Source organism: Ruegeria sp. YTSA072, assembly GCF_059610285.1.
The window spans coordinates 55514-110954 of sequence record NZ_JBXWNI010000008.1 but is presented as its reverse complement, the minus strand read 5'-3'; the positions used below and the strand labels follow the sequence as shown (position 1 = coordinate 110954).

56 protein-coding genes (2 of these 56 cut by a window edge) are annotated in these 55441 nt (G+C 58.4%); 34 read left to right on the top strand and 22 right to left on the bottom strand.

Translation table 11 applies throughout. From position 1 onward, the window contains the following. The 4 genes from AC2FIB_RS14685 to mltG form a co-directional block, all read left to right on the top strand. On the top strand, positions 1–327 hold the 3' portion of the coding sequence (locus AC2FIB_RS14685; RefSeq protein ID WP_496735870.1) for a GNAT family N-acetyltransferase. It extends 213 nt beyond the left edge of the window; only the last 327 of its 540 coding nucleotides appear in the window; its start codon lies beyond the left edge, outside the window; its stop codon occupies positions 325–327. Positions 328–450: 123 nt separating this feature from the next. Beyond that, entirely contained in the window at positions 451–1194 is a 744-nt protein-coding gene (locus tag AC2FIB_RS14680) for a 1-(5-phosphoribosyl)-5-[(5-phosphoribosylamino)methylideneamino]imidazole-4-carboxamide isomerase (RefSeq protein WP_058274006.1), read from the top strand. Between the two features lie 192 nt (positions 1195–1386). Beyond that, on the top strand, positions 1387–2652 hold the full coding sequence (fabF, locus tag AC2FIB_RS14675; protein ID WP_496735868.1) for a beta-ketoacyl-ACP synthase II: 1266 nt from the start codon (positions 1387–1389) through the stop codon (positions 2650–2652). After that, positions 2653–3813, top strand: coding sequence for an endolytic transglycosylase MltG (gene mltG / locus AC2FIB_RS14670; RefSeq protein ID WP_496735866.1), 1161 nt, complete (start codon positions 2653–2655; stop codon positions 3811–3813). A gap of 40 nt (positions 3814–3853) precedes the next feature. Here the strand turns inward: mltG and AC2FIB_RS14665 are convergent, their stop codons facing one another. Further along, positions 3854–5110 (bottom strand): DEAD/DEAH box helicase, encoded by a 1257-nt coding sequence (locus AC2FIB_RS14665; RefSeq protein ID WP_496735865.1) that lies wholly within the window; start codon positions 5108–5110, stop codon positions 3854–3856. Positions 5111–5471: 361 nt separating this feature from the next. Between AC2FIB_RS14665 and AC2FIB_RS14660 the strand changes: the two genes are divergently transcribed. Continuing rightward, a complete protein-coding gene (locus AC2FIB_RS14660) occupies positions 5472–6599 on the top strand; it encodes a linear amide C-N hydrolase (protein ID WP_496842308.1) in 1128 nt (375 codons plus the stop codon). Between the two features lie 499 nt (positions 6600–7098). Beyond that, positions 7099–8469 (top strand): DNA-packaging protein, encoded by a 1371-nt coding sequence (locus tag AC2FIB_RS14655; RefSeq protein WP_496842328.1) that lies wholly within the window; start codon positions 7099–7101, stop codon positions 8467–8469. A 103-nt stretch (positions 8470–8572) separates the two neighbouring features. On the opposite strand, the gene AC2FIB_RS14650 is transcribed toward AC2FIB_RS14655, so the two are convergent. Further along, complete coding sequence (locus AC2FIB_RS14650; protein WP_496842306.1) at positions 8573–9325, bottom strand: hypothetical protein; 753 nt, start codon at positions 9323–9325, stop codon at positions 8573–8575. A gap of 297 nt (positions 9326–9622) precedes the next feature. On the opposite strand from AC2FIB_RS14650, the gene AC2FIB_RS14645 reads away from it, so the two are divergent. From AC2FIB_RS14645 to AC2FIB_RS14570, 16 genes are all read left to right on the top strand, one after another. Beyond that, complete coding sequence (locus AC2FIB_RS14645) at positions 9623–10786, top strand: phage portal protein (protein WP_496735862.1); 1164 nt, start codon at positions 9623–9625, stop codon at positions 10784–10786. Continuing rightward, complete coding sequence (locus AC2FIB_RS14640; RefSeq protein ID WP_108860356.1) at positions 10779–10997, top strand: GTA head formation protein, RCAP_rcc01685 family; 219 nt, start codon at positions 10779–10781, stop codon at positions 10995–10997. Before AC2FIB_RS14645 ends, AC2FIB_RS14640 begins: the two co-directional genes overlap by 8 nt. 26 nt (positions 10998–11023) lie before the next feature. After that, positions 11024–11569, top strand: coding sequence for an HK97 family phage prohead protease (locus AC2FIB_RS14635; protein ID WP_496735859.1), 546 nt, complete (start codon positions 11024–11026; stop codon positions 11567–11569). Between the two features lie 34 nt (positions 11570–11603). Continuing rightward, positions 11604–12782: a phage major capsid protein gene (locus tag AC2FIB_RS14630; protein WP_496735858.1), complete on the top strand. Its 1179-nt coding sequence runs from the start codon at positions 11604–11606 to the stop codon at positions 12780–12782. A 169-nt stretch (positions 12783–12951) separates the two neighbouring features. Beyond that, entirely contained in the window at positions 12952–13551 is a 600-nt protein-coding gene (locus AC2FIB_RS14625; protein ID WP_496735857.1) for a head-tail connector protein, read from the top strand. Further along, positions 13548–13886 carry a phage head closure protein gene (locus tag AC2FIB_RS14620; RefSeq protein ID WP_496723420.1) on the top strand — a complete coding sequence of 113 codons (339 nt, stop codon included), beginning with the start codon at positions 13548–13550 and terminating at the stop codon, positions 13884–13886. Before AC2FIB_RS14625 ends, AC2FIB_RS14620 begins: the two co-directional genes overlap by 4 nt. Beyond that, positions 13883–14296: a DUF3168 domain-containing protein gene (locus tag AC2FIB_RS14615; protein ID WP_496842304.1), complete on the top strand. Its 414-nt coding sequence runs from the start codon at positions 13883–13885 to the stop codon at positions 14294–14296. Before AC2FIB_RS14620 ends, AC2FIB_RS14615 begins: the two co-directional genes overlap by 4 nt. A gap of 20 nt (positions 14297–14316) precedes the next feature. Next, complete coding sequence (locus tag AC2FIB_RS14610; protein ID WP_496696792.1) at positions 14317–14730, top strand: phage major tail protein, TP901-1 family; 414 nt, start codon at positions 14317–14319, stop codon at positions 14728–14730. A gap of 4 nt (positions 14731–14734) precedes the next feature. Further along, positions 14735–15055, top strand: a complete 321-nt coding sequence (locus AC2FIB_RS14605; protein ID WP_496842303.1) for a gene transfer agent family protein — start codon at positions 14735–14737, stop codon at positions 15053–15055. Next, positions 15052–15261 (top strand): rcc01693 family protein, encoded by a 210-nt coding sequence (locus AC2FIB_RS14600; protein WP_496842302.1) that lies wholly within the window; start codon positions 15052–15054, stop codon positions 15259–15261. The genes AC2FIB_RS14605 and AC2FIB_RS14600 overlap by 4 nt, the downstream gene beginning before the upstream one ends. Next, complete coding sequence (locus AC2FIB_RS14595) at positions 15248–15910, top strand: RcGTA-type gene transfer agent tail tape measure protein (RefSeq protein ID WP_496842300.1); 663 nt, start codon at positions 15248–15250, stop codon at positions 15908–15910. Before AC2FIB_RS14600 ends, AC2FIB_RS14595 begins: the two co-directional genes overlap by 14 nt. Positions 15911–15926: 16 nt before the next feature. Then, entirely contained in the window at positions 15927–16559 is a 633-nt protein-coding gene (locus AC2FIB_RS14590) for a phage distal tail protein, Rcc01695 family (protein WP_496735850.1), read from the top strand. Then, the gene (locus tag AC2FIB_RS14585; protein ID WP_496735848.1) at positions 16559–17446 is read left to right on the top strand and encodes a phage/gene transfer agent baseplate hub protein; all 888 of its coding nucleotides are present in this window, start codon (positions 16559–16561) and stop codon (positions 17444–17446) included. The genes AC2FIB_RS14590 and AC2FIB_RS14585 overlap by 1 nt, the downstream gene beginning before the upstream one ends. Continuing rightward, positions 17443–17889, top strand: coding sequence for an NlpC/P60 family protein (locus AC2FIB_RS14580; RefSeq protein WP_496735846.1), 447 nt, complete (start codon positions 17443–17445; stop codon positions 17887–17889). Before AC2FIB_RS14585 ends, AC2FIB_RS14580 begins: the two co-directional genes overlap by 4 nt. Further along, a complete protein-coding gene (locus AC2FIB_RS14575; protein WP_496735844.1) occupies positions 17890–21858 on the top strand; it encodes a baseplate multidomain protein megatron in 3969 nt (1322 codons plus the stop codon). It abuts the gene before it with no gap. Positions 21859–21865: 7 nt separating this feature from the next. Next, the gene (locus AC2FIB_RS14570) at positions 21866–22162 is read left to right on the top strand and encodes a DUF7742 family protein (RefSeq protein ID WP_496842299.1); all 297 of its coding nucleotides are present in this window, start codon (positions 21866–21868) and stop codon (positions 22160–22162) included. Here the strand turns inward: AC2FIB_RS14570 and AC2FIB_RS14565 are convergent. Next, positions 22143–22481, bottom strand: coding sequence for a TraR/DksA family transcriptional regulator (locus AC2FIB_RS14565; RefSeq protein WP_108860362.1), 339 nt, complete (start codon positions 22479–22481; stop codon positions 22143–22145). The two genes, AC2FIB_RS14570 and AC2FIB_RS14565, sit on opposite strands and share 20 nt — an antisense overlap. Before the next feature lie 84 nt (positions 22482–22565). Here AC2FIB_RS14565 and cysE point away from each other — a divergent pair, with 84 nt between their 5' ends. Beyond that, complete coding sequence (cysE, locus tag AC2FIB_RS14560; protein WP_058277511.1) at positions 22566–23375, top strand: serine O-acetyltransferase; 810 nt, start codon at positions 22566–22568, stop codon at positions 23373–23375. A 6-nt stretch (positions 23376–23381) separates the two neighbouring features. Here the strand turns inward: cysE and AC2FIB_RS14555 are convergent, their stop codons facing one another. From AC2FIB_RS14555 to AC2FIB_RS14525, 7 genes are all read right to left on the bottom strand, one after another. Further along, positions 23382–23618 (bottom strand): hypothetical protein, encoded by a 237-nt coding sequence (locus AC2FIB_RS14555; RefSeq protein ID WP_058277512.1) that lies wholly within the window; start codon positions 23616–23618, stop codon positions 23382–23384. A gap of 147 nt (positions 23619–23765) precedes the next feature. Next, positions 23766–25076: a pyruvate dehydrogenase complex dihydrolipoamide acetyltransferase gene (locus AC2FIB_RS14550; RefSeq protein ID WP_496735840.1), complete on the bottom strand. Its 1311-nt coding sequence runs from the start codon at positions 25074–25076 to the stop codon at positions 23766–23768. 14 nt (positions 25077–25090) lie between these two features. After that, positions 25091–26458 (bottom strand): pyruvate dehydrogenase complex E1 component subunit beta, encoded by a 1368-nt coding sequence (locus AC2FIB_RS14545; protein WP_496735838.1) that lies wholly within the window; start codon positions 26456–26458, stop codon positions 25091–25093. Positions 26459–26473: 15 nt separating this feature from the next. Beyond that, a complete protein-coding gene (pdhA, locus tag AC2FIB_RS14540) occupies positions 26474–27463 on the bottom strand; it encodes a pyruvate dehydrogenase (acetyl-transferring) E1 component subunit alpha (protein ID WP_496842298.1) in 990 nt (329 codons plus the stop codon). Positions 27464–27639: 176 nt separating this feature from the next. Beyond that, positions 27640–27939: an FtsB family cell division protein gene (locus tag AC2FIB_RS14535; protein WP_058273997.1), complete on the bottom strand. Its 300-nt coding sequence runs from the start codon at positions 27937–27939 to the stop codon at positions 27640–27642. Between the two features lie 163 nt (positions 27940–28102). Continuing rightward, on the bottom strand, positions 28103–28447 hold the full coding sequence (locus AC2FIB_RS14530) for a lysozyme inhibitor LprI family protein (RefSeq protein WP_282169360.1): 345 nt from the start codon (positions 28445–28447) through the stop codon (positions 28103–28105). Positions 28448–28509: 62 nt separating this feature from the next. Further along, complete coding sequence (locus AC2FIB_RS14525; RefSeq protein WP_496735836.1) at positions 28510–29700, bottom strand: phosphoglycerate kinase; 1191 nt, start codon at positions 29698–29700, stop codon at positions 28510–28512. Between the two features lie 136 nt (positions 29701–29836). On the opposite strand from AC2FIB_RS14525, the gene AC2FIB_RS14520 reads away from it, so the two are divergent. Together AC2FIB_RS14520 and AC2FIB_RS14515 are read left to right on the top strand one after the other, a co-directional pair. Then, positions 29837–30343 carry a peptidylprolyl isomerase gene (locus AC2FIB_RS14520; protein WP_108860369.1) on the top strand — a complete coding sequence of 169 codons (507 nt, stop codon included), beginning with the start codon at positions 29837–29839 and terminating at the stop codon, positions 30341–30343. Further along, positions 30336–30884, top strand: a complete 549-nt coding sequence (locus tag AC2FIB_RS14515; RefSeq protein ID WP_496735835.1) for a peptidylprolyl isomerase — start codon at positions 30336–30338, stop codon at positions 30882–30884. The genes AC2FIB_RS14520 and AC2FIB_RS14515 overlap by 8 nt, the downstream gene beginning before the upstream one ends. 39 nt (positions 30885–30923) lie before the next feature. On the opposite strand, the gene AC2FIB_RS14510 is transcribed toward AC2FIB_RS14515, so the two are convergent. From AC2FIB_RS14510 to AC2FIB_RS14480, 7 genes are all read right to left on the bottom strand, one after another. Further along, complete coding sequence (locus AC2FIB_RS14510) at positions 30924–31766, bottom strand: alpha/beta fold hydrolase (protein ID WP_496842297.1); 843 nt, start codon at positions 31764–31766, stop codon at positions 30924–30926. 85 nt (positions 31767–31851) lie between these two features. Then, a complete protein-coding gene (gene aqpZ, locus AC2FIB_RS14505) occupies positions 31852–32541 on the bottom strand; it encodes an aquaporin Z (RefSeq protein WP_496723385.1) in 690 nt (229 codons plus the stop codon). Between the two features lie 123 nt (positions 32542–32664). After that, positions 32665–33474, bottom strand: a complete 810-nt coding sequence (locus tag AC2FIB_RS14500) for a M90 family metallopeptidase (RefSeq protein ID WP_496735831.1) — start codon at positions 33472–33474, stop codon at positions 32665–32667. Positions 33475–33591: 117 nt separating this feature from the next. After that, positions 33592–34092 (bottom strand): bactofilin family protein, encoded by a 501-nt coding sequence (locus tag AC2FIB_RS14495; protein WP_058273990.1) that lies wholly within the window; start codon positions 34090–34092, stop codon positions 33592–33594. Continuing rightward, positions 34082–35407, bottom strand: a complete 1326-nt coding sequence (locus AC2FIB_RS14490) for a DUF5930 domain-containing protein (RefSeq protein ID WP_496735829.1) — start codon at positions 35405–35407, stop codon at positions 34082–34084. Before AC2FIB_RS14490 ends, AC2FIB_RS14495 begins: the two co-directional genes overlap by 11 nt. 178 nt (positions 35408–35585) lie before the next feature. Next, positions 35586–36401, bottom strand: a complete 816-nt coding sequence (locus tag AC2FIB_RS14485) for a ferritin-like domain-containing protein (protein ID WP_496735977.1) — start codon at positions 36399–36401, stop codon at positions 35586–35588. 85 nt (positions 36402–36486) lie between these two features. Further along, positions 36487–36948: a peroxiredoxin gene (locus AC2FIB_RS14480; RefSeq protein ID WP_496842295.1), complete on the bottom strand. Its 462-nt coding sequence runs from the start codon at positions 36946–36948 to the stop codon at positions 36487–36489. 68 nt (positions 36949–37016) lie between these two features. On the opposite strand from AC2FIB_RS14480, the gene AC2FIB_RS14475 reads away from it, so the two are divergent. The 4 genes from AC2FIB_RS14475 (at position 37017) to AC2FIB_RS14460 (ending at position 43567) form a co-directional block, all read left to right on the top strand. Continuing rightward, positions 37017–40400: a YhdP family protein gene (locus tag AC2FIB_RS14475; protein WP_496842294.1), complete on the top strand. Its 3384-nt coding sequence runs from the start codon at positions 37017–37019 to the stop codon at positions 40398–40400. Positions 40401–40448: 48 nt separating this feature from the next. After that, positions 40449–41495 carry a tRNA preQ1(34) S-adenosylmethionine ribosyltransferase-isomerase QueA gene (gene queA, locus AC2FIB_RS14470; protein ID WP_496735824.1) on the top strand — a complete coding sequence of 349 codons (1047 nt, stop codon included), beginning with the start codon at positions 40449–40451 and terminating at the stop codon, positions 41493–41495. Between the two features lie 112 nt (positions 41496–41607). Next, positions 41608–42879, top strand: a complete 1272-nt coding sequence (locus tag AC2FIB_RS14465; RefSeq protein WP_058273985.1) for an MFS transporter — start codon at positions 41608–41610, stop codon at positions 42877–42879. 109 nt (positions 42880–42988) lie between these two features. After that, on the top strand, positions 42989–43567 hold the full coding sequence (locus AC2FIB_RS14460; RefSeq protein WP_496735822.1) for a DUF924 family protein: 579 nt from the start codon (positions 42989–42991) through the stop codon (positions 43565–43567). On the opposite strand, the gene AC2FIB_RS14455 is transcribed toward AC2FIB_RS14460, so the two are convergent. After that, positions 43564–43998, bottom strand: coding sequence for a hypothetical protein (locus AC2FIB_RS14455; RefSeq protein WP_496842292.1), 435 nt, complete (start codon positions 43996–43998; stop codon positions 43564–43566). The two genes, AC2FIB_RS14460 and AC2FIB_RS14455, sit on opposite strands and share 4 nt — an antisense overlap. 216 nt (positions 43999–44214) lie before the next feature. Here AC2FIB_RS14455 and lpdA point away from each other — a divergent pair, with 216 nt between their 5' ends. Continuing rightward, on the top strand, positions 44215–45609 hold the full coding sequence (lpdA, locus tag AC2FIB_RS14450) for a dihydrolipoyl dehydrogenase (RefSeq protein ID WP_496842291.1): 1395 nt from the start codon (positions 44215–44217) through the stop codon (positions 45607–45609). Positions 45610–45741: 132 nt separating this feature from the next. Here the strand turns inward: lpdA and AC2FIB_RS14445 are convergent, their stop codons facing one another. Then, positions 45742–47127, bottom strand: a complete 1386-nt coding sequence (locus AC2FIB_RS14445; protein ID WP_496842290.1) for a dipeptidase — start codon at positions 47125–47127, stop codon at positions 45742–45744. A gap of 333 nt (positions 47128–47460) precedes the next feature. Between AC2FIB_RS14445 and hemA the strand changes: the two genes are divergently transcribed. The 3 genes from hemA (at position 47461) to ispG (ending at position 51221) form a co-directional block, all read left to right on the top strand. Beyond that, positions 47461–48684 (top strand): 5-aminolevulinate synthase, encoded by a 1224-nt coding sequence (gene hemA, locus AC2FIB_RS14440; protein ID WP_496767004.1) that lies wholly within the window; start codon positions 47461–47463, stop codon positions 48682–48684. Positions 48685–48813: 129 nt separating this feature from the next. Next, positions 48814–50028 carry a helix-turn-helix domain-containing protein gene (locus AC2FIB_RS14435; protein ID WP_496842289.1) on the top strand — a complete coding sequence of 405 codons (1215 nt, stop codon included), beginning with the start codon at positions 48814–48816 and terminating at the stop codon, positions 50026–50028. Positions 50029–50099: 71 nt separating this feature from the next. After that, positions 50100–51221 carry a flavodoxin-dependent (E)-4-hydroxy-3-methylbut-2-enyl-diphosphate synthase gene (ispG, locus tag AC2FIB_RS14430; RefSeq protein ID WP_108860386.1) on the top strand — a complete coding sequence of 374 codons (1122 nt, stop codon included), beginning with the start codon at positions 50100–50102 and terminating at the stop codon, positions 51219–51221. Positions 51222–51247: 26 nt separating this feature from the next. Here the strand turns inward: ispG and AC2FIB_RS14425 are convergent, their stop codons facing one another. From AC2FIB_RS14425 to AC2FIB_RS14415, 3 genes are all read right to left on the bottom strand, one after another. Then, a complete protein-coding gene (locus AC2FIB_RS14425) occupies positions 51248–52318 on the bottom strand; it encodes an agmatine deiminase family protein (RefSeq protein WP_496735811.1) in 1071 nt (356 codons plus the stop codon). Positions 52319–52379: 61 nt separating this feature from the next. Continuing rightward, complete coding sequence (locus AC2FIB_RS14420; protein ID WP_108860388.1) at positions 52380–53138, bottom strand: DsbA family protein; 759 nt, start codon at positions 53136–53138, stop codon at positions 52380–52382. Next, the gene (locus tag AC2FIB_RS14415; protein WP_496735809.1) at positions 53135–54517 is read right to left on the bottom strand and encodes a M48 family metalloprotease; all 1383 of its coding nucleotides are present in this window, start codon (positions 54515–54517) and stop codon (positions 53135–53137) included. The genes AC2FIB_RS14420 and AC2FIB_RS14415 overlap by 4 nt, the downstream gene beginning before the upstream one ends. Here AC2FIB_RS14415 and AC2FIB_RS14410 point away from each other — a divergent pair. After that, a protein-coding gene (locus AC2FIB_RS14410; protein ID WP_496735808.1) for a pyridoxal phosphate-dependent aminotransferase crosses the window boundary here: on the top strand, positions 54516–55441 show its 5' portion. The gene runs 238 nt beyond the window's last position; the window shows 926 of its 1164 coding nt (coding positions 1–926); its start codon is at positions 54516–54518; the stop codon falls past the right edge of the window. The two genes, AC2FIB_RS14415 and AC2FIB_RS14410, sit on opposite strands and share 2 nt — an antisense overlap.

The window sequence follows — 55441 nt, the reverse complement described above, 5'->3', positions numbered from 1 at the left end:
CAGCAGTCGAATCGCCAGATGGTCGGTCAGGCGGGGTTCTTTTACGGTAACCGTTCGATTGGCGAGGATTTCGACAGTTTTCCCGAGGCCGGATGGATTCTGGTCCCCGAGGCGCAGGGACAGGGATTGGGGCTGGAGGCGGCACAAGCTGCACATGACTGGTTTGACCGGATCATGCCCGGTCCGTTGGTCGCGATGGTGAATTCGGCGAACTTGGCCTCGCGCAATCTGGCGGGCAAGCTGGGCTATACCCCGATGCGCGAATGCGCGTTCAACGGCAGCGACGTCACGCTTATGCGCCGCAACGGACCGCCGCCGCGCCACTGACAATTTGAGACTTCGCGAATGCCGCAAACCGGCCGTAGTTTGCCGATCCTGGTAATAGCGGACCGTTCTTCCGCGTGTATGGTACTCTGGAATTGCAGAGCGATTGAGCGGAGGAGAATGCTCATGAGGATTTACCCCACGATGGAATTGCAGAACGGCCGGTGTGTCACACTGGACAAAGGCCGTCTGGACGACGCGATGATCTGGCATGTGAATCCGGCGGACACGGCACGCAGCTGGTCTGCAGCCGGTGCCATGTGGATGCACCTGACGGATTTCGATGCGATCGAAGGCCGCGATACCAACGCCGAATTGGTCGAGGAAATTATCCGCACGTCCGAGATGTCTGTGCAACTGGCCGGCGGTATGCGGACGCGGGAACAGGTCGAATACTGGATCGACAAAGGCGCGGGACGGGTGGTGATTGGTACGCTTGCCGCCTGGGATCCGAATCTGGTCAAGGAACTGGCCAAGCTTTATCCGGACCAGATCGTTCTGGCTGTGGATGTCTGGCAAGGTCAGGTCATGACTGAAGGCTGGCGCAGTCAGAGTGCGTTTACGCCCGAAGCGTTTATTCAAGCGTTCGAGGGCACGCCCTTCGCGGCGATTCTGGTGACCGATATCGACAGCGACATCGAAGACGTCGATGCGCAGCTGGGTCTGATCTCAGGTCTTGCACAGCTGTCACGCACGCCGGTTATTGCCAGCGGTGTCGTTCGGACATCAGATGACATCTCGCGTCTGGCCTATGTGCACAACATCTCGGGCGCATTGGTTGGGCGGGCTTTGTTCCGCAAAACGATTGACTTGGCAGACGCGCTTAACGTGGCCGAGCAGGCCCACGAGCCCGTCGCTGAATTCCAGTAATCCTGTCTTGCACGTCATTGCCCCGGCCTTTCAATTCCCTGAAAGAGCCGTGGCAATGTGTTTTGGTACATCCTGCACAGACGGACCATCCGGCGAAATGGTGCCAGGTGGGAATGTGCCGTTGCTCTTGCCCCCGGACCCCGGGCCGGGGTATGAGCGGTTCTCAAATAGGAAGCAGGCAAGAGGCATTTCATGCGCAGAGTCGTTGTAACCGGTCTGGGATTGGTCACTCCTTTGGCCAGCGGGGTCGAGAAATCTTGGTCACGGCTGCTGGATGGGGAATCCGGCGCGGGCCCGATCACGAAATTTGATGCCGAAGCAAGCGGTGTCACCACGACCTATGCCTGCGAAGTTCCGCGCGGCGATGGAACTGATGGGACATTCAATCCCAACGATTGGTTGCCGCCAAAAGAGCAACGTAAGATCGAAGACTTTATCTTGTATTCGATCGCTGCCGCTGACATGGCTTGTCAGGATGCAAACTGGCTGCCCGAGGATGAAGAGGACCGCCTGCGAACAGGCGTCCTGATCGGGTCGGGTATCGGCGGGCTGGGCTCTATTGCTGAAACGGCGAACCTGATCCGCGACAAAGGTCCGCGTCGTGTATCGCCCTTCTTTATTCCCGGTGCGCTGATCAACCTGGCATCCGGCCAGGTATCTATCCGCCACGGGTTCAAGGGGCCCAACCACTCGGTCGTGACGGCTTGCTCGACAGGTGCGCATGCAATCGGTGATGCCAGCCGCATCATTCGCGCAGGCGACGCGGAAGTCATGATTGCTGGTGGCGGCGAAGGCTGCATCTGCGAGATCGGTATCGCCGGCTTTAACGCGTGCAAGGCGCTGTCGACCAAATATGCCGACGATCCGAAGAAAGCCAGCCGCCCATATGACGTAGACCGTGACGGCTTTGTCATGGGCGAGGGCGCAGGCATCGTGGTTCTGGAAGAATATGAGCACGCCAAGGCACGCGGTGCGAAGATCTATGCCGAAGTGCTGGGTTACGGCATGTCCGGCGACGCTTATCACATTACCGCACCGTCCGAGGATGGTGATGGCGCTGAGCGTTCCATGAAAGCCGCATTGCGCAGCGCTGGGTTGGAGCCTTCGGATCTGGACTATATCAACGCGCATGGCACATCGACCATGGCGGATACGATCGAACTGGGCGCGGTAGAGCGCCTGTTAGGTGATCACGCCAGCAAGGCCACCATGACCTCGACCAAATCAGCCACCGGTCACCTTTTGGGTGCGGCAGGCGCGATTGAGGCGATCTTTTCGATCCTGGCGATCCGGGATCAGGTGGCTCCGCCGACGATCAATCTGGATAACCCCACCGTTGAAACTCCGATTGATCTGGCGCCCAACGCCAAGCGTGAGCGTGAGATCAATGTGGCGTTGTCGAATTCGTTCGGCTTTGGCGGCACCAATGCCAGCGTGATCTTCGGAAAGGTCACCTAAATGTTCCGGGCTCTTGCTTCGAACGCGCTGACTCTGCTGATCGTAGGCTTGTTCCTGATGGGCGGGCTGGTTGTGTGGGGGCAGTCGCAATACAAGGCCGAGGGTCCGCTGGAATCCGCCATGTGCCTGCAGGTCAGGAGCGGGTCGAATATGACCCGTGTCAGCCAAGAGCTTGAAGATGACGGAGCCATCAGCAGCGCCATGATCTTTCGCATGGCGGCGGACTACACGGATAAATCGCAGCAGCTGAAAGCCGGTAGCTTTCTGGTGCGCGAAGGTGCGTCGATGGAGCAAATCATCGATGAGATCACAAGCAGCGGTGCCAGCACCTGCGGGTCTGAGATTGAATACCGTATCGGTGTCACGCGCATCCAAACCCGGGTACGCGAGTTGGACCCGGCAACGCTGGAATTTGTCGAGATCGCATCGTTTGATGTGACCGACGAGGAAATCCCTGCCGAATACGGTCAAAAGCGTGAAGAAGCCGACACCCGGTACCGTGTGTCTGTTGCCGAAGGCGTGACCTCATGGCAGGTGGCGCAAGGCTTGGAGGCGATTGAACCGCTGACAGGTGAGATTGCCGAGATCCCGGCCGAAGGGATGTTGGCGCCTGACAGCTATGATTTGGCACCGGGCGATGACCGAACGGCCGTTCTGCAAGCGATGCAAGACAAGCAACAATTGCGCATCAACGCAGTGTGGGAGAACCGCCAAGGCGACCTTCCCATCAGCAGCCCAGAGGAAATGCTGATCCTTGCGTCGATCATCGAAAAGGAAACCGGTGTTCCCAATGAACGCGGGCAGGTTGCAAGCGTCTTTGTGAACCGGCTTGAGCAGGGCATGAAGCTGCAGACAGACCCGACGGTCATCTATGGCGTCACCAAGGGTCAAGGCACGCTGGGGCGCGGGCTGCGTCGCAGTGAACTGCGCCGTGCAACACCTTGGAATACTTATGTGATAGACGGTTTGCCGCCGACACCCATTGCCAACCCAGGGTTGGCCAGCCTTGAGGCTGCTGTCGCACCGGAAGAGACCAACTTTGTCTTCTTTGTTGCGGATGGCACCGGGGGGCACGCGTTTGCGGAAACCTTGCAGGAACACAATCGGAACGTCGCCAAGTGGCGAGAGATTGAGGCTGAAAGAAACAGCTCGAGCAACTAAGAAAAAGGCCGCGTCGAAAAACGCGGCCTTTTTCTTTTTGTTATGCGGCGGGACGTCCGCGTGGACGACGACGCTTCGAGGACGTGGGCTTCGATGTTGAATTTGCCCCCTGCGGTTTACGCCCCCGGAACCCTCCGCGATTGCGGGTTTTCTTAGGCTCGGAAAATTCTGGCATGGTGCCGCTGGCGACCGGAATTTCGATCTTCATCAGCTTCTGAATCTGGCGCAGCTGATCCACTTCGTCCGGTGAGCAGAATGCGATAGCTTCACCTTCGCGACCAGCACGGGCTGTGCGCCCGATGCGGTGGACATAGTTGTCGGGCACCTCGGGCAGGTCATAGTTGATCACATAGACAACACCGGGAATGTCGATGCCACGCGCGGCCACGTCGGTCGCGACCAATACGTTGATCTCTCCTGCCCGGAACGCCTTGATCGCGCGGTCGCGCTGTCCCTGGCTTTTGTTGCCGTGGATCGAGGCCGCGTTGAAACCATCGGCCACAAGGCCTTTCATCAGTTTCTCGGCTCCGTGTTTGGTACGGGAAAATACCAAGGTCAGAGCTTCCATGTCAGCGGACAGAATATCGCGGAGTTTCCGCGGTTTGCCGGCCCGGTCGACGAAATGCACAGACTGCGTGATCTTGTCAGCCGCTTTACCTGGAGGCGAGACCTGCACTCGCTGCGGGTTGGTCAGATAGGACTGGCTGAGTTCCTCCATCTGCTTCGGCATCGTGGCCGAAAACAGCATGGTTTGACGCGGCGTGCCCAGCTTGGGTGCGATTTTGCGTAGGGCGTGGATAAAGCCCATGTCCAGCATCTGGTCGGCCTCGTCCAATACAAGATGTCGCACCGAGCCGAGGTCAACGGCACCGCGTTCCATCAGGTCGATCAAACGCCCGGGCGTGGCGACCAGAATGTCGGTGCCGCGCGACAGGAACGAGATCTGTCTGCCGATCGACTGGCCACCGACCACGGTGGCCACGCGCAGCTTGGTCTTGTCGGTCAGGTTGCGCAGGCTATCCGCGATCTGGTTGACCAGCTCGCGGGTGGGGGCAAGGATCAGCGCCTTGGCGGTTTTGGGCGCGGGTTTGCCGGACTGCGCCAACAAGTGGTCGATCAGCGGCAGACCGAAGGCCAGCGTCTTACCGGTGCCGGTCTGCGCCAGGCCCAGGATGTCGTGACCGTTCAGCGCCAGCGGGATGGCCTGGTTCTGAATAGGGGTCGGTTGTGAGAAATTGGCACGTTTCAGTGCATCGTTGAGGGCTGGTGCAAGGCCCAGCATGTCGAAGTCGAACAAATAACTATCCTTTGTAATCCGCAAGGCGATAGCCGTACGGACAAGACGTGTCTGGCCTCGCAGCGCGTGACCGGCAGGGTTTCCGCTAAACCTCGGGACGTGCAGGCGAACCCTGCGCCATCTGGCGTCGCGTCAAGAACCCTGCGTGAATGGGAACTAGGAGATGTAGTGATGCGCTGTGGGGTCTGCTGCGACCGTCAATGCTCACGCGTCAGCGCTGTCTTAAGGTGGCACATGCTAGTTTTGTAAACAATTGTCAAGGTATGAATTGCGAAGTGGGAACACGTACTTGCCGCGGCCGTCAGGGAACGGATTGTTCAAATAGAAGAACCCTTTCCGGCTGGGCTTTGAAAATCCCGAAGTGCTTCTTGGCTTTCATAACATCGGTAAATATCCGATCCTTAGGGGCGATGACTTTTTGTGTATGACCAAAAAAAGGATTCCAGAAATGTGCGCTAAAATACTTGTAGCTACCACTCTGACCGTGGTTCTAGCCGCGTCTTCAGCAATCGCATGCTCTCGGATCGTCTATGAAACGGCAGACGGATCCTTCCTCACGGGGAGGGCGCTTGACTGGTTCGAAGATACTTCGACAGACATTTGGGCCTTCCCGCAGGGCATGGACCGTGACGGTGGTGCCGGAGAGAATTCGATCGAATGGACGTCAAAATACGGGTCTGTCGTGGCAACGATCTATGACGGAGCAACTGTTGACGGCATGAATGATGGCGGGCTGGTCGGCAACGCTCTCTATCTTGCCGAAGCGGATTACGGGACGGAAAATGCCGGAGACAAACCTCTCCTTTCTGTCGGAGGGTGGTTGCAGTATTTTCTGGATAACTCTGCAACAGTTGAAGAAGCCGTTGCAGCTATGGAGCAAGAGCCATTCGTGATTGTAGCGCCGATGTTGCCTAGCGGACATGAGGCCGGAGGGCATATTGCGCTATCTGATGCGTCTGGTGACAGTGCAATATTCGAGTATCTCGATGGCGAGTTGGTTATTCACCATGGCCGCGAATTTACTGTCATGACGAACTCTCCTACTTTTGAGGAACAACTCGCTATCACCACTTATTGGGGTGAAGTTAATAGTCTTTCATTTTTGCCCGGAACCCATCGGTCTTCCGACCGGTTTGCGCGGTTGAGCTGGAATCTGAATGCCGTTCCCTCGTTCGAAGACAAAAACGATGCGAATGCGGCGGTGTTCTCTCTTGTGCGATCAATTTCCGTACCATTTGGTGTGACGGACCCGGAGCGCCCAAACATCGCATCAACAACCTGGCGTACGGTCGCTGATCATGAGCTGGGTCGTTACTACTATGAGAGCGTGTTCAGCCCTACATTGTTTTGGGTGGATATCGAGAACCTTGATCTCTCCGATGGGGCTTCTACCCTGAAATTGGAACTTGGCGAAAAGCCCATCCTTGCGGGCGAGATTTCGGCCAGCTTTGAACCTTCCGAGCCATTTCTTTTTCTCGGCGATATGTAACGTTGTAGTCACGGGGCTCAACCACTGACGACCGTCTGCCACATAGTCCTATCAGTAAAGGTCTCTTAACTATCAGCGCACGTTACCCGTTGCGCCGTTGTTGCGCAACGCATTGACTTTGCGGACTTTCTCGCGTATAAGTTGTGTCATGCTAGAAGAGGTGGGCGACGGCCCCGGGGGCGACCCGGTGGCCGTTTTTCGTTTCTCTCGTGCGGAGATCACTCACGCATGAGGTCACAGGCACACATGACTTTGATTACCCCGGAAGAGCGGATGTCCCAGACGGCTGATTTGTTGCAGTCGCTTGAGAGATCCATTCGCGATCTGCGCCAAGCAGCGGAAGAACTGCGCAAACAGATCGGTGCCGGGGAGGATGCAGATCTTGCTGGTTCAGCCAAGCAACTCGGGCAGTTAGAGGGGCTGATCCGAAGTTGTCAGAAAGTGGAGACAAGCTTTGTCGAACAACATCACAGACAAGCCGGAATTGCCCAAAGGGGGTATGCGCTCGACCTTGAGCGCGCTCGATTTGAGGTTGGGTGCAGGCTGGCTCGCCTCCGCGCCTGCTGCGGTTCGGGACAGATTTCTGAGTGAGATCGGGGAGGGGGGGCTGTGCGCCCTCCCTTTCCTGTTCGAGTTCTGGGCGCTGCCGCATCAGTTGCCGCCCGAAGGCGACTGGCGGTCCTGGGTGATCATGGGGGGGCGTGGGGCTGGTAAGACGCGGGCCGGAGCCGAATGGGTGCGACGGGTGGTCGAGGGGTCTTTGCCGCTGGATCGCGGCGAGGCGCGTCGTGTGGCGTTGGTGGGTGAGACCTTCGATCAGGTGCGCGATGTGATGATCTTTGGCGATAGCGGGATTCTGCAGTGTTCTCCGCCGGATCGGCGACCTGTCTGGAAGGCGTCGGAACGCAAACTGATCTGGCCCAACGGGGCCGAGGCGCAGGCGTTTTCGGCGCATGATCCCGAAGGGCTGAGGGGGCCTCAGTTCGATGCGGCATGGGTGGATGAGTTGGCCAAGTGGAAGAAGGCTGGCGAGACCTGGGATATGCTGCAATTTGCGCTGCGCTTGGGGGAGCGACCTCGGGTCTGTGTGACGACCACACCGCGCAATGTGAAGGTTTTGAAGGAATTGCTGGCGTCTCCGTCCACCGTGCAGACCCATGCGCCGACTGAGGCAAACCGGGCCAATCTGGCGGATTCGTTTCTGGACGAAGTGCGCGCGCGTTATGCGGGTACGCGGCTGGGGCGGCAGGAGTTGGACGGAGTGCTGTTGTCGGATGCCGAGGGCGCGTTGTGGACCGGGGCGATGCTGGACGCGGCGCGAGTTGAGAATGTACCTGATTTGGACCGTATAGTGGTGGCGCTGGACCCGGCGGTAACGGTTGGGTCGAATGCGGATGCATGTGGGATCGTGGTCGTGGGCGCTCAGCTACAGGGGCCGCCCGAGGATTGGCGCGTCTATGTGCTGGCCGACCGCACGGTGCAGGGCGTTGGCCCGGCGGGCTGGGCGCAGGCGGCGATTGACGCGATGGATGAGTTCGGGGCGGAACGGCTGGTCGCTGAGGTCAATCAGGGCGGGCAACTGGTGGAAGAGGTCGTGCGGCAGGTGGACCCTATGGTGCCTTATCGCGCGGTGCGGGCCTCGCGCGGGAAGGTCGCGCGGGCTGAGCCTGTGGCAGCTTTGTACGAACAGGGGCGGGTGGCGCATGTTGCCGGGCTGGACGCGCTGGAGGAGCAGATGTGTCAGATGACCGCGCGCGGGTTCGAAGGGCAGGGCTCTCCCGACCGCGTCGACGCCCTGGTCTGGGCGCTGCATGAGTTGGTTGTGGGGCCTGCGGGGGCGTATCGGCGGCCTAGGGTGCGGAGTTTGTAAAAGGTACAATCGACCGAGTTAGTCAGACCAATTCGTGCGTTTAACATCCAAAGTGAAAGCTTCTGCTTGCTGGTAGAATGTAGTTTCAGTCCGCATTGAGTATTTAGAAACCGTGCTCCGACTTTAGCCTATTAACTAATCGTCCCATCACAACAAGTCCAAGCTGCCCAAATTTACCGGCTTCTTGTTTTGAGATTGGCTCAGCGAGCCACTTGTCGTTCCAATAGTATCGAGGGAGAAGTTCAATAACCCTCCAATTCCCATGAGTTCGTGCTGCTTCGGCGAGCACTTCTATCAAGCTCTCAGGCAATTCAGAGTAGATCTTACTAAAGCGTGTGTCATCAGCGGTCGTACGCACGTCGTAATGTGAAATGTCCCCTTCCCAATGACCGTTGGCCTCCATTTGTTTAGAAGCGTAATCCGTCCATTGAACTTGCTGCTCGTGACGACTGAGGTACCCCGTCTCTGTTAAGCATTGAACCAATGCTTCTTGTTTTGAATCGGGTGTGAACAACTCTCTCGTGCTGCTGAGACAACCTACGCGGCCATGCGCGATAAAAAACTGGAAGAAGAAGTTCAAAAGAGTATCAAGGTCATTAGATGTCAGGTTCTTATGTGTTTCAATCACCTTGATCACAGCGGATTCATCAACCTTGAGAACATAGTCAGATGGTTGTTCTCCTTTTTCGCACAGCCCGATTTTTACAAGTAAGTTACCGCCTTCACGCCCTGCGTAACGAAACTCAGGATCGGGTCCGGATGTTGATGACAGCTGATTAGCTACGCGTCTGTATAGCAGTAAGGTAATCTGCGCAGCTAAATTTCGATCTATTCGACTTAGTAGATATTGAGTCATGCTTGGCTGCTCCTTACGCTCTTGAGAGTATTAGTATGACTCGGTTTCCCGCGACATGTTTGCTTACGAATGCTGTATAAAAAACTCTAGTCTGTTCCTGAAGTGATCATAGGCATGGAAGAGGTAAAGGGTTGATTTGTTTGGGCGCAGCGGTGGTGATTCAAGTATTTGGGTACTCTGCAAAGGAAGAGATTCCCGTTGCTCCCCCCCCGTACGCCATATTCCCGAGGCTTAAACTTCTTTCCGTCATAACTCTTTTCAACAAGCCGGGCAGAGCGGCGGCAGAAAGGAGCACAGATGGTATTCGATTTCTTACGTCGTGGAACGGCTGGTGAGGCACCTGAGGCGAAGGCGAGCGCGGCGGGGCCTGTGGTGGCGTGGCAGACGAGCGGACGCGTGGCGTGGAGCCCCAGGGACGCGGTTTCGCTGACGCGGACGGGGTTTTCGGGGAATCCGGTGGGGTTTCGCTCGGTCAAACTGATTGCCGAGGCGGCGGCGGCACTGCCTCTGGTGCTGCAGGATCAGGCGCAGCGCTATGACGTGCATCCTATCATATCCCTGATGCGCCGCCCGAATGCGGCGCAGGGGCGGGCGGAGTTGATGGAGGCTTTGTTCGGGCAGTTGTTGCTGTCGGGGAACGCCTATGTTGAGGCGGCACAGGCCGAGGATGGATTGCCGGTTGAACTGCACGTCCTGCGCTCGGACCGGATGAGCGTGGTGCCGGGGGCGGATGGATGGCCCAAGGCGTATGACTATACGGCGGGCGGCAAGACGCATCGTTTCCCGGCTGATGCGATCTGTCATATCAAGTCATTCCACCCCCAAGACGATCACTATGGGTTCTCGCCGATGCAGGCGGCAGCGATGGCGATTGATGTGCATAACAGCGCGTCGCGGTGGTCAAAATCTCTGTTGGATAATGCCGCACGGCCTTCGGGTGCGTTGGTGTGGAAGGGCGGCGATGGCCATGGGGTGATGGCCGAGGATCAGTTCCGCCGCTTGTCCGATGAGATTGAGCAGAACTATCGCGGGGCGCGCAATGCAGGCCGTCCGATGGTTCTGGAAGGGGGGCTCGATTGGAAGCCGATGGGGTTCTCACCCTCTGACATGGAGTTTCAAAAGACCAAGGAAGCCGCCGCCCGCGAGATCGCGCTGGCCTTTGGGGTCCCGCCGATGCTGCTGGGGATACAAGGCGACGCGACCTATTCGAACTATCAGGAGGCCAACCGGGCGTTCTATCGCCTGACCGTTCTGCCCCTGGTGACGCGGGTGGCGGCGGCGGTGTCGGAATGGCTGGTGGGCTTTACTGGCGAAGAGTTGGTGTTGAAACCCGATTTGGATCAGGTGCCTGCGCTGTCGGTGGAGCGGGATGCGCAATGGGCGCGAGTCAACGGTGCCGAGTTCCTGACAGACGCTGAAAAACGCACGATGCTGGGGCTGCCGGAGCGTGCAGATGGCTGAGGGGTATCCGCCGTTTGACTGTGCGCCGGGCCTGCGTCTGGCTGCGCATGAACGGGTGGCCGAGATTCAGCACGCGCATCTATGCAGGCGGCTGGATCAGATCGAAGAGATGATGGAGCGGCTGGAGAAACGGCTGTGGTTGACGGTCTATGGAGTCGTTGCGGTGATCCTGGCGCAAGCGTTTCAGTCAATTCTGGTGGTGTCGCCATGAATTTAGAGACTTATGAGGAGGTGTTCATGGATTTAGAACACAAGTTTGCGCGGTTTAGCGATGGATTGTCGGTGACCGAGGACGCGGTGATCGAGGGCTATGCCAGCCTGTTTGAGCAGGTCGATCAAGGGAGCGATGTGGTGCAGAAAGGCGCATATCGCAGGTCGTTGGCTGGGCTAACGGCGGCAGGTCAGCGGGTCAAAATGCTATGGCAGCACGACCCGGCGCAGCCCATCGGTGTCTGGGACGACGTGCGCGAAGATGAGCGCGGGCTTTGGGTCAAGGGACGTATGTTGGAAACCACGCAGAAAGGCCGTGAAGCTGCGGAATTGATCCGGGCCGGGGCCATTGACGGGCTGTCGATCGGCTATCGCACCAAACGAGCCATAAAAAATGAAAAGGGCCATCGGGTCCTGACCGAACTGGAGCTGTGGGAGGTGTCGCTTGTGACTTTTCCGATGCTGCCCAGTGCGCGGGTGGCGGCAAAGGGGACGACCCCGGACGCCGAGGAAACCCTGCGCAGTATTGCCGAGGTGTTTGATCACGCCCGGCAGGAGTTGGCGCAAACCTAGCGCGCCTCAATCCCACCCAAACAAGGAAGTTTTGATGAGCAAGACCGAGACCCCGGCCTTGACCGGAGAGGGTGTGCCCCTGGTTCAGGAGGTGAAGCAGGCGATGACTGGCTTCGTGAACGAATTCAAGGGCCTGAAGGCTGAAGTTAAAACCAAACTGCAACAGACAGAAGAGCGACTGACCATGCTGGATCGTAAATCAATTATCGCGGCGCGCCCGCATCTTGCGGCTTCGATCGAGGACGGTGCGCCGCATCAGAAGGCTTTCGACGCCTATGTGCGATGCGGTGACGATGACGGCTTGCGCGGTCTTGATATCGAAGCCAAATCGCTGTCCAGCGCCGTTAACAGCGATGGCGGATATCTGGTCGATCCGCAAACCGCCGAGATGATCAAGTCGGTGCTGAAATCCACGGCCTCGATCCGTTCGATCGCTTCGGTGGTGAATGTCGAGGCGAACTCGTTCGACGTGTTGATCGACCACACTGACGTGGGCGCTGGCTGGGCGGATGAAAGCTCAGCGGCCACCGAGACAGCGACCCCGTCGATTGATCGAATCTCGATTGCCCTGCACGAGCTGAGCGCGCTGCCCAAGGCGTCGCAACGCCTTTTGGATGACAGTGCCTTCGATGTCGAGGGGTGGCTGGCCGGTCGTATTGCTGACAAGTTTGCCCGTGCCGAAGCGGCGGCGTTCATCTCGGGCGATGGTGCGGACAAGCCAAATGGCATTCTGAACCATGCCAAGGTCGACAATGATGTCTGGACCTGGGGCAATCTGGGCTATGTCCCGACCGGCATTGACGGTGGTGTCGATGCGGACGCGATTGTCGATGTGGTTTATGCGCTGGGCGCGCAATACCGCGTCAATGGCAACTTCGTAATGAATTCGAAAACTGCTGGTGTGATCCGCAAGCTAAAGGACAGCGATGGCCGCTTCCTGTGGTCGGACGGTCTGGCTGCGGGTGAGCCTGCGCGCCTGATGGGCTATCCGGTTCTGATTGCCGAGGACATGCCGGATGCGGGCACTGACAGTTTCTCGATTGCCTTTGGTGATTTCCAAGCCGGGTACACTATTGCGGAGCGCCCTGATCTGCGCGTCTTGCGCGATCCGTTCAGCGCCAAGCCGCACGTTCTGTTCTACGCGACCAAGCGTGTCGGCGGCGACGTGAGCGACTTTGCCGCGATCAAGCTGGTGAAATTCGGCACCGCCTAATTGGTGACGGATCCGGGGGGCATTTGCCCCTCGGGCGCGGGCGCGGGCCGGGGTGAGATCCCCTGCGTTGTCTAGCTGCTCCCCTCCGTCCGAGCAACGTGGGGCGGCGCGTGCCCGTCATTTTCTTGAGAGAGGCCCCCGGAGGGGTCCGAGATTGCGGAGTGAATGGATGATGTTGATCGAAGAAACCGCCATCGCGGATGCGGCGCTGCCGGTGGATCAGTTTAAGGCGCATCTGCGGCTGGGCACGGGCTTTGCCGAAGACAGCGTACAGGATGTTGTACTGAAAGGATTTCTGCGCGCAGCCGTTGCGGCAATCGAAGCGCGCGCTGGCAAGGTTCTGATCGAGCGCGATTTTTCCTGGAGCCTGACCGTATGGCGAGACCAGTCGGGAGAGGTGCTGCCGGTGGCTCCGGTCACCGAGGTCAAGAGTGTGACGCTGGCTGAGGCAGAAGGCGCAGAGACTGTCTTCGCCCCGGATAGATACCGGTTGGAAAAAGATGCTCAGCGTCCCCGTCTTAGGCCAATGGGGCCACTGATGCCGAAGATGCCAAAGGGTGGTTCTGTCAGGATCGTCTTTGCCGCTGGGATGGCAGCGGATTGGGGCGGGTTGCCCGCCGATCTGGGGCAGGCGGTGCTGTTGCTGGCCGCGCATTATTACGAATACCGCGATGAGACAGCGCTGGGTGCCGGGTGCATGCCGTTTGGTGTCACCAGCCTGATCCAGCGCTATCGCACAGTTCGGTTTGGTGCAGGGGTCGTGCAATGAAAGCGCCGCGGTTGAATAGAAAGCTGGAGTTGGAAGCGCCGGTGCGCGTGGCCAATGGATCAGGCGGATACACCGAAACCTGGGTGCCGCTGGGCACGGTATGGGCCGAGGTGACCGCGCGCAGCGGGTCCGAGCGGCAGGTGGCTGGTGTCCCTATTTCGCGGGTCGGCTATCGCATCGTGGTCCGGGGCGCGCCCACAGGCTCCACCATGCGGCCATCGCCGGATCAGCGCTTTGCGGAGGGCGCACGTCGTTTTGTCATCCGCGCTGTCGCTGAGCGTGATCCGCGCGGCCAGTACCTGACCTGTTTCGCGGATGAGGAGGTGGCAGCATGAGCTATGGCGTTTCAGCAGCCCTGCAGGCGGCGGTGTTCAAGCAGATTTCAGAGGATACGCAGGTTAACGATTTGTCGGGTGGCGCGATCTATGACGCCGTGCCAGCCGGAGCAGTACCACAGACTTATGTGACGCTGGGACCGGAAGAGGTTCGTGATGTCTCTGACCGATCGGGTGGAGGTGCGGTGCACCGGTTCACGGTTTCGATCGTGTCCGAAGCCGCAGGGTTCGGGGCCGCCAAGACCCTGGCAGGAGCGGTGTGTGACGCGCTGGAGGGTGCCATGCCCAGCCTTGATCGCGGGCGTCTGGTGGGCCTGTGGTTCGAGCGTGCCTCGGCCCGGCGCACCGGGACCGGAGGCGCGATCCGCCAGATCGACCTGAAATTCCGCGCGCGCGTGGAAGACGACTAACCAATCAACGGAGAGAGCATATGGGTGCCCAGAACGGCAAGGACTTGTTGGTCAAAGTGGATATGAACGGCAGCGGTCTGTTCGAAACGATCGCGGGATTGCGCGCCACGCGCGTCAGCTTCAACGCGGAAAGTGTGGATGTCACCAGCTTGGAAAGTCAGGGTGGCTGGCGCGAACTTCTATCGGGTGCCGGGGTCAAATCAGCGTCGATATCCGGCTCGGGGGTGTTCAAGGACGCCGGGACTGATGAACGCGCGCGGCAATTGTTCTTTGACGGCGAAACACCGGATTTTCAGGTCATCATCCCGGATTTCGGCATTGTTGCCGGGCCGTTTCAGGTCACAGGTGTCGAATATGCGGGCTCGCACAACGGCGAGGCGACCTATGAGATGAGTTTAGCCAGCGCGGGCGCGCTGAGCTTTACGGCGCTGTAAACCGATGGCCAATCCGTGGACGGGCGAGGTGGCATTGACCATCGATGGTGAGCGGCGGGTGCTCAAGCTGACGCTGGGTGCTTTAGCGGAATTGGAACAAGAGCTGGGTGCCGGTTCGTTGGTGGAACTCGTGCAACGGTTCGAAGGCGGAGCCTATTCCAGTGGTGACGTATTGGCCCTGATCGTGGCCGGGTTGCGCGGCGGTGGCGGCGACGTCAACCGCACCGATCTGCTGAGCGCCGAAATTGAGGGTGGCCCGATGGCAGCTGCGCGTGCGGCAGCGGAGTTGTTGGCGCGGGCCTTCATGGTGCCGGAACAGCCATGAATGGGTTCAATTGGCCTGACCTGATGCGGGCCGCGCTTGTTGGCCTGCGTCTGACTCCGGATCAGTTCTGGCGACTGACCCCGGCCGAATTGCAACTGATGTTGGGGCAGGGCGTAGGGATCCCGGCGATGAACCGGGCTGGCCTGGATGCGATGCTGAAGGCCTATCCGGACAAAACACAAGGAGAGCGTGATGACGGATCGTGACGGGTTTGACGACTTGCAGGAACGCGGCGATGCGCTGGGCGACTCGCTGGGTGACGCGGCATCTATGGCGGCTGCTTTTGACGGCCAGATGAAACGGATCAGCGCGGCGTTTGAGGAAACCGGCAAGGATGTCGCGACGCTGGAACGCGGCATGTCCAGCGGGTTGCGCAAAGCCTTCGATGGCGTAGTGCTGGATGGGATGAACCTGTCCGATGCGCTGGACGTTTTGAAGAACTCAATGATCCGCACGGCGTATTCGGCAGCGATCAAGCCGGTGACGGATCACTTTGGCGGGATGCTGGCCGGAACCGTTGGCGGTCTGGGGCAGGGGCTTTTGCCATTTGCCGACGGTGGCAGTTTTTCGCAAGGCCGGGTGATGCCTTTCGCCAATGGCGGCGTTGTCAGCGGCCCAACCACATTCCCCATGCGCGGCGGAACCGGGTTGATGGGGGAAGCCGGACCCGAAGCGATCATGCCTTTGGCGCGCGGGTCGGACGGTAAGCTTGGGGTGCGCACCTCGGGAGGTGGGCGTGCCGTCAATGTCGTGATGAACATCACCACCCCGGACGTGCAGGGGTTCCGTCGCAGTCAAAGCCAGATTGCGGCGCAGATGAGCCGCGCATTGGGGCGCGGCAATCGCAACAGGTAACTTGAGGGAGCAGGCCATGAATTTCCATGAGGTTAGATTTCCCGCTAGCTTGAGCTTTGGTTCGGTTGGCGGCCCCGAGCGGCGCACAGATATCGTGACACTGGCCAACGGGTTTGAAGAACGCAACACGCCCTGGGCCCATTCGAGGCGACGCTATGATGCCGGGCTCGGGATGCGCTCGCTTGACGATATCGAAGCGCTGATTTCGTTCTTCGAGGCGCGGCAGGGGCAGATGTTCGGATTTCGGTGGAAGGATTGGTCTGACTTCAAGTCTGGCGCAGCAACGGCTGAGGTAGACAATGCCGATCAGGTTATTGCACGCGGCGACGGAAAGACGACCGAGTTCCAGTTGTTGAAAACCTACAACTCTGGCGGGTTCAAATACGTCCGTCCGATCCTCAAACCAGTTCTAGGGACCGTCAAACTTGGCCTTGAGCAGGACGAAATGCGCGAAGGCGTGGATTTCGAGGTAGATCTGGCGCGGGGCCGGGTCACGTTTACGAACGCGCCACCGCAAGACGTCGAGATTACGGCGGGGTTCGAGTTTGACGTGCCCGTTCGTTTTGACACCGACAAGATCCAGACCAGCGTGGCCAGCTTTCAGGCAGGCGACGTGCCCAACGTTCCGGTGGTCGAGGTGCGGGTCTGATGGGCGGTAATGCACAGGGGTTGCAGGAGCACCTGCAAAGCGGGATGACGACAACCTGTCGATGCTGGGCCATCACGCGCACGGATGGGCAGGTCTATGGGTTTACCGATCATGATATGGAGCTGCGCTTTGACGGGCTGGTCTTCAAGGCAAGCAGTGGCCTGACCGCGGCAGCGATCGAACAGGCGACAGGCCTTTCGATTGACAACTCCGAGGCGATGGGTGCGCTGTCTGATGCGGCAATCAGGGAAGAAGACATCGAAGCCGGGCGGTTCGACGGTGCTCAGGTCCGAGCCTGGCGGGTGAACTGGGCGAACCCCGAACAAAGGGTGTTGCAGTTTCGTGGCTCGATTGGGGAAATGCGTCGCGGCGGCGGGGCGTTTCATGCTGAACTGCGAGGGCTGACGGATCTGCTGAACCGGCCCTTGGGGCGGATTTACCAAAAACCCTGCACCGCAGTGCTGGGCGACGGCGCTTGCCGATTCAACATGGCAGCGCCCGGTTTTCAGGCAGAGGCGGAGATTGTCAGCCTGTCGGCAGGCAGTGTGCTTCAACTGAAAGGTGCGGACGCGCCGGATATGGGATGGTTCGAACGTGGCCGTCTGGATGTGATTTCCGGCACGGCCTCGGGTCTTTGGGCGTCGGTGAAACTGGATGAGCGTATTCCGGGGGGGCGATATGTCACCTTATGGACGGGGATCAGTGGAGGGCTGACAGTCGGTGATCGCGCCCGGCTGACCGCCGGATGCGACAAACGCATGGAAACCTGTCGAAGTAAATTCAACAACCTCATCAATTTTCAAGGTTTTCCGGACTTGCCGGGCGAGGACTGGGTGATGGCTGTTCCCAAGAAAGACAAACCGAACAAAGGGGGCAGCAGACGATGACAATAGACCGGCAGGACATAGTTGCAGAAGCGCGCCGATGGCTAGGCACGCCGTATGTGCATCAGGCGTCCGTCAGGGGCGCGGGGGCGGATTGTTTGGGATTGCTACGCGGAATCTGGCGCGCGCTGTACGGAGCTGAGCCGGAGTCTGTGCCGAGCTACAGCATGGACTGGTCAGAGCCGCAGGGGGATGAACGCATGTGGGATGCGGCCCGCCGGAATTTGACATCAAAGCGACCCTCGGAACTGGCAGCAGGCGACGTATTGCTGTTCCGCATGCGCGATGGCGGCGTCGCCAAACATGTGGGTGTTGTCAGCGAAACCGGCGCGGTCCCGCGGTTCATTCACGCATATTCCGGGCACGGCGTTGTGGAAAACGCCCTTAGCGACCCTTGGGGTCGCCGGGTTGTCGCCTGTTTCGCATTCCCGCTGGAGGTCAAGTAAATGGCAACGATTGTACTTTCCGCAGCAGGCGCTGCTCTTGGCGGCTCGATCGGTGGCACTGTCGCAGGTCTTTCCACGGCAATTATTGGCCGGGCTGTCGGCGCAACGTTGGGGCGGGTCATCGACCAGCGGTTAATGAGTCAATCTGTGATGGGTGGCGGCAGCGAGGTTGTCGAAACCGGGCGTCTGGATCGTTTCCGCCTGACCGAAACCGGAGAGGGGGCTTCGGTCACTACCGTGTTCGGCCGTATGCGTGTTGGCGGGCAGATCATATGGGCATCGGACTTTCTGGAAACCCGCAGCACCAGCACGACAACCCAATCCACGCGGGGCGGGAAAGGGTCGCGGCGGCCAAGTTCGGCCACAACAACCACGACCACGCATACCTACAGCTATTCGATCTCGCTGGCGATTTCGGTGGGCGCTGGGCAGATCTCTGACATCTCGCGTATCTGGGCCGATGGTGAAGAGCTTGAGCGCGCCGGGCTGAATATGCGCCTGTACAAGGGCACCGACAATCAATTGCCTGACCCGTTGATCGAGGCGGTCGAGGGCACCGGACAGGTCCCTGCGTACCGGGGAACCGCATATGTGGTGATCGAGGACCTACAGCTTGCTGCATTCGGCAACCGCGTCCCGCAGTTTTCCTTTGAGGTTGTCCGACAGGAACAGCCGGGGCTGCCCGACACACTCGGTGCTGTATCCCAGATCGTGCGCGGCGTGGCGATGATCCCGGGTACGGGCGAATATTCTCTGGCCAGCAGGCAGGTGAATTATTCCAAAGGGCAGGGGCAAAGCTGGGCTGCGAACGTGCATTCGGCTTCGGGCGTTTCCGATCTGATCACCTCAACTCACGCGCTGAATGCTGAATTACCCGCCTGCGAAGCGGTGTCGCTTGTCGTGTCGTGGTTTGGCGACGATCTGCGGTGCGGTCAGTGCAAGGTGCAGCCAAAGGTCCTGCACAAAGAGTTTGATGGCGAGAACATGCCGTGGAGCGTATCAGGCGTATCCCGAGCTGCTGCACAGGTTGTTCAGATCGAAAATGATCGACCAGTTTATGGGGCGACACCTGCGGATGCGTCCGTGGTCGAGGTGATCCGGCATCTGAACACATCCGGCAAGCGGGTGATGTTCTATCCCTTCATCTTGATGGACCAATTGCGCGGCAATGGCCTGCCGGATCCGTGGTCTGATGCCACCGATCAACCGCACCTGCCTTGGCGAGGGCGGATCACGCTGAGCGAGGCACCAGGCCGCAACGGATCCCCGGATAAGACAGCCGGGGCTGACGCGCAGGTTGCGCAGTTCTTTGGCCAGGCCCGCGCTGGTGACTTTGTCGTCGCCGATGGCACCGTCACCTATACCGGCCCGCAAGAATGGGGTTTGTTCCGCTTCATTTTGCACTATGCGGCGCTCTGCAAGGTAGCCGGTGGTGTGGCGTCGTTCTGCATCGCATCTGAGATGCGCGGCCTGACGCAAATCAGGGGCGCGACCGGGTTTCCTGCAGTGACGCAGATGCAAATCCTCGCGGCTGAAGTGCGCAAAATCCTCGGGCCGAAAACCAAAATCGGCTACGCGGCCGACTGGAGCGAGTATTTCGGTTACAAACCCGTCGATGCTGGCAGCGACCGGTACTTTCATCTGGATCCGCTTTGGGCCGATGACAATATCGACTTCGTTGGTATCGACAATTACATGCCGCTGTCCGATTGGCGGGACGGAGAAGATCACGCCGACGCCAAAGCGGGCGTAGATGCGATCTATGATCTGGACTACCTGCGCGGCAATGTTGAAGGTGGGGAAGGGTACGACTGGTACTACGCCTCGACCGAGGAATCCAAAGCGCAGATCCGGTCTGCGATCGAAGATCAGGCGCATGATGAGGCCTGGATCTGGCGATACAAGGATATACGCAACTGGTGGTCGCAACCGCATCACGAACGGATCGGCGGCGTGCGTCAAGCCAATCGGACCGCGTGGGTGCCTGGGTCCAAGCCGATCTGGTTCACGGAACTGGGTTGTGCGGCCATCGACAAAGGTACCAATCAGCCGAACAAGTTTCTGGACCCGAAATCCTCGGAATCCAAGCTGCCGCGCTATTCCAACGGTCTGCGGGATGATTTCATTCAGGTGCAATATCTCAAGGCGATTTTGGGCTATTGGTCCGAGGCAAAAAATAACCCGGTTTCCAATACTTACGGCGGCCGCATGATTGATCTGTCCAATGCTTATGTCTGGGCCTGGGATGCGCGGCCATTTCCAACCTTCCCGAACCTGCAAAGCCAATGGAGTGATGGTGAGAATTACGCGCGGGGGCATTGGCTGAACGGGCGGTCGGGGTCGCGCACGCTGGCGTCAGTGGTCACCGAGATTTGTCATGGGGCTGGCGTGACCGACATCGACACGTCGCGCCTTTATGGTGTGGTGCGCGGCTATGGCATCGAACAGGTCTCGGACGCGCGATCCGCCTTGCAGCCGTTGATGCTTCGCTATGGTTTCGATGCGATCGAGCGGGATGGCGTATTGCGGTTTCGGATGCGCAATGGGCAACGCTCCATTATGCTGGATCAGGAGCATCTGGCGCTCAGCTCTGATATTGAGGCCGGTATCGAACATCGCCGCGAGGCAGAGGCTGAAATGACGGGCCGGGTGCGCTTGCGCTTTGTTCAATCGGATGGGGATCATGACATCGTCGCGGAAGAGGCCGTTCTGCCCGACACGCGGACCCATTCGGTGTCCGTCAACGAGATGCCACTGTCCATGACACGTGCCGAAGGTCGCCAGACGGCGGAACGATGGCTAAGCGAGGCGCGGGTGTCCCGCGAAACCGTGCGCTTTGCGCTGCCGCCTTCGTTGGGGCACATCGGCGCGGGAGACGTTGTTAGCCTGGATGAGGGCGGGCAGGGTGCGCGCTTCAGGATCGACCGACTGGAGCAAGCCGAGATGCAATTGGCAGATGCCGTTCGGATCGAACCAGGAATATACGCGCCGTCTGACCTGCCTGATGACATAGTCTCGACCAAGCCCTTTGTCGCCCCGGTTTCGGTTCTGCCGGTGTTCATGGATCTGCCGCTGATAACCGGCTCAGAGGTGCCGCATGCGCCTAACCTGGCTGTGTCCGCCGACCCCTGGCCCGGAAGCGCCGTAGTATTTTCGGCCGTGAATGATGAGGATTATACCTTGCAAGAGGTTATCTCGGCCCAGGCCGTCATCGGGTTTACTCAATCGCCTCTGCGGCGCGCCAGCGTCGGGGTTTGGGACGACGGTGCGCCGCTGCGTATCAGGCTGGTCGATGGCTTGCTGGAATCGCGCCCGCGCGACGCTTTGTTGAATGGTGCCAATCTGGCCGCAATTGGGGACGGGACGCCCGGCAACTGGGAACTGTTCCAGTTCGCCAGCGCCGAACTTGTGGGTCAGGGGACCTATGCCCTATCAGGGCGCCTGCGCGGGCAATTGGGGACGGACAGTGTCATGCCTGACACCTGGCCTGAAGGTTCAACTTTTGTCTTGTTGGATGAAAGAGTTTTCCAAACCGGGCTGTTGCGGTCTGAAAGGCGGGTGGCGAAACATTATCGCATTGGGCCGGGAACGCGTGCCTATGACGATCCTTCTTTCCTCCACCAGATTCACGCCTTCGACGGCAACGGACTTCGGCCATATGCTCCGGTGCATGTCAAATCGGCAAAAATCGGAGCGGGTGACGAAATTTCGTGGATCCGTCGAACCCGGCTGGACGGCGATGGCTGGGATGGATTTGACGTGCCGTTGGGGGAAGAGACTGAATCCTATCTGGTGAAAATCAGGATCAACGGGTCAGCAATACGCGAACAGGTTACGTCAGAGCCGCGCTGGACATACCCATCAACGATGAAAGCCGCCGATGGCGTAACCGGCACTTACGAGGTTGATGTGGCACAGATCTCAGCCAGCTACGGGCCGGGTCCCGCCGCGCGTCTTCTGGTGGGGTAAGGCAAGCATGCGTCCTGTTCTTCATGGCGATGTAAGTGCCGCGGCGCGGGTATTGCTAAACGCGCCGTCTTCCGACCGGGAACGCCTGTGCACCAGAATGATCAACGAAGCTGAACTGGCCGACATCTATGTCGGCCATACAGGCCGGCTACACCCGCTGTTTGGTAATGGCTCATTGATGACAGTGGCCCGAACCCGGCCATTGGCCAACGAGCCAAGCTTTGACGATTTGCAATATTGCCAGTGTTTTGAGATGGTTCTGCGATGCCTGGTTCAATTCCGCGTTACCCGGATGCGCAGCTGACGCACTTGCTGGCCGCTGGATCAAGGTTCAGACGACCAACCGGAATCTCTTCGCCGCAATCCTCGCAATACCCGAATTCACCATCTTTGATCCGGGTCAGGGCCACTGACAATCGGCGTGTTTCGATATCCCGATTCGCTTGCTGAGCCTTGGCCATGGCCTGATTTTGCAGGGCGTCCATCCGGCTGAGCCGCCCGACTGCCTGTTGGTCCAGTTCAACAACTGCCTGTGCCTCGGTTCCAAGCGCAGAATGCGCGGCCAATTCGTCCAATCGCGCGCGGATACGGGCTTCGAAATCCTCCAACTGGGTTTCATTCATTTTCGTTGCCCTGCAGATCACGGGTTTGCGTTTGGTGATTTTACAACTAAATGGCATTCTAGGCGCAGCAAAGGATGAAAAGCCATGTTCGAAACGCGCAGCCACGTGACCCCTGTCGACCCTGTTTGGGATCGCATCACCGCCGAAGCTCAGTCGGCAGTTGAGATTGAGCCTTTGATGGGTGGGCTGGTTCATGCCTGTATCTTGCACCACCGCAGCCTGGAACGGGCGCTGTCCTACCGGATTGCGGCCAAGCTGTGCTCGAACGAAATGTCGATGATGGTGCTGCGCGAGATCGTGGACGAAGCCTATGCCGACGACCCCGCACTGCTCGAAGCTGCGCGCGCGGATTTGATGGCTGTCTACGAACGCGACCCGGCCTGCCACCGCCTGTTGCAACCAATCCTTTACTTCAAAGGGTATCAGGCGATGCAAGCCTATCGCGTGGGGCATTGGTTGTGGCGCAAGGGGCGCTACGATCTGGCGTATTTCTTTCAGATGCGCTCGTCCGAGATTTTCGGGATTGATATCCACCCCGCGGCAAAGATCGGGAAAGGTATCATGATCGACCACGCGCATTCGATCGTGATTGGTGAAACGGCGATCGTTGGCGACAACGTCTCGATGTTGCATTCGGTGACCCTTGGCGGGACCGGCAAGGAAGAAGAACAGCGCCACCCCACGATTGGCGATGGGGTGCTGATCGGGGCAGGTGCCAAAGTTCTGGGCAATATCGTAGTTGGCCACTGCAGTCGTATTGCTGCAGGCTCGGTGGTGCTGCAGGAAGTGCCTGCTTGCAAAACCGTGGCTGGAATACCGGCCAAGATCGTCGGAGAGGCCGGGTGCGATCAACCCTCGATCTCGATGGATCACATGCTGGGCAAAGACCAGTAACTCAAGTCAGTTCAAGCGGTCGTTCTTTTTGATCGACCGTTTGCGCCGCTGTTCTTCACGCCGCTTTTTTCGTTCTTCTTTCCTTTTCGCGCGTTCAGCTTCACGTTTAGCCGTTTCGGCTGGATCAGAACTGAAGGCGGAATGTTCGCCCGGATAGGTATTGGGCTTAGCCGCCGCAACCGTCGGCATACCAAACACAAGGGCTGCAACCAGCAAACAGTTTACAGAAAAGGTAGAAGTCATAGGGCACCTGTGTCCGTGATTTTCATTCAGACAAGGTGGTTGAGGGTAGGTACCGGCGCAACACGCGCGGTGATCACAAGCGCTCACATGACGGTTGTGATCTGGTTGGGTCGCGCCGGTCTGGTATCGGCGCGACCCTGATTTTCCTTAGGCCAGCATGACCATCGGGTTTTCCAGGTTGTCCACAATGGCCTGCAGCAACTGGGCGCCAAGCGCACCGTCAATGACCCGGTGATCGACAGACATTGTCACCGACATAACAGTAGCTACTGTCAGTTCACCGTCATCGCCGACAACCGGTTTTTTCAGCCCGGTTCCCACTGCCAAGATGCCTGCATGCGGCGGGTTCACGATGGCGTCGAAATTGTCGATACCGAACATACCAAGGTTCGAGACCGCGAATGTGCCGCCCTGATATTCATGCGGTGCCAACTTACGCTCGCGGGCACGCCCGGCAAGGTCCTTCATCTCGGTCGACAATGCGGACAGCGATTTAGTGTCGGCGTCCTGCAGAACCGGAGTAAACAATCCGCCTTCGATGGCAACCGCGACAGCCACGTCCGAGGGTTTAAGCTGTAGAACCCGGTCACCGGCCCAGACGGCGTTACATTCGGGAACCTGTTGCAGCGCGTTGGCGACGGCCTTGATGATGAAGTCGTTGACGCTCAACTTTACGCCGCGGCCTTCCAACTGCTTGTTCAGCTGGCTGCGGAACTTGAGCAGCGCGTCCAGCTTGATATCGCGGCGCAGGTAGAAATGCGGGATCGTCTGCTTGGCCTCGGACAGGCGGGCAGCGATGGTCTTGCGCATCCCGTCAAGCTTGATCTCTTCGTAGTCGCGACCTTCGTACATCCGGGCAACAGCATCCGCGGACGGACCGGCCGGAGCTGCGGCGGCTGCCGGTGCAGCAGCGGCGGGTGCGGATGCGGCAGCCGTAGCCGGGGCAGTTGCAGTTGCGCCTTCGACATCTGCTTTCACGATCCGCCCATGTGGGCCAGAACCAGCGATCTGCGCCAGATCCAGACCTTTCTGGGCCGCGATACGACGGGCCAGCGGAGATGCGAAGATCCGACCGCCATCCGCTTTGGCCGGAGCAGCCGGGGCAGGGGCAGGCGCCTCGGGTGCCGCTGGCGCGGCAGCCTCGTTGCCCGCTGCGGCAGCAGGAGCAGCCACCGGCGCAGCGGCAGGGGCTGCGGCAATGTCATCCGCGCTTTCGCCGTCTTCCAGCAGCACCGCGATCGCGGTGTTTACTTTGACCCCTTCGGTGCCTTCGGGGATCAGGATCTTGCCGATTGTGCCTTCGTCGACGGCCTCGAATTCCATCGTGGCTTTGTCGGTTTCAATCTCCGCCAGCAGGTCGCCGGACGAGACGGTGTCGCCTTCCTTGACCAGCCATTTGGCAAGGGTGCCTTCCTCCATGGTCGGCGACAGGGCGGGCATCAGAATTTCTGTAGGCATCTGTCTGTCGCTCCTTACCGGTAGGTCACTTGTTTGACGGCGGCGATCACTTCTTCGGTTGTGATCAGGGCCAGCTTTTCCAGATTTGCGGCGTAAGGCATCGGGACATCCTTGCCGGTGCAATTGATGACCGGCGCGTCGAGGTAATCGAACGCTTCCTGCATCACCACGGATGAGATGTAGCCGCCGACCGAGCCTTGCGGCCAGCCTTCTTCGACGGTCACCAGACGGTTGGTCTTCATCACCGAGTTGATAATCGCGCCTGTGTCCATTGGCCGGATAGTGCGCAGGTCGATCACCTCGGCACTGATACCGTCCTCGGCCAGCTTGTCGGCGGCCTCAAGCGCATATTGCATGCCGATGCCAAAGCTAACGATGGTCACGTCCGAACCTTCGCGCCAGATACGTGCCTTGCCCAGCGGGACGGTCAGGTCATCCACTTGCGGCATGTCAAAAGAACGACCGTAAAGGATTTCATTTTCCAGGAACACGACCGGGTTGGGATCGCGGATCGCTGATTTCAACAGTCCTTTGGCGTCAGCCGCCGAATAAGGCATCACAACTTTCAGGCCAGGCACTTGCATATACCACGCAGCGTAATCCTGGCTGTGCTGCGCACCGACGCGAGCAGCGGCACCGTTGGGGCCACGGAACACGATAGGACAACCCATCTGACCACCGGACATGTAGAGCGTCTTGGCCGCCGAGTTGATGATCTGGTCAATCGCCTGCATGGCGAAGTTGAATGTCATGAACTCAACAATTGGTTTCAGACCGGCCATGGCGGAGCCGACGGCAATACCGGCAAACCCGTGTTCGGTGATTGGCGTATCGATCACGCGCTTGCTGCCGAACTCGTCCAGCATGCCCTGGCTGATTTTGTAGGCGCCTTGATACTCGGCGACTTCTTCGCCCATCAGGTAGACGTCCTCGTCACCACGCATTTCTTCGGCCATCGCATCGCGCAAAGCTTCACGCACGGTCTGCTGTTCCATCGGCGCATCTGCTGGCCAGTCCGGGGAAAGATCTACCTTAGGCGCGGCAGGTGCGGTTGCAGCAGGGGCAGCGGTCTCTGCTGCCGCAGGGGCCGCCTCGGCCACCGCCGCCGGTGCAGCTGCGGGAATGGCGGAGGCGTCTTCGCCTTCTTCAACCAGCACCGCGATAGGAGTGTTCACTTTTACCCCTTCGGTGCCTTCGGCGATCAGGATCTTGCCGACGATGCCTTCATCGACGGCTTCGAACTCCATTGTCGCCTTGTCGGTTTCGATCTCGGCCATGATGTCGCCGCTGGATACGGTGTCGCCTTCCTTGATCAGCCACTTGGCCAATGTGCCCTCTTCCATTGTGGGCGAAAGGGCGGGCATGAGAATTTCGGTTGCCATGTCTTAGTCGTCCTCTCAGGCGTAAATGTCGGTCCAGAGCTCTTCGACGGAAGGCTCGGGGCTTTCTTTCGAGAATTCGGCGGCTTGATTGACGATCTCTTTGATCTCTTTGTCGATCGCCTTCAGATCATCCTCGGTCGCGTGTTTACCGGTCAGCAGCAGCTCGCGCACATGTTCGATCGGATCGCTTTGCTCACGAACCTTCTGAACTTCTTCGCGGGTGCGGTACTTGGCCGGGTCGGACATCGAGTGGCCGCGGTAGCGGTAGGTCTTGATCTCGAGGATATAGGGGCCTTTACCCGCACGGCAGTGCGCGACAGCCTTTTCCCCTGCGGCTTTGACCGCAAGTACATCCATGCCGTTGACGATCTCACCGGGGATGCCGAAAGCTTCGCCGCGGTGGTAGATATCCTTGGTCGAGGTCGAACGCGCCTGCGCCGTACCCATGGCGTATTGGTTGTTCTCGATCACGAACACTACCGGCAGGTCCCAAAGGGCGGCCATGTTGAAGGTCTCATAGACCTGGCCCTGGTTCGCTGCACCGTCACCGAAATAGGTAAAGGTCACGCGACCGTTGCCTTTGTATTTGTCGGCAAATGCCAGACCCGCACCCAGCGGAACCTGCGCGCCAACAATGCCGTGGCCGCCATAGAAATGCTTCTCTTTCGAGAACATGTGCATCGAGCCGCCCTTGCCTTTGGACAGACCGCCAATGCGACCGGTCAGCTCGGCCATCACGCCACCCGGATCCATGCCGCAAGCCAGCATGTGACCGTGGTCGCGGTAAGAGGTAATCCGCTTGTCACCTTTTTCAGTCGCAGCCTCAAGGCCAACGACAACGGCCTCTTGGCCAATATAGAGGTGGCAGAAACCGCCAATCAGACCCATGCCATAGAGCTGACCGGCCTTTTCTTCGAATCGGCGGATCAGCAGCATTTCACGGTAATATTCGGTAAGTTCTTCCGCAGAAACGTTTGGTTTCTTTGTGGTTTTTCGCGCAGCCATGTTGGCGATCTCCCCCTCTCGGCAAGATAGTTTAGCGTTAAACTATTTCATAAAGCATTTCCTGCTTTCTGGCGAGCAGAAATGTGACGCAGCGTAGGGACAACCGGGGTGTGTCTGGATACATAGACTGGTATGTAAAAACCGATGGATTTGTCGATGAAAACCCGTCCGCCGGGTCAGCGGATGACGATCTCATCCGAGCGGATCATGCCCAGCACGGACCGCGCCTGCTGATCCAGAAGATCCAGATCCAGATAATTGTCCGACAGGCGGCGCGTCAGGTTTTCCATTTCCGTGATCTCGGCATCAAGTTTGGCCAAATCTCGCGACAGGGCGTCCCGTTCCGCTGCAATCTCGACCCGTCGGAACAGGCCATAGTCGCCTTGCACGGCGGCAAAGGTGAAATAAACACCTAACGTGAAAGCCACCATGAAAAATGCAACTGCGCCCAAACCGGGCCGATGGGAACGGGACACTCTGTTTACCGCCGTATGAAGTCTGCCTCTAAACGTGCCCTTTTCGGACATCTGCCTGCACTATGTCACAGGTGATTCGGCTTGTGAATCCCTTGATTCGCACTTTTTGATGATCGGTGAAGAAATAAATTTACCCAATGGTGCGGCGCTGGGGGCAACCACATTATTGCCGGGCTGCAAGCTCTTGATTGCGTTTCAGAGTTTGTTCTTCCATGCAGGCCCAATAGAACATCTGTGCTGCGCTGCCATCGCTGTCAAGCTCGGGATCACAGGTTCCGTCACGGCGTTTCAACCAGGCGCGTTGCTCGGTCAGAAGGGCTTGCCCGTCGCCACGTGCATCGGCGGCTGGCTTGATCACTGACCAAAGGCGATTCAGCTCCTGATCCGCGACCTCCCATCTCTCTTTGGCGCAGAAATTGAGATCGAGCTGAGTTTGCCCGTCACAGTGGGATTGTGCGAACGCGGCCGACGGCAGAAGTACTACGACAATAACGGCAACGGCTTTCATGGCAGATCTCCCGATTTAAGGGAAAGTGTACCATGAACGCCGAAAACCAGACAAAAGGAGCGTTATTGTTCCAGCGCGGCAACGCCGGGCAGGGTCTTGCCTTCCATCCATTCCAGAAACGCACCACCAGCCGTCGAGATGTACGAGAAATCCTTTGCGGCACCCGATGCGTTCAATGCTGCGACCGTATCACCGCCGCCTGCAACCGAAACAAGCTGGCCGGACCGTGTCAGCTCGGCCGCTTTCAGGGCCGCTGCGTTGGTCGCGGCATCAAAGGGCTCGATCTCGAATGCACCCAGCGGACCGTTCCAGATCAGGGTTTGGCTCTTCTCAAAAATCGCGGTGATTTCAGCTACAGTCTCGGGGCCAGCGTCAAGGATCATGCCGTCTTCAGGGCATTGATCGGCTGGCAGGATCTGACTGGGGGCGTGGGCCTCGAACTTTTCGGCAACCACGACGTCGCGGGGCAGGACGATCTTGCAACCGGTTGTTTCAGCCTTGGTCAAGATCTCGGCGGCAGTGTCCTTCATCGCGGTTTCTGCCAGTGACTTGCCGACGTTTACGACTTGCGCGACGAGGAACGTGTTCGCCATGCCACCGCCAATAATCAGGTAATCCGCCTTTTCGATTAGGTTGCCCAACAGGTCCAGCTTGGTTGAAACCTTGGCGCCGCCGACAACCGCAGTGACCGGGCGTTTAGGCGCGCCTAACGCGGCTTCCAACGCGCTCAGTTCTTGCTGCATAAGGCGGCCCGCGCAGGCGGGCAGAAGACGGGCAAGCGCCTCGGTCGAGCTATGCGCGCGGTGCGCGGCCGAGAAGGCATCGTTGCAGTACACATCGCCCATCTTTGCCATGCCAGCAGCCAGTTCCGGGCTGTTCTTTGTTTCCGTAGCGTGAAAGCGCGTGTTTTCCAGTAAAAGCACCTCGCCAGCGCCCAAGTTTGCCGCAGCGGTTTCCGCCTCGATCCCCACGCAGTCATCGCCAAACCGAACCCTGGTGCCAAAGGCCGTCTCCAGCGTCGGAACAAGCTGCTTCAGCGACAGGTTCTGGCGGCGCTCTCCGCCCGGGCGTCCGAAATGCGCCAGCAGGATGGGCTTGCCGCCAGCGGCCAAGATGTCCTTAACGGTCGGCACGATGCGCTCAATACGGGTGGCGTCGGTCACGACCCCGTCGACCACTGGCACGTTGATATCCACGCGCACCAGCACGCGTTTGCCGTTCAGGTCCATGTCGTCCAGTGTTTTCCAGCCCATCGCGCAATCCTCGACAAATGTGAAAGTGACTTAGGCGGTTCTTTTCCTGCATTTTGCCCTCAGGTCAATGCGTCACTTGGCATTCGCGCGCCCTGCGCATAGGTATTTGCGCAAGATAAAACGACAGGAGGGCCTCATGGCCGAGATCAAGGATCCCGAAAACACAATCATCGTCGAACTCAAAGGCGGCAATGTCGTCATTGAGCTGTTGCCTGACGTGGCACCGCAGCACAGCGCCCGCATGAAGGAACTGGCGCGCAATGGCGAATATGACAACGTGGCCTTCCACCGTGTGATTGACGGGTTCATGGCGCAAACCGGCGACGTGCAACATGGCGACATGGAAGACGGGTTCAACCTGCGCATGGCGGGCACCGGCGGGTCGTCTCTGCCGAACGTTCCGGCCGAGTTCTCGAAGCTGCCTCATGATCGTGGCACTTTGGGTGCGGCCCGCTCGCAGAACCCGGATTCGGCGAACTCGCAGTTCTTCATCAACTTCGGCGACAACCACTTCCTGAACGGCCAGTACACTGTTTATGGCCGTGTCATCGACGGAATGGAGCATGTGGACGCCATCGTACGAGGCGAGCCACCAGCGAGCCCTGATCGGATGATCAGTGTCAAGGTGGCGGCTGATGTATAAGCTGGCTGCCGCTTTTGCCTTGTTGGCCAGCCCTGCGCTGGCCACGGGTCTTGAGGTCGAGATCGAAGGTGAGGGGGCCAATGGCACTGTCACTATCGACCTGTTCGATGATATTGCTCCGAAACATGTTGAGCAGATCGCTGCTCTGGCCAATGAAGGCAAGTACGATGGCGTGGTGTTTCACCGCGTGATTGACGGCTTCATGGCGCAGACCGGCGACGTGGAACATGGCCGTTTGGGTGGCGACATGCGCCGCGCTGGCACCGGTGGATCTGACCGTGCGGACCTTCCGGCCGAATTTTCGGATTTCGAATTCGACCGGGGTGTTGTCGGCATGGCGCGGGCGCAAAACCCCAACAGCGCCAACTCGCAATTCTTCATCATGTTCGAGCCGGGCCCGTTCCTGAACGGCCAGTACACGGTTGTTGGTCAGGTGACCGGCGGCATGGACGTGGTAGATGCGATCAAACGCGGTGAGGGACAGAATGGCGCGGTGATCGGCCAGCCGGACGTGATGAAAAAAGTCACCGTTACCGAATGATCTTTGAACCCGGCGCTTACTCCAGCGCCGGGTTTCTCGTCATTGATCGATGAAGTTTCGGGTCGCTTGCGTGTAAGTATCCGGATCCTGAAATGACGCAAAGTGACTGACGTCTTTCAAAATCAATAGTTCAGCGTCCGGGATCGCCTCGGTAATCGCCTGTGAGTGTTCGGTCAGAATTGCTTCGTCATGTTCGCTCTGCACGACCAGAGTGGGCACGGTTACGGATTGCAGCCCCTCAAGCCCTCCGGGCTTTTCCGTCGCCCACATGGCTGCGACACCGCCCAGAAACGCTTCGAACCCGTCCGGAGTGGGGGACATGGCGGCATAGTCCCCGGCCATCATCCCGACGTAAGTTCCAAAGACTTCGTTGGTTTCGACTGAAGGGTCAATCCCATCCAAAGTAACGTTGCCCGCATGGGCGAAATGGCTGGCAAGACGATCCGGCGCCGTGGTCGAGATCGTGTAGCCAATGTTGGCACCGTCAGACCATCCGACCAGATTTCCTTGCTCAACATTCAGATGATCCAGCAGCGCCAGATAGTCCTGCGCCAACAGTTCGTAGCTGTAGGTGCTGCCGTCATTGGTTGAACGGCCGTGCCCCCGCGTATCCGCCACAATCACGCTGTGGTCACTGGCCAGATCAGCCACTTGCGCTGCCCAGATTTCGCCATGCGCCAGACCGCCATGGATTAGCAGCACGGGCGTGCCCTCTGCCGATCCATAGGTGGCGTAATACATATCTATGCCATTCACGCTGGCGGTACCACTGGACGCGGCCTCGGGCATGGCAGGCGTTTCGGGGATTGTCAGCCAAGCATCCTGTGCCAGTCCCGCTGTCGCGGTCAACGTCATCGAAGTGACCATCAGTGTTCGAAGCATGTCTACCTCCCTGGTTTCGCGTCGTCTCGTCAGGGATGATAGCTTAGGAAGAGGAAAGCGGGGGAAATAATCCCCCGCTTGGCCTTTAGTCGTCTGTTGTCATCGCCTTCCAGATCAATGCGCCGATTGCGCCACCGATCAGGGGTGCAACCCAGAACAGCCAGAGCTGCCCAAGGGCAGGCGCGTCCGCGAACAAAGCAACCCCTGTGGACCGGGCCGGGTTGACCGATGTGTTGGTCACCGGGATCGAGATCAGGTGGATCAATGTCAAACCAAGCCCGATGGCGATGGGGCCGAACCCGGCAGGAGCGCCGCTGGAAGTGGCCCCCAGGATGATGATGATGAAGAACGCAGTCATGACGATCTCGATCACCAGAGCGGACATCATTGAATAGCCCTCGGGTGATGCCTCACCATAGCCGTTCGAGGCAAACCCACCCACGCCGTCAAAGCCGGGCGCGCCGCTGACGATTAGATACAAGACAGCAGCCGCAGCAATTGCGCCGATGACCTGAGCGATCCAATAAGGGATAAGGTCCTTCGCCGGAAACCGTCCCCCGATCATCAGCCCAAGGCTGACTGCAGGATTGAAATGGCCGCCCGAGATATGCCCGACGGCATAGGCCATCGTCAGAACGGTGAGGCCGAAGGCAAAGGAAACGCCCAGCCAACCGATGCCCACATCGGCGACCCCGGCGGCCAGAACGGCGCTGCCGCAACCGCCCAGAACCAACCAGAACGTACCGAAGAACTCGGCCATGAGTTTTGATGACATGAAAAATCCTCCTGAAAACACTAATTTAAGACTAATTCGAAAATGATGTTTTGTGAAATGTTTGGATAAGGGGAAATTTCACTGGCAGTGGTCAGGAGTGAGGCGGTGGGAGCCTAAGCGCGCCTAACCCCAGGTAACCGGGTCCAGTCGGAACAGTTTGGCAAGTTGGTCATAGACTTCCGGTGCTTCGGATTTGAGGTCGCCGGGTTTTTCAAAGAATACCTCGACGGAAACGGCAAAGAACTCTTCATGGCCGGTTGCACCATAGGCGTCGATTACCGTGCGCCGCCCGCTTTCGACGGCACGGACTAGAGTGTCGTAAGCGGTCAGAAAGACACGCTCCCATTCAGCAAAGCTTTGCCCGTCGCTCAGGATCGGAACACCGTTGGTGCCACCGGACAGATCGTCTATCTGGTGGGCGAACTCATGCAGTACGACGTTCTGCCCGTCATGGTCATTCAGCGCGCCAAGTCTGCTGTGGGTCCAGGAGAGAATAACCGGTCCCCGGTCCCAGCTTTCACCGGTGCGCACGATTTCTTTCTCGCTGACGACGTATCCTTCCTGTCGGCGCTGCCGAGACTTAAAAGCGTTCGGGTAGATCAGGATCGTTGTCAGGTTTTCATACCAAAGATCGCTGTTTACAATAAGCAGACAGGCCTGCGCGGCGATGGCCAGTTCCATCTCCTCGGTTACGTCCAGCCCGTCGCAACCAAAGAAACGAACCTGATCCAGAAACAGATTCACTTTGCCATCCAGTTTGACACGCAGGTCAAGGGGCAGGCGGCGGATCAGAGGCACTTGCTGTTCGATGAGGATGCGTTGGTGGTCTGTCAGGGGCGTGGACAAAAGCTGTTGGCGCGCCCGGGACTTGGACCAGTAGCGATACAGTACGAAACCGGCGATAAGCGCCAAGGCGGTGAAAAAGAACAACATAAAGGTCACTATAAGGACGCGCCGGGCGGTTGGAACCGGAAAACTCAATCGTCCCCGTCAAATGAAAAACGCCGCAGGTTTCCCCGCGGCGTTTGAAACTTTGGACAGTGGTCCGCGTTACTGCTTGACCTCGGCCGCCGGGTTGGCACCCGCCTTGCCGCTGCGGCCCGGGTTCAGGGGGTCGTCCTGACGCTGAACCGATCCTTCGAAATGCGCACCGCTTTCGATCGCGATGGTCTTGTGGATGATGTCGCCTTCGACACGTGCGGACGAGGTCAGGCGAACTTTCAAGCCACGGACACGGCCCACGATGCGGCCGTTTATCACGACATCATCGGCAGTGACTTCGCCTTTGATGGTGGCGGTCTCACCGATTGTCAGCAGATGCGCACGGATGTCGCCTTCGACAGTGCCTTCGACCTGGATATCGCCCGAGGTCTTCAGGTTGCCCGTGATGTGCAGGTCCGAAGACAGAACCGATGCCGGTGGCTTGGGCTTGGGCGCAGTGCTGGCCTTGTTTTCTGCCGGTGCAGGGGCCGCCGGTGTCGCCGGTGCAGCGGGTTTTGCCGCCTCGGGTGCAGTGGACGAGGGCTCGTTGATTTTGCTCTTAGAAAACATTTCTCGCAGCCTTGATGTAAGTCATTGGGTTAACAGGTTTTCCATTCACGCGAACTTCATAGTGCAGGTGCGTGCCGGTCGACCGTCCGGTGCTACCCATATCAGCAATATGATCCCCGCGCGAGACCCTTTGACCAACCTTCACGCGTATCTTCGTGTTATGGGCATAAAGTGTCTCAATTCCGAACGCGTGCTTGATTTTTACCAGCCGTCCAAACCCGGACTGCCAGCCGGCATGGGTGACCACACCGTCGGCGGTGGCAAAAATGTCGGTGCCATGGGCACCGGCGAAATCGGCGCCGTTATGCATGCGGCGACCACCTGTCTTGGGGTCGCGGCGCGTCCCGTAACCGCTCGTGAATCGCACGACGGAATTGACGGGGCTTGCAAACGGCGCTTTCTCTGCTGCAATTCGATACAGGTTCAACTGATCCATCTGTTGCAACAGAGTATTTGCGCGGATCTCGTCGGGGGTCAGTTCCTCACCGCGCGTGCTAAAAGAAATAGGGGTTAGGGGGCCGCCCATGCCGCTATAGCCACGGCGAACTTCTTCGATGATGCGGTCGGTGGGCATGCCGGCCTGACGGAACATCTTGTCCAGTGGTTCGACCGAGATCACCATCGCCTCTTCCAACTGGCGGAAGATCTCGTCGCTGCGTTCCTGCATCAGCCGGATTTCCAACTCAAGATCGTCACGCTGTTCCAGCGCGTCCTTCGCATTGGCGGCAATCTGGTCGCGTTCCTCAGCGGTGCGGGACAGCGCCTCGGTCATAAAGTTCATCTGCTCGGGGTTGGCAACGGCGGCCATGTACATGTCGCCTTCGCCCGCTTCCTGCTCAAGCTTGACCAGCTCTGTCCGCGCTTCTTCGCGCTGTTTCATAGTGGCGCGCAGTGTAGTCTGGATAACTTCGATCCCGGTCTCAAGCTCGCGGCGGCGGTTTTCTGATGCCAACAATTCTGACTGCATGGCCGAAATCTGCTCAAGCGCTGCGTTGAACCGGTCCTGAGCTGCCAGAGCCTCTTGCGCGCGCATGTCCCGTTCTGAGGACATGATATTCAGACGTTCCTGATAGGTCGCCTGATCGCGTTTTGCCTGTTCCCGAAAGTTGCCCGACCCGATGCTGTCCATCAGAAGGATCGCGGTCGCAACGGCTGTCCAACCCACGAACAGTGCAACGCCAGCGACGGCGACAACTTGCGTTTCCGAGCTTAGCCGAATGAATCGTGTATCATTGTCTGATTTCAGAAAGACACGGCGTTCGGGAAAATGCCGCTCGAACAATGAATGTAATTTGATTGCCAGACGTGTTCTCACGCGTCTTACCTCTCCATCCCCATGATCGGGAGCGGTCGTGAGTGATAGCCGTCCCTTGGGCGAAGTGCATAAAGCGGCATTTTGTTTTGGGCAAGTTTGTTAACTTACCGACCCTGCGTTACTGGTCTTTGCCGCCGATTCTAGGCGAGAAATTGCCGATACCTTCAACTTAAGCCCGTTATTGCGTCGGTCCCGGCAATGGCAAGTCTTCCGTCAGAGGCCAGTAGAAATCCGGCGGCAGGCCAGCCTCGGCCCGTTTTTCTTCGTTAAACGGGGGCTTCAGGACCCCATGGAAATACTGGCGTACCAATTGGTGAAACACATCCTTGGGATCCGCGTTTTCACGCCCACAAAGGAAATGGAACCATTTTGATCCATAAGCCACATGGCCCACTTCTTCGGCATAGATGACCTCGAGCGCGGCGATTGCCTGTTCGGCCTTTGCCTTGCGGAATATGTTGATCATGCCGGGTGTCACGTCCAACCCGCGCGCCTCAAGCACCATGGGGACAACCGCCAGCCGTCCCATCAGGTCTTCGGCGGTGTCTTCGGCCGCGCGCCACATTCCAGCATGCGCGGGTAGGGCGCCATAGTGGCTGCCCATGCTTTCCAGACAGTCACAGACCATCTCAAAATGCCGCGATTCTTCTTCGGCACATTTGACCCAGTCATCATAAAACCCGATCGGCATCGGCACGTGGCCAAATCGCGCGATGATATCCCAATGCAGGTCAACGGCGTTCAGCTCGATATGCGCAACTGCGTGAAGCAGGGCAATACGCCCAGCCTCGGTCCCGGGCTTGCGCTTTGGAACCTCACGCGGCGACAGCAGCTCGGGCTTTTCCGGGCGGGCCGGGTTCAGCGGCGGAGTTGCGGTTCCCACCTCAATCTCAGGCGCGTCGCCCTTGCGCGAAGCGAACCAGGCTGCGGCATGGCGCTTGGACAAAGTGGTCTTTTCACGACCATCCGCTGTTGTCAGGACTTCGGTCGCCATCTGAGTCAGTGTTTTGGACACCGCGTTGTCTCCGCTGATTGAGGTGGACGGCTCTTAAACCGGATGGCAGCCATGGTCGAGAGGGTTACAGGGCGCGCGCAGCCTCAAGCACCTCGTCCACATGGCCAGGGACTTTGACTTTGCGCCAGACCCTGGCGATCTTGCCTTCGCCGTCGATCAGAAAGGTCGTGCGCTGAATTCCCATGGATTTCTTGCCGTACATGTTCTTTTCAACCCAGACGCCATAGTTCTCGCAGACCGAAGACCCTTCGTCCGACAACAGCGGGGTCGTCAGGCTGTGCTTGGCGACAAATTTGTCGTGCTTGGCGACGCTGTCCCGAGAGATGCCGAAAACTTGAGCACCCGCATCACCAAAGGTCTGAAGTTGTTCCGAGAAACCGATGGATTCCTTGGTGCAGCCCGGCGTATCATCGCGGGGATAGAAAAACAGAACGACGGCACCGCCGCGCAGGTCCGAAAGGGTCACTTCGCCGCCGCCGTCGCGGGGTAATGTGAAATCAGGGGCGATGTCTGTCACGTCGGGCATTGGAAACTCCGCTAAAGGATTTTAAGTGCTGCCCGGCATAATAGGGCGACGCGAGCGGGTTGAAAGACTTGGATAAAAAATTGGCTCAGCACGAAGACGCAAGTGGCGACCGGCCCGAGACGCCTGTCCGCCGCCGGTCACGCCGTCGTATCGCCGCGCGCTGGAGCATTGGAACCCTGTTTTTAATGTGCCTGCTGGTCGGAGCGGGCTGGTTCTTTCTGATCGGAAAACAGCTGCACGCGCCGGATTGGGTCACACAGAAAGTAGAAGCGCGTCTGGAACGCAGCCTTGGCGGTCTGAAATTCACCTTTGGGGACGCCAGCTTTATCGTCAATGATAAGTGGCGCCCGCGTATCCGATTGACGGATATGACCATCAGCGATGCGGCAGGGCGTCAGATCGCTCAGATTTCGGATTTGCGGACACGCCTATCGATGCGTGAATTGCTGCGCGGTAAGATCAGACCACGACGGATCACTATGCTGGGCGCGCAGATTGCTTTGACCCGTGGTGAGGACGGTGCGCTGTCGCTGACAGTTGGGTCAGGCAGTGCCCCGGTGCAAAAGGCCCCGACGCTGGCACAGCTTATCGAGGAATCGGATGATGTGTTCCTGTCCCCGTTTCTGTCAGGATTGCGGGCGGTCGATCTGGAATCGCTGACGTTGGACTATCAGGATCTGCGGTTAGGGCGGGCCTGGGTGTTTGACGGCGGGCATATCTCGATCATCCGGGACGGGGATGAAATGCGGCTGGCGACCGGGTTTTCGGTTCTTACCGGGCGCGACTACGCCAGCACGATCGAGGCGAACTATACCAGTGTGCTTGGTACACCTCAGGCGAGTTTTGGGGTTTCGATCACCGATCTTCCCTCGGAAGACATTGCCACCCAAAGCGTTGCTCTGGCGTGGTTGCAGGTGCTCAACGCTCCGATTTCCGGCGCGTTACGGGGCAGTGTAGATGGGCAGGCCGCGCTGGGTCCGCTTTTCGCGACGTTGAATCTGGGCGAGGGTGTCCTGCAGCCCAGACCTGAGACGCGCCCGATCGGGTTCGAATCCGCGCGCGCCTATTTCACCTATGACCCTGCGCGTCATGTTCTGGAATTCAACGAGGCCTCGGTCGTGTCCGATGTGGGGGCCGTGCAGGCCGAAGGCAAAGCCTATTTGAACGGGGTAGAAAACGGTGTTCTTGAAAGCCTGACGTCACAGCTGACCCTGAACAGTATCGATATCTACCCCGGTGGTCTGTTCCCGGAATCGCTGGAAACGGCGCGGGCGGACATGGATTTTCAACTCAAACTGGCTCCGTTCGAGCTGCAGCTGGGGCAGTTAACCATCACCGATGCGCTGCACGAATTGCACGCAACGGGCAGGTTGATCGGCCAGCCCGACGGCTGGGATGCCGCGTTTGATGCGCAACTGGACAAGATGGGGTCCGAGAACCTGTTGCGATACTGGCCCGAAAGATTGGCGCCGAACCCGCGGAAATGGGTGTCGGAAAACCTGTTCGAAGGTCAGTTTTCGGATGTGGAGTTTTCACTACGCTTGCATCCGGGCAGTAAGCCGGACCTCTATCTGGGCCTTGGGTTCGATGAGGCCAAGATCAGGTTTGCCAAGACCTTGCCGCTGATCCAGGACGGGCGGGGCCGGCTTAGCCTGCTGAAAGATCGCTTTACCGTCACGGCTGAAAAAGGGGTTGTCATCGCCGATCAGGGTGGCGCGGTGGATGCCTCGGGAACCTCGTTCATCATCCCGGATACAACTGCCAAGGGCGGAACACCGGCGATTGCACGGATCGAGGCGAGCGGCAGCGTCGAGGCTGCCCTGTCGCTGCTGGACCGACCACCACTAAGCCTGATGTCTAAAGCCAACTTGCCGGTTGATTTGGCGGCTGGTGACGTAAGCTTGTCGGGCACTTTGTCATTGCCGCTGAAAAAGGGGCTGAAGTTTCACGACACCGAATTCCACTACACCGGTGAAATCGACAATGTGCAAAGCGACAAACTTGTACCTGACTATTCCGTCAGCGCTGACCTTTTGAACCTGTCCGGCAATCAGACCGAGGTAGAGATCGACGGCTATGGCTTGTTCGGCCAAGTGCCGATGCAGGTCGCGTGGCGTCAGCCCATTGGCGGAGAGGGGCCTCAACGCAGCGAACTGACGGGCCAGATCGAACTGTCGCCGTTGCTGATGAACGAGCTGAAGGTGCCGCTGCCGCCGGGCATGCTGACTGGGAAAGGCACAGCGGATATCACCGTTGGAATCGGCGCGGATGAACCGGTCACACTCTCTGCGACCTCGGACCTCGCCGGGGTCGGAATGGCGATTCCCGAACTTGGCTGGCGCAAAGGGACAGCTGCGACTGGTAAAATGACACTGGACGCCACGTTAGGTGACAAGGCCGGCGTGGATGATCTGACGCTTGATGTCGCGGGGCTGCGCACTAAAGCCTCGATCTTCTTCCGGGACGGGGGTGCCTTTGACCGGATACGGTTCAGTTCGTTTGATCTGGGCAACTGGCTGGCGGTGCCGGCCGAACTGATCAACACCGGCGGACCTGTCCCCAATATCGTCGTTCAGGGCGGTGTCATGAATCTGGGTCGCGCAACCTTCGGCGAGGGCGGTGGCGGAGGAGGGTCAGGCCCCGGTCCAAGGATCGATGTTCTGTTGGACCGCCTGCAGGTGACCGAAGACATTGCACTGACCGGGTTCCGGGGCGCGTTTCAAACCACAGGCGGGGTGAACGGCACCTTTACGGCAAATGTAAACGGCGGCACGGCGGTCAGCGGTCAGGTGAGCCCGCGCGACAGCGGTAGCGCCGTGAACATAAAGTCGAAGGACGCAGGGGCCGTCCTACGGTCAGCTGGTGTGATCACTCAGGCGCGTGGCGGCAGTTTGGATCTGCAACTGGAACCGGTCAGCGCGCCGGGGAATTATGATGTGATCCTCAAGATATTAAACACACGCATTACCGACGCACCCGCAATGGCCGCGCTGTTAGACGCGATCAGTCTTGTTGGACTTTTGGACGAGATGACCGGGCAGGGGATATTTTTCTCGACTATCGATAGCCGCATGCGGATCACCCCGACCGAAATCAAAGTCCTCAGTGGAAGCGCCGTTGGCCCGTCCATCGGCTTGTCCTTTGACGGCACGATCGACACGGTTGCGGGCATGCTAAACCTGCGTGGCGCGATCTCTCCGATCTATCTGGTGAACGCGATCGGAAGTGTTTTCACAAAAAAAGGCGAGGGGGTCATCGGGTTCAACTACAGCCTGACCGGGCCGCTTACGAAGCCAAAGGTTTCCGTAAATCCGCTGTCTGGCCTTGCACCATTGTTCCTACGAAATTTACTGCGCGCACCGGCCCCGACTGTATCAGATGGCCCCAACGCGCTGCCGAGAAAGCCGGATGAGCCCAAAAAGACCTTTGGCTCTCCACCACGGGACAATTGACCCGGATGGGCTGTTGCTGATTCCGATGCGGAATTGTATGGCGCGGCTATGAAACTCAGCGATTTTGACTTCCATCTGCCCGAAGACCGGATTGCCACACGTCCCGCCAGCCCGCGCTCATCCGCGCGCCTGCTGGTGGCCGAAGGTGACGCGATCTCGGATGCGCATGTTTTTGATCTACCCGACTGGTTGCAGCCGGGTGACAGATTGGTGCTAAACGACACGCGCGTCATCCCCGCACGTCTGAACGGACGGCGCCATCGCGACAGTGCGCAAGGACCGGTGTCTGCTGCAATCGAGGCGACTTTGCTGGACCCGCAGGCTGATGGCACATGGGCGGCCCTGATCAAACCGCTGAAGAAAGTGAAGCTGGGCGAAGACATTCAGTTCTCGGATCATCTGAGCGCCACGCTGGAGCGGGTTGAGGACGGGCAAGGCTATCTGCGGTTCAATCTGTCGGGCGACGATTTTGATGCTGCGTTGGAACAGGCCGGTGCAATGCCTCTGCCGCCCTACATCGCCGCCAAGCGGCCTGCGGATGAGCAGGACAAGACGGACTATCAGACAATCTGGGCCCGCAATTCCGGTGCAGTTGCCGCCCCGACGGCGTCGCTGCACTTTGATGAGGCGTTGATGCAGGCGCTGGGCGCGCGCGGTGTCGCAGTCACTCATGTCACGCTGCATGTGGGCGCGGGAACGTTTCTGCCGGTCAAGGTTGAGGACGTGACGACCCATAAGATGCACGCTGAGTGGGGCAGTGTCAGCACCGCCGCCGCGCAAGAGATCCGCGAGACCAAAGCCGCAGGGGGCAGGGTCATCCCGGTGGGTACCACCGCCCTGCGTCTAATCGAAAGCGCCAGCCGGTCGGGCCAGATCGAACCATGGGAAGGTGAAACGGATATCTTTATTTACCCCGGTTTCGAATTTCATGTGACCGACGCGTTGATGACCAATTTCCACCTGCCGAAATCCACCTTGTTGATGCTGGTGTCGGCCCTGATGGGGCAGGAGCGAATGCGGAAGGCGTACGCGCATGCGATTGAACAGAAATACCGGTTCTTCTCTTACGGGGATGCGTCGCTTTTGATCCCGTAAGGGACGTGTTGTCGGGATCGAATCTTTTCAATGTCGTAGACAAGCATGACCAAAGCCGTTTTTGATTGCAAAACGGTGTCACAGTCTAGGTCGGAATTTTTCGGAGGCCCCAATGATTCAGGTCCTTTCCAGCGCATGGGCGCTATTGCTTGGTATGGGCCTGTTGATGGTCGGAAACGGCCTTCAGGGGACAATCCTGGGTGTCCGGGGCGAGATCGAGGGGTTTTCGACTCTTCAGATGTCATTTGTGATGTCGGCCTATTTCGTCGGTTTCCTGGGTGGATCACGCCTTGCGCCTGAAATGATCAGACGGGTTGGTCATGTGCGGGTCTTCGCCGCGCTGGCATCGTTCATTTCTGCCGTGATGATCATGTATCCGTTGATGACCGACCCGGTTATCTGGATTCTGGGCCGTGTCGTGATCGGGTTCTGTTTCTCCGGAGTGTACGTCACTGCGGAAAGCTGGCTCAACAATGCAGCCAGCAACGAGAACCGTGGGCAGGCGCTGTCTCTTTACATGATCTTCCAGATGACAGGCATCATCAGCGCACAAGGTTTGGTTCTTTTGGGCGATCCGGCCGGGTTCGATACCTTTGTAATCGCCTCCATTCTGGTTTCGGTCTCTTTTGCGCCAATTCTCTTGTCGATCTCACCGACACCTGCATTTGACACAACCAAACCGATGACTTTGCGCGAATTGTTCGGATATTCGCCCTTGGGCTGTGTTGGCATGTTTCTTCTGGGTGGCGTGTTCTCTGCACAGTTTGGGATGGCGTCGGTATACGGTGCCCGCGCGGGTCTGACGCTGGTCGAGATTTCGACTTTTATTGCCGCATTCTATATCGGTGCTCTGGTCTTGCAGTATCCATTGGGATGGATGTCCGACCGCATGGATCGCCGTTTCCTGATCATGCTTGTTGCAGGGGTCGGCAGCTGCGCGGCAGTTGTGGGCTTGGTTTTCGGTGTGACATTTCCAATCCTGCTGGGCGCGGCCTTTGTGATCGGCGGTATGTCGAACCCGCTTTACTCATTGCTGATTGCGCACGCGAATGACTTTCTGGAACACGAAGACATGGCCGCAGCGTCAGGGGGGCTTTTGTTCATCAACGGCATGGGGGCCATTGCGGGCCCGTTGATCACCGGTTGGCTCATGGGGGATGCGGTCTTTGGTCCTCCGGGCTTTTTCCTTTTCATCGCAATCCTGCTGGTCGTTATGGCGGGATACGCGCTCTACCGTATGACCCAGCGCGCGGCGATCCCGGTCGACGAAACGGGCACCATGTCGCCGCTCTATCCAACGGCGTCTCCGGTTGTGATGGAATTGGCGCAGGAGGTGGCCATTGAGGCCGCAGAAGCCGAGCAGGAAACGCAAGATGTTGCCTAGAACACGAATTTATGTCGCAAGTGTTGCAATAATTTACTGTTACAATTCTGTAAAACACACTTAAATGAATTTAAGTCCCTTGGGGGGGAAACACGACGGAGTTAAGGGCATGGCAAGTCCTGAAGATGTATTGAGTTTTTGGTTGGATGAGGTTGGTCCCAAGGGTTGGTATCTGCAGGATGACGCATTGGATGCAGAAATCCGCGAAAGGTTCCTGGCCACATGGGAGGCTGCGAGTGAAGGCAAGTTCTCTCTCTGGCTGACCTATCCCAGCGGTGCATTGGCATACATCATCCTGATGGATCAGTTTCCACGCAACATGTTCCGAGGAAGCGCTGAGGCCTTCGCCTCAGACCGCGCGGCGTTGTCAGCAGCGAAATGTGCGGTGGACAAAGGGTGGGATATGAAGATCGACGAACCGGCCCGCCAGTTCTTTTATCTTCCATTGATGCATTCGGAAAACCTGTGTGACCAGGAACGCTGTGTGCGCCTGATGTGTCAAAACATGACCGATGGCGACGACGGCAACCTGTTGCACGCAAGGGCGCATCGCGAAGTGATCCGCAAGTTCGGTCGGTTCCCATACCGCAACGACGCTCTCTCGCGCCCAATGACCGAGCACGAGGCCGCCTATGTCGACATGGGCGGATACGGCGCGACCGTGCGCGAGCTGCAGACAGCCGGCTAGGACGCCGGCTCGCAGCCTCGGATTGCAATGATCCGGTCGGCGACAATGTCGGCCGAATTTTCAATTGCAGTGTTAATTAACTGGTCCGGGGCGTCGGTCAACTCGGCTATTCTCGCCTGCGCAGCTTGCAGGTTATTCTCTAAATCATTCAGCTTTTCCAAAGCTTCAGACAATTTTCGGGCGGTGGCACTATCGGCTGCTGTTCCGCTAAGTTGAAGGGATGACAGGTCGCTGCGCAATGCCGTCAGTTCACCGCGTATCCCTTGAACGTCTTCCTTCAGGGGCGCTACGATCTGGACCTTCTTGGCAAACTTGACGGTAATGTCGTCGACTGTAGAAGCCAGCTTCCACCCCAGAAACAGGCATAGTGCAATCAGGATAAGCGTTGCATTCAGCACGGCGAGCAACAGATCTTTAAGCGTTTTGGCCATGGTAAGCCTTTCGAATGACTTGGGTTTCACAAAGTCCGGACAGTCCCGGTGCGTATCTTCTAGCCATAGGATCACGCGCGGTATAGGCTGAAAATTGCGCATTCCGCGCCGGTTTACCCTGCGTCCGTTTTGTCGCGGGAGCAATATGTTGATGCGTTCTTAAAATTAGTTTAATGGTAAACTAATTTCTGAATCGACCTGCGCCGAGAGGGAAACATGGCAGCACAATCTTTTGATCTGATCGTAATTGGCGCCGGTCCCGGTGGCTATGTGGCCGCTATCCGTGCCGCGCAACTGGGCCTGAAAACCGCCGTGGTCGAACGCGAACATTTAGGCGGTATCTGCCTGAACTGGGGCTGTATCCCGACCAAGGCGCTGCTGCGAACCTCCGAAGTGTTCCATCTGATGGAGCGGGCCAAGGATTTCGGCCTGAGCGCTGACAAGATCGGTTTTGATCTGGATGCGGTCGTCAAGCGTTCGCGCGGCGTTGCGGCGCAGCTGTCGGGTGGCATTGGCCATCTGTTGAAAAAGAACAAAGTGACCGTTTTCATGGGCGCGGCCACGATCCCTGCTAAAGGCAAGGTCACCGTCAAAACCGACAGGGGTACCGAGGAACTGACCGCCAAGAACATCGTTCTGGCCACCGGTGCGAGGGCGCGGGAACTGCCCGGATTGGAAGCGGATGGCGATCTGGTCTGGACCTACAAGCACGCGCTCCAGCCGCCGCGGATGCCAAAAAAATTGTTGGTGATCGGGTCCGGCGCAATTGGGATCGAATTCGCCAGCTTCTATAATACCTTGGGCGCAGACACGACCGTGGTCGAGGTTATGGACCGGGTCCTGCCGGTCGAGGACGCAGAAATCAGCGCGTTGGCTAAGAAGGCCTTTACGAAACAAGGCATGACCATCATGGAAAAGGCGATGGTCAAGCAACTGGACCGCGCCAAGGGTAAGGTCACCGCGCATATTGAGGTTAAGGGCAAGGTCGAAAAGCACGACTTCGACACCGTGATCTCGGCCGTGGGGATTGTTGGGAACGTTGAAAACCTTGGTCTCGAGGCCTTGGGCGTCAAGATTGACCGCACCCATGTCGTCACGGATGAATTCTGCCGCACAGGTGTTGATGGCCTTTATGCCATCGGTGATATCGCAGGCGCGCCCTGGCTGGCGCACAAAGCCAGCCATGAAGGTGTCATGGTTGCAGAATTGATTGCCGGTAAACACGCTCATCCAGTGAAACCCGAAAGCATCGCCGGCTGCACCTACTGTCAGCCTCAGGTCGCATCGGTGGGGTACACCGAAGCCAAGGCGAAAGAGCTTGGCTATGACATCAAGGTTGGCAAGTTTCCGTTCATCGGCAACGGCAAAGCCATTGCGTTAGGTGAGCCCGAAGGCCTAATCAAAACGATTTTCGACGCCAAGACAGGTGAACTACTGGGCGCACACATGATCGGTGCGGAAGTTACCGAGTTGATTCAGGGTTACGTCGTGGGACGGCAATTGGAGACCACCGAGGAGGACCTGATGAACACTGTCTTCCCACACCCGACTCTGTCGGAAATGATGCACGAAAGCGTGTTGGATGCCTACGGGCGTGTGATTCACATGTAAGGATGGGGGCTCTGTCCCCGCCGCCCGGGCCGGGCGTCTCCCCTGAGAATATTTTAGCCAGATGAAGTAAGGATCCTTCCTTCATCTGGCTTTTTAATTTCCCGGAGCGCGAGGCAGAGCCTCGCAAGTATTTTATTTATTCAATGCATCCAGAATGCGCGCCCACGAGCGAATACCCTTGTGGAAACTTTTCACGTCATATTTTTCGTTCGGTGAGTGGATGGCGTCATCGTCATTGGCATAGCCGACGAGCATCGAGTCCAATCCAAGAACCGAATCGAAATAGCCAACCACCGGGATCGAGCCGCCCATGCCGGTAAAGACAGCCTCGCGGTCCCATTCATCCGACAGCGCGCCGCGCGCGGCTTCGAATTCCGGGCGGTCGAGGTTCATGACCGACGCGGGCGAACCTTCAAGGTCGTTGTCCCAGACAACTTTCGCGTCGGGCGACAGGCAATCTTCGACATGTTTACGGACCTTGTCGCGCAGGGCATCGGGGTCCATGTCGCCGACCAGCCGGCAGGTGATCTTGCAATGTGCTTCGGACGGGATCACGGTTTTTGATCCCGCGCCATTGTAGCCACCCCACAAACCGTTCACTTCCAGTGTTGGACGCGCCCACTGCTGTTCCAATGTGGAATAGCCCTTTTCACCATGGGGTTGCGAATAGCCAACCGAGTTCAGGTATTCCGCCTCATCAAAACCGCAGTTTTCCCATTGGCGCAGCTGCTCGGCGGGCACTTCGTGTACACCTTCGTAAAATCCGTCAACGGCCACGCGACCGGTTTCGTCATCGTAGAACGAGGCGACGATCTTCGACATCTCACGCAGCGGATTCAAGCCCGGGCCGCCATAGTGGCCGGAATGCAGATCGATGCGTGGGCCGATGATAGTGAACTCATCCTTGAGCATGCCGCGCAATTGCGAGGCGATGGAGGGCACGCCACGCGAGACCATCGAGGTGTCGCAAACCAGCGCAAGATCGGCTTTCAATTCGTCTTTGTTGGCTTCGAGGAACGGCACCAACGAGGGTGAGCCGGATTCTTCTTCGCCTTCGAAGAAGAACGTGATGCGGCAGGGTAGGGTGCCGTGGATCGCCTTCCATGCGCGGCAGGCCTCAACAAAGGTCATCAACTGGCCTTTGTCATCCGACGAGCCGCGGCCGCGGATGACCTGACCGTTGTCAGTATCTTCCAGCGCTGGGTCGAACGGGTCACGGTTCCAAAGCTCCAGTGGATCAACAGGTTGCACGTCGTAGTGGCCATAAAACAAAACATGCGGGCCGTCGCTGCCCTCGCCCACATGGCCAACGACCATCGGGTGGCCCGGCGTTTCGCGCTTTTCGGCCGTAATGCCGATGCTTTGCAGGTCTGTGACCAGCCAGTCGGCGGCCTGATCAACCTGCTCTTTGTAGGCTGGGTCGGTCGAAATCGATGGGATGCGCAGAAATTCCATCAAACGGTCGATGGACGTGGACAGATCGGTGTCGATCCTGCTCAGAACAGCGTCTAGTGACATGAGCCTCTCCTGAATGGCGTGAACTGGTGCGGAACCTATCAGCACCGGCGGTGCCGTCCAGTGCGTATCGACGGGATTTGGGGTATACTATCGGAAACGGGACATGTGACTTTGGAACGCCTGCGTCGTTTCCTCGCGTCTGATGGCCGTAACTTTACTTGTCCCGTGGCAAGATCAGGGATAATTGATGCAAATCAATGTCGCGACTCCGACAATGCCGCTACTCAAGGCATTCAAGGGGAAGCAAACCGCAGAGACAGAATGTATGGTCATCTGGGGGAGTAACGGGTTCGGCAACCAGCAGGTCAATGCCGGGCACAGAAGGAGAAACCGGTGGACTATACTGCTCAGCTCGATTCAGCGATTGCCAGGCTGCATGACGAAGGTCGTTACCGGACCTTTATTGATATCGAACGCCAGAACGGTCATTTCCCGCATGCTGTACGGACGCGTCCGGACGGCTCGCAGCAGAATATCACGGTGTGGTGTGGAAACGACTATCTGGGTATGGGCCAGAACCCGGTTGTTCTGAATGCTATGCATGATGCCGTTGATGCTGCCGGTGCAGGTTCCGGCGGAACGCGCAACATTTCGGGCACCACTGTCTATCACAAGCAACTTGAAGCTGAGTTGGCGGATTTGCACGGTAAAGAAGCGGCGTTGCTGTTCACCAGCGCGTACATCGCCAATGACGCGACGCTCAGCACGTTGCCCAAGCTGTTCCCGGGCCTGATCATTTATTCTGACGCGCTGAACCATGCCTCGATGATTGAAGGCGTGCGCCGCAATGGCGGCGACAAGCGAATCTTCCGTCACAACGACGTCGCGCATCTGCGCGAGCTGCTTGAGGCCGACGATCCTGCGACACCCAAACTGATCGCTTTCGAGTCGGTATATTCGATGGACGGCGATTTCGGCCCGATCGAAGAGATCTGCGACCTGGCAGATGAATTTGGCGCGCTGACCTATATCGACGAGGTGCACGCGGTCGGCATGTACGGTCCCTGTGGTGGAGGCGTGACCGAACGTGATCGCTTGGCGCATCGCATCGACATCATCAACGGAACATTGGCCAAGGCTTATGGCGTGATGGGGGGCTATATCGCCGCCAGTGAGAAAATGTGTGACGCTGTGCGTTCTTACGCGCCGGGTTTCATCTTCACGACATCGTTGCCGCCGGCCGTTGCCGCAGGTGCTGCCGCATCTGTCGCCTATCTGAAGGGTGCGTCGGAATTGCGCGAGCAGCACCAGACTCAGGCCAAGGTGCTCAAGCTGCGACTGAAAGGGATGGGTCTGCCGCTGATTGATCACGGCAGCCACATTGTACCGGTGATCGTTGGCAATCCGGTGCACACCAAGATCCTTAGCGATAAGCTGTTGGATGACCATGGAATCTACGTCCAGCCCATCAACTTCCCGACCGTGCCGCGTGGTACGGAACGCCTGCGTTTTACCCCGTCACCGGTCCACGGACCGGGTGAAATGAACCGACTGATCCATGCGATGGACGAACTTTGGTCACATTGTGCGCTAAATCGCGCCGAACTTGCAGGATAACCTCACGCCAAAGTGTGCAATGCATTTGTCGCGTGTTAAGCTTACGCTAACAAAAGAGACGCACGAATCGTTAGGTAGGCGATTCGCCGTTGGCGTGTAACACGCGTAAGGCAGAATGGGGCAGCAGGAATGATTGGGCGCAGATCACAGCGCGATTCCGAACAAGACACGGACGTCCGGCCAAAGGGCTTTGACGACTATGAGGTGCGGCTTGGCGACAGGATGCGCGGCGAACGCGCGACGATGGGCAAGTCTCTTCTGGATGTTCAGCGCGAACTGCGGATCAAGGCCAACTACATCGCTGCCATTGAAGACGCTGATCCTGATGCGTTTGACACACCCGGCTTCATCGCCGGGTATGTGCGTTCTTATGCGCGCTATCTGGGCATGAACCCGGATGATACTTTTGCCACCTTCTGCGCCGAGAGCGGCTTCGAAGTTGCCCATGGTATGTCAGCCGAGGCTTCGGTTGTGCGCAAACCATCCGGCGGGTTGCCCGCGCGGGGTCCGATGGGGCGCGATCCGTTCATCTCGCCGAATACACCTTACATTCCAGGTAGGGAATCTCTGGTCAGCCAGATTGAGCCGCGCGCCATTGGGTCGTCTCTGGTCCTGCTGGCGGTGATTGGTGGCATTGGCTATGGCGGTTGGGCGGTATTGAACAAAATCCAACAGGTTCAGGTGAGCCCGGTTGAACAGGCCCCGGTGGTTCTGTCCGATCTCGACCCGTTGGATGCAGCCCGCGCTCCGGTAGAACTTGCCGAAGCAGCAGAATCCACAGCACCGACCCCCGAGGCGCTGGATCGTCTTTATCGCCCACAGGCGCTGGATGTTCCGGTTCTTGTGGCACGTGACGCGCCGATTGCCACATTGGACCCTCGCACTGTCGGAACGTTCCGCCCGCCAGAGGCGCCCCGGATCGAAGTGGCCGAGGTGCACACAGTTGAACGCCTCGCATTGCCGCAGGTTGTTGAACAAGTTGATACCGCACTGAAAATCGTGGCCGTTGCGCCATCGTGGATGCGTATTCGCGCCGCCGATGGAAGCGTTCTGTTTGAAGGCACATTGGGCACGGTCGAGCAGGGCAATACATTCGAAATTCCGCTGACCGAAGAACCACCGCAACTGCGCGCAGGGGCTTCGGGTTCCGTTTATTTCTCGATGAATGGTGAACATTTCGGGCCTGTTGGCGCGCCGGGCACGGTGACCAAAGGTGTTCTGCTGTCCAAGGACGCGGTTGCCGAACGCTATGAGATCGCCGATCTGGAAGCCGAACAGAACAGCGCCCTCAAACAATTGGTGGCCGAACTTCAGGCGGAAGTACCTGAAGCGCCGGCTGAGTGATCTGGCCATTGCGGTGGCCGGGTAGGCGGACTATTTAAAGACGCAACTCAGGCAGCTTTGGACCCGTCCTCATGTCCCTTAATCATGTCCGCCCGTGGCGCAATATCTACCGCCGCAAATCTCGCCAGATTATGGTTGGGAATGTTCCGGTCGGGGGCGACGCACCCATTGCTGTCCAGACGATGACAAACACCCTCACAACGGACGTTGCCGGGACCATTGCGCAGGTTCAGGCCGCAGCAGAGGCGGGTGCCGATATCGTGCGGATTTCCGTCCCTGATGAGGCGTCATCGAAAGCACTAAAAGAGATCGTGCGCGAAAGCCCGGTTCCTATCGTGGCCGACATCCACTTTCACTATCGGCGCGGTATCGAAGCTGCCGAAGCGGGTGCCGCATGCCTGCGCATCAACCCGGGCAATATCGGGGATGAAAAGCGTGTGAAAGAGGTTATCAAGGCCGCGCAGGACCATAATTGCTCGATCCGCATCGGGGTGAACGCCGGTAGTCTGGAAAAGCACCTGCTTGAGAAATATGGCGAACCATGCCCCGAGGCGATGGTCGAAAGCGGATTGGAGCATATTCGCATCCTGCAGGACAACGACTTTCACGAATTCAAGATCAGCGTGAAGGCCAGCGACGTTTTCCTGTCCGCAGCGGCCTATCAGGGTATTGCCGAGGCCACGGACGCGCCGATCCACCTTGGCATCACCGAGGCCGGCGGACTGGTGTCTGGCACCATCAAATCGGCCATTGGGCTGGGCAATTTGCTGTGGATGGGTATTGGCGACACGATCCGCGTCAGCTTGTCTGCTGACCCGGTCGAAGAGGTCAAGGTGGGCTTTGAGATACTCAAATCTCTGGGCCTGCGTCATCGCGGCGTGAACATCATCTCGTGCCCCTCCTGCGCGCGGCAGGGCTTCGACGTGATTAAAACGGTCGAGGCGCTGGAACAGCGGCTGGAACACATCAAAACCCCTATGAGCCTGTCGATCATCGGCTGCGTAGTGAACGGGCCGGGTGAGGCGCTGATGACCGATGTCGGTTTCACCGGCGGCGGGGCCGGATCGGGCATGGTTTATCTGGCGGGCAAGGCCAGCCACAAGATGTCCAACGACCAGATGATTGATCACATCGTCGAAGAGGTCGAGAAGAAGGCGGCGGAACTGGACGCCGTGGCTGAGGCGGCTGAATAGTTGATGTCACTGATCCTTGGGTCTTGTTAGACGGCGGGCATTTGTTGCGTTGCGCAGTGAATACCGCCACCAAATTCGCCTAGAATATCAACGTTTAGTGCCACAACTTCGCGCCTCGGGTAATGTCGGGACAGGGCATCGCGCGCGATGGTGTCGGTTTCTTTGTCACCGAATTGGGCCATGATGACCGCGCCATTGCAAACATAGTAGTTTGCATAAGATGCCACGAACTCTGGATCTTTGACCCGCCGTCTGACTGGTTCCGGAATGACCTCTACTTGTAAACCTTCCGCGACCAATCGGTCATGCGTGTCCAATGCCGCAAGGTGGAAGGGGTCCTGAAAATCAGGTTCGTCCGGAAGGTTGACCAGAACACGACCCGGGCCAGTAAAGCGCGCCAAACTGTCGATGTGGTAGTCGGTGATGTCCTCGCCCCAAACACCCTCGGACCAAATCATGCGGTTTGCTCCGTAGGCGGCCAAAAGTTTGGCTTCGATCTCGTTACGGGACTGGCCAGGGTTGCGATTGTCATTCACCCATGAGCTTTCATGCGCAATGAGCAGGCCGTGCCCGTCTTGCTCAACACCTCCACCTTCACCGTTCAGGCCGGACGGAAGGAGCGGCAGGCCCAGTCGCTCGGCAACGCGACCAGCGACACGAGCATCCTGTTTATGGGCTTGCTTCTTACCCCAGCCATTGAACTGGATTTTGCGGATGGCCCTGTCGCCGGCGTCTGAAATCACAAAGATCGGTCCGGAATCCCGGCACCAAAGGTCTTCGGTTGGGACGTCCCACAATTCAACTTCCGTTGAAAGTTTTTCACGTGCTGCCGAATGGTGTTCGGCAGCAGCCAGCATCGTCACCGGTTCAAATGCCGATATCGCATTGGCGATATCGGCGATCGTTTGCTGCACCAGATTACGCAAGTAGGTATCTGGATACACGTTACGGCTTACCGGCCACTGCATAAAAGTGCGTTGGTGCCGCGTTTCTTCTGCGGGAACAAAATAGCCCAAACCAGCTTGGGCAAAAGGTTGCTGTGTGACGCTCATTAACCCAATCGCCCCGCCGGACAGCAGAACTTCCCTACGCTTCATTGTGAAAACCTTGTTAGACTATTGGGTGACGAGCACCTGAGCGAGAGATGCTCTTTGTTGATCAGCCCTGTTCTGCGCGCACACCGTCCGCAATCTGCTTCATCTGATCCGCTGGCAGGAAGCCGCGCAGCATTTCGGTGCCCAGAACAAATGAAGGTGTTCCCGAAATCTGCATACGCTGCGCCAAGGCACGGGTCTGACCGATTTCATCCGTAACCTGCTCGCTGTCCATGGCCGCAATGATCGCATCGCTGTCCAGGCCCAGGCCATCCGAGATACGGCGCAGGGAGACTTCGGAAGGCTCTCCACCGAATTCCATCAGCGCGTCATGGACCTGTTTGTAAGCGTCAGCGCCGGCCACATGTTTCGTTGCGACCGCAAAACGCGAAGACAGGACCGAGGCGTCGCCCAAGATCGGGAATTCCTTGATTACAAGGCGGATGTTGCCATCTTCGGCCAACAGGCTCGCGACTTCGGGCACGGCGCGGCGACAATAGCCGCAGCGGTAGTCCATGAATTCGACCAGCGTGATGTCGCCATCGGGGTTGCCGCCAACCCAGCTATAGCCGTCGTTGAACAGCTCGTCCGCATTCGCGGCGACCAGTTCCTTGTCAGCAGAAGCTTCGGCCACAGCGTTGCGCTGTTCAAGAATGTTGATCGCTTCGATGATCACTTCGGGGTTTTCCAGAAGGTACTCGCGCACCTGCACACCGAACTGTTCGCGTTCGGCATCGCTCATGGTGCTCAGGTCCAGGGCCTGCGCAGGGCCGGTGATCAGGGAAAGCCCCAGAAGGGCGGGTGCAGCATGTCTGAGGATCATTTCCGGTTCCTTTTCTTTTTCTTCGCTCGTTCCGAGGCAATCAGCACATCCTGTGCCCGTTGCCAACCAGGTGAACCTTCGGGCAATTGCCCGACGGCGCGTTTTGCGTGAATGCCTGCATCGACCAGGCGGCCTTGCAGGGCATAGCGTTCTGCGGTCACAACCGAGGCCATGCCGTTACTTCCGACCTTTGCGTAAGCCATTCCAAGATCCTGCATCAGTCGTGCATTGCGATAGTCCCGCGCGCGCGCCTTTTCAAGCACCTTCAGGGCGTCGGCCGTCTGCCCATCAGCCAGCAAGGCGCGCCCGTATCCCGCCAGAAGCAATGGATCATTCGGGGACATCACAACTGCTTGGTCGTAAGCTTTAATTGCGTCGGGCAACTTTTTGTTTTCCAGCAGAATTTGCCCTTTCAGCTCATAAAAGAACGGATCATCGGGCCGGATTTCCAGCGCGCCGTCGATTGCGGCCCTTGCGCGGGCCAAATCGCGGTTCTGATGATGGGCGGCGGCTTCGCGCATCAGGCGGATGTCCTGCGCGCTTTCCTCTTTCAACCGGCGCAAGGTCCAGCCCGGCGAACGCAGGAAGGCCGATAGCTTGCCCTTGACCCGCGCAAACCAGTAATCGGCGTTGGGATTTGGTGACGCGTGATCACTAAACTCGCCCACAAACGCCTCAGCGGCACGCAGCCGTTCGCGGCTGGTGGAGTGGGATCGCATATAAGGGTCTTGGTTGGCAGTGTTCAGCAACTCTTGACCAGCGAATTTTTGATGCAGGGCGACCATCCCGCTGGGCGAGATCCCGGCCGCGCGCAGGTAGCTGGCCGAACTGCGGTCGGCTGATGCCTCTTCGGCCCGTGTGTGTCCTAGGAAACTGCGCAGGGCAGACGCGGATGTGCCGGCGGCGATTCCCGCTGCGGCCTCGCCACCACCTGCGGCTGCGGCGATCAGGGCCAGCGCCGTGCCCAGCTGGGCTTTGCGCTGCGCGGCGCGCATGTTTTCAACCCGTCTGGCAAGATGGCCATTGGCGATATGGGCCGCCTCATGCGCGATCACGGCCTGCAGCATCTCGGGGCTTTCGACGGTCAGGATCAGCCCGTAGTTTACGTATATCGCGTTGTAATCAATGACAAATGCGTTGAATGTACTGTCATTGACGACCAGAATTTTCACCCGATTGGTGTTTAGCCCGGCGGCTCGCAGAATGGGAAAGGCCAGTTCGCGCAACCCGTGCTCGATATCGGGGTCGCGAATCAGGCTTTGAGCGCTGGACTGAAACGCACTGCCCATCCATGTCACTGCAATCAGCAACAGGGCCGGGATTGACGCCAGCCTGGATAAGCGTTCAAAAGCCATGGCTGCAACATGGGAGATGGGCATGAGAAACTCAACCCGATCCGGGGTCGATCCCTTCATCGTGATGGACGTGATGGAGGCCGCGCGCCGCGCTGAAGAGGCAGGGCGGCACATCATCCATATGGAGGTCGGCCAGCCGGGGACGGGCGCGCCCAAGGGGGCCGTTCAGGCCTTGGCCAAAGAAATGGATCAAGGTCCGTTGGGCTATACCGTGGCTTTGGGTCTGCCCGCGCTGCGGCAACGGATCGCAAGCCTGTACGGTGAGTGGTACAACGTCGATCTCAACCCCGACCGCGTCGTGGTTACACCAGGGTCGTCCGGCGGGTTTCTGCTGGCATTCACTGCCCTGTTCGATAGCGGCGACCGCGTGGGTATCGGCGCGCCGGGCTATCCGTCTTACCGGCAGATTCTGAAAGCGTTAGGTCTGGTCCCTGTCGATCTGCCCACTGCACCTGAGAACCGGCTGCAACCCGTGCCATCCGATTTCGCAGGGCTCGACCTGCAGGGCCTGATGGTTGCGTCGCCTGCGAACCCCACGGGCACGATGCTGGATCACAGAGCCATGGGTTCGCTGATAGACGCCGCACAGGGGCAGGGCGCTTCGTTCATCAGCGATGAGATTTACCATGGGCTGGAATATGAGGCCAAGGCCGTCACCGCGCTGGAGCTGACTGATGACTGCTATGTGATCAACTCGTTTTCCAAGTATTTCTCGATGACTGGGTGGCGCGTTGGCTGGATGGTGGTTCCCGAAGATCAGGTGAGGGTGGTTGAGCGGATCGCTCAGAACATGTTCATCTGTGCGCCGCACGCCAGCCAAGTGGCTGCGCTGGCGGCAATGGACTGCAACGATGAATTGCAGGCCAATCTGGATGTTTATCGCCGCAACCGCCAATTGATGCTGGACGGGCTGCCCAAGGCCGGTTTCACCAATATCGCGCCGCCAGA

Excerpts from the sequence above, each read along its gene's own strand:
- AC2FIB_RS14460 (WP_496735822.1), top strand. The coding sequence starts at position 42,989 with ATGGCAAGTCCTGAAGATGTATTGAGTTTTTGGTTGGATGAGGTTGGT.
- aqpZ (WP_496723385.1), bottom strand. The coding sequence starts at position 32,541 with ATGTCATCAAAACTCATGGCCGAGTTCTTCGGTACGTTCTGGTTGGTT.
- AC2FIB_RS14545 (WP_496735838.1), bottom strand. The coding sequence starts at position 26,458 with ATGGCAACCGAAATTCTCATGCCCGCCCTTTCGCCCACAATGGAAGAG.
- lpdA (WP_496842291.1), top strand. The coding sequence starts at position 44,215 with ATGGCAGCACAATCTTTTGATCTGATCGTAATTGGCGCCGGTCCCGGT.
- AC2FIB_RS14600 (WP_496842302.1), top strand. The coding sequence starts at position 15,052 with ATGAATGGGTTCAATTGGCCTGACCTGATGCGGGCCGCGCTTGTTGGC.
- AC2FIB_RS14435 (WP_496842289.1), top strand. The coding sequence starts at position 48,814 with ATGATTGGGCGCAGATCACAGCGCGATTCCGAACAAGACACGGACGTC.
- AC2FIB_RS14465 (WP_058273985.1), top strand. The coding sequence starts at position 41,608 with ATGATTCAGGTCCTTTCCAGCGCATGGGCGCTATTGCTTGGTATGGGC.
- AC2FIB_RS14630 (WP_496735858.1), top strand. The coding sequence starts at position 11,604 with ATGAGCAAGACCGAGACCCCGGCCTTGACCGGAGAGGGTGTGCCCCTG.
- AC2FIB_RS14415 (WP_496735809.1), bottom strand. The coding sequence starts at position 54,517 with ATGCCCATCTCCCATGTTGCAGCCATGGCTTTTGAACGCTTATCCAGG.
- AC2FIB_RS14590 (WP_496735850.1), top strand. The coding sequence starts at position 15,927 with ATGAATTTCCATGAGGTTAGATTTCCCGCTAGCTTGAGCTTTGGTTCG.
- AC2FIB_RS14530 (WP_282169360.1), bottom strand. The coding sequence starts at position 28,447 with ATGAAAGCCGTTGCCGTTATTGTCGTAGTACTTCTGCCGTCGGCCGCG.
- AC2FIB_RS14565 (WP_108860362.1), bottom strand. The coding sequence starts at position 22,481 with ATGAATGAAACCCAGTTGGAGGATTTCGAAGCCCGTATCCGCGCGCGA.
- AC2FIB_RS14655 (WP_496842328.1), top strand. The coding sequence starts at position 7,099 with ATGCGCTCGACCTTGAGCGCGCTCGATTTGAGGTTGGGTGCAGGCTGG.
- AC2FIB_RS14520 (WP_108860369.1), top strand. The coding sequence starts at position 29,837 with ATGGCCGAGATCAAGGATCCCGAAAACACAATCATCGTCGAACTCAAA.
- AC2FIB_RS14595 (WP_496842300.1), top strand. The coding sequence starts at position 15,248 with ATGACGGATCGTGACGGGTTTGACGACTTGCAGGAACGCGGCGATGCG.
- AC2FIB_RS14510 (WP_496842297.1), bottom strand. The coding sequence starts at position 31,766 with ATGCTTCGAACACTGATGGTCACTTCGATGACGTTGACCGCGACAGCG.
- AC2FIB_RS14455 (WP_496842292.1), bottom strand. The coding sequence starts at position 43,998 with ATGGCCAAAACGCTTAAAGATCTGTTGCTCGCCGTGCTGAATGCAACG.
- AC2FIB_RS14485 (WP_496735977.1), bottom strand. The coding sequence starts at position 36,401 with ATGGCGACCGAAGTCCTGACAACAGCGGATGGTCGTGAAAAGACCACT.
- AC2FIB_RS14645 (WP_496735862.1), top strand. The coding sequence starts at position 9,623 with ATGGTATTCGATTTCTTACGTCGTGGAACGGCTGGTGAGGCACCTGAG.
- pdhA (WP_496842298.1), bottom strand. The coding sequence starts at position 27,463 with ATGGCTGCGCGAAAAACCACAAAGAAACCAAACGTTTCTGCGGAAGAA.
- AC2FIB_RS14615 (WP_496842304.1), top strand. The coding sequence starts at position 13,883 with ATGAGCTATGGCGTTTCAGCAGCCCTGCAGGCGGCGGTGTTCAAGCAG.
- AC2FIB_RS14425 (WP_496735811.1), bottom strand. The coding sequence starts at position 52,318 with ATGAAGCGTAGGGAAGTTCTGCTGTCCGGCGGGGCGATTGGGTTAATG.
- AC2FIB_RS14625 (WP_496735857.1), top strand. The coding sequence starts at position 12,952 with ATGATGTTGATCGAAGAAACCGCCATCGCGGATGCGGCGCTGCCGGTG.
- AC2FIB_RS14610 (WP_496696792.1), top strand. The coding sequence starts at position 14,317 with ATGGGTGCCCAGAACGGCAAGGACTTGTTGGTCAAAGTGGATATGAAC.
- AC2FIB_RS14445 (WP_496842290.1), bottom strand. The coding sequence starts at position 47,127 with ATGTCACTAGACGCTGTTCTGAGCAGGATCGACACCGATCTGTCCACG.
- AC2FIB_RS14480 (WP_496842295.1), bottom strand. The coding sequence starts at position 36,948 with ATGCCCGACGTGACAGACATCGCCCCTGATTTCACATTACCCCGCGAC.
- AC2FIB_RS14550 (WP_496735840.1), bottom strand. The coding sequence starts at position 25,076 with ATGCCTACAGAAATTCTGATGCCCGCCCTGTCGCCGACCATGGAGGAA.
- AC2FIB_RS14620 (WP_496723420.1), top strand. The coding sequence starts at position 13,548 with ATGAAAGCGCCGCGGTTGAATAGAAAGCTGGAGTTGGAAGCGCCGGTG.
- AC2FIB_RS14585 (WP_496735848.1), top strand. The coding sequence starts at position 16,559 with ATGGGCGGTAATGCACAGGGGTTGCAGGAGCACCTGCAAAGCGGGATG.
- mltG (WP_496735866.1), top strand. The coding sequence starts at position 2,653 with ATGTTCCGGGCTCTTGCTTCGAACGCGCTGACTCTGCTGATCGTAGGC.
- AC2FIB_RS14555 (WP_058277512.1), bottom strand. The coding sequence starts at position 23,618 with ATGACTTCTACCTTTTCTGTAAACTGTTTGCTGGTTGCAGCCCTTGTG.
- AC2FIB_RS14580 (WP_496735846.1), top strand. The coding sequence starts at position 17,443 with ATGACAATAGACCGGCAGGACATAGTTGCAGAAGCGCGCCGATGGCTA.
- AC2FIB_RS14420 (WP_108860388.1), bottom strand. The coding sequence starts at position 53,138 with ATGATCCTCAGACATGCTGCACCCGCCCTTCTGGGGCTTTCCCTGATC.
- fabF (WP_496735868.1), top strand. The coding sequence starts at position 1,387 with ATGCGCAGAGTCGTTGTAACCGGTCTGGGATTGGTCACTCCTTTGGCC.
- AC2FIB_RS14570 (WP_496842299.1), top strand. The coding sequence starts at position 21,866 with ATGCGTCCTGTTCTTCATGGCGATGTAAGTGCCGCGGCGCGGGTATTG.
- AC2FIB_RS14650 (WP_496842306.1), bottom strand. The coding sequence starts at position 9,325 with ATGACTCAATATCTACTAAGTCGAATAGATCGAAATTTAGCTGCGCAG.
- AC2FIB_RS14605 (WP_496842303.1), top strand. The coding sequence starts at position 14,735 with ATGGCCAATCCGTGGACGGGCGAGGTGGCATTGACCATCGATGGTGAG.
- AC2FIB_RS14500 (WP_496735831.1), bottom strand. The coding sequence starts at position 33,474 with ATGTTGTTCTTTTTCACCGCCTTGGCGCTTATCGCCGGTTTCGTACTG.
- ispG (WP_108860386.1), top strand. The coding sequence starts at position 50,100 with ATGTCCCTTAATCATGTCCGCCCGTGGCGCAATATCTACCGCCGCAAA.
- AC2FIB_RS14640 (WP_108860356.1), top strand. The coding sequence starts at position 10,779 with ATGGCTGAGGGGTATCCGCCGTTTGACTGTGCGCCGGGCCTGCGTCTG.
- AC2FIB_RS14525 (WP_496735836.1), bottom strand. The coding sequence starts at position 29,700 with ATGGGCTGGAAAACACTGGACGACATGGACCTGAACGGCAAACGCGTG.
- queA (WP_496735824.1), top strand. The coding sequence starts at position 40,449 with ATGAAACTCAGCGATTTTGACTTCCATCTGCCCGAAGACCGGATTGCC.
- AC2FIB_RS14575 (WP_496735844.1), top strand. The coding sequence starts at position 17,890 with ATGGCAACGATTGTACTTTCCGCAGCAGGCGCTGCTCTTGGCGGCTCG.
- AC2FIB_RS14515 (WP_496735835.1), top strand. The coding sequence starts at position 30,336 with ATGTATAAGCTGGCTGCCGCTTTTGCCTTGTTGGCCAGCCCTGCGCTG.
- AC2FIB_RS14495 (WP_058273990.1), bottom strand. The coding sequence starts at position 34,092 with ATGTTTTCTAAGAGCAAAATCAACGAGCCCTCGTCCACTGCACCCGAG.
- AC2FIB_RS14635 (WP_496735859.1), top strand. The coding sequence starts at position 11,024 with ATGGATTTAGAACACAAGTTTGCGCGGTTTAGCGATGGATTGTCGGTG.
- AC2FIB_RS14680 (WP_058274006.1), top strand. The coding sequence starts at position 451 with ATGAGGATTTACCCCACGATGGAATTGCAGAACGGCCGGTGTGTCACA.
- cysE (WP_058277511.1), top strand. The coding sequence starts at position 22,566 with ATGTTCGAAACGCGCAGCCACGTGACCCCTGTCGACCCTGTTTGGGAT.